Genomic DNA, 57,334 nt, shown 5'->3' with positions numbered 1-57,334 from the left:
CGGGACGGTGCCGGCCCGCACCCCTCGCCGTGGCCCGTCGCACCCCCCGGCGCGGCCGGGGCGCAGCCCCGTCTCGGTGGGCACTGGAACCGTGGGCACCCCCGATAAGCTCCTAAGCTTTACGGGGGCGTGCGCCCCGACGACCTGACCTGTCGATGGGTGCGGAGCATGATCGAGGCAGTCGGCCTGACCAAGCGCTACGGCGCCAAGACGGCCGTGGACGACCTTTCCTTCCAGGTGCGGCCGGGGGCAGTGACCGGTTTCCTCGGGCCCAACGGCTCCGGCAAGTCGACGACGATGCGGATGATCCTCGGCCTCGACCGGCCCACCGCGGGCCGCGTCACCATCGGCGGCCACCCCTACCGCGAGCTGCCCAACGCCCCCCGCCAGGTCGGGGCCCTGCTCGACGCCAAGGCGGTGCACGGCGGCCGGACCGCCCGCAACCACCTGCTGTGCCTGGCCCAGCTCTCCGGCATCCCGGAGCGCAGGGTGGACGAGGTGCTGGGTGTGGTGGGTCTGCAGGACGTGGCCCGGAGGCGTTCCAAGGGGTTCTCGCTCGGCATGGGCCAGCGCCTGGGCATCGCGGCGGCCCTGCTCGGCGACCCCCAGGTGCTGCTCTTCGACGAGCCCGTCAACGGCCTGGACCCGGAGGGCATCCTCTGGGTGCGCAAGCTGATGAAGAGGCTCGCCTCCGAGGGCCGCACCGTCTTCGTCTCGTCGCACCTGATGAGCGAGATGGCGCTCACCGCCGACCACCTGATCGTGATCGGCCGCGGCCGGCTCCTCGCCGACATGAGCGTCAAGGACTTCATCTCCCACAACAGCGCGGACTTCGCACGCGTCCGCACCCCCGGCACCGACCCCCGGCAGCGCGAGAAGCTGACGGCGGCGCTGACCGAGGCGGGCGGCCAGGTGCTGCCCGAGCCGGACGGCGCGCTGCGGGTGACGGGACTTCCACTGCCCCGCATCAGCGATCTCGCGCACCAGACCGACGTACGCCTGTGGGAGCTGTCGCCGCACCAGGCGTCCCTGGAGGAGGCGTACATGCGGATGACGCAGGGCACCGTCGACTACCGCTCGACGGCCGACCCGCGGTTCGGCCTGCAACAGCCGATGCCGCTCGGCATGGTGCCGCTCCCGCCCATGCCGGTGCCGGGCCAGGACCAGCCCGGCTGGTACGCCCCACCGCCTCCCCAGCAGGGCGGGGCGCCCTCCGCGCCGCCCCGGGGGCCCGCCAGCGCCCCCACCCCCGTCCACTCCCCCGACCAGCGCGACAGCGAGGACCGCCGATGACAGCGCAGCCGACGCCGCACCCCCCGGCCCCGGGCGCGCCCGGCGGGGACCACTGGCCGGGGCCGGAACCCGCCGGCGACGGACAGGAGGCGGCCTGGGACTCGTACACCTCGCCGATTCCGGTCCGGCGGACCCACCTGGGCCATGCCCTCGCCTCGGAGTGGACGAAGATCCGGTCGGTGCGGTCCACGATGTGGACGCTGGGCATCTTCCTGGTGGTGGTCGTCGGCATCGGTCTGGTGGTCGGCGCGGAGACCACGGACGGCGACTACGTCCGTATGCCGTACACCGTCCCGGCGTTCTTCGGGCTGATCCTGGGACAGATCTGCCTGATCACGCTGGGGGTGCTGGTCGTCTCCTCGGAGTACGGCACCGGCATGGTCCGCACCACGTTCACGGCCTCCCCGCAGCGGTCCCGGGTGCTGGCCGCGAAGATGCTGGTCTTCTTCTGCGTCTCGATGGTGGTCTCGATGGCGGCGGTGTTCCTGGTGGGCCTGCTGACGTCCCAGATGCACCACGACAGCTCCAACCGCGACTGGCTGGACACCGTCCTCAAGAGCGCGCTCTATGTGTCGCTGCTCGGCGTGCTCGCCCTCGCGATGGGCTCGATCCTGCGGCACTCGGCGGGTGCGATCACCACGATGCTGGGGCTGGTGCTGGTGCCGGCCATCCTGCCGGCGTTCCTGGTGATCTCCGACACCACACGGAAGATCGGCAACGAGCTGCTGGAGTACAGCGCCCCCTACTCGCTCGCCAAGATGTTCCACCTGGACGACGGCACGGGCACCGGGCAGTTCTGGATGCTGGCCGGGATCACGGCCGCGGCGGTCGTCGCCGCCTTCCTGCTGCTGGAACGCCGGGACGTGTAGCCCCGACGGCCGTCGCACGCGGGGGCGTCGGGCCCGACCTCGGCCCCCGGAGGGGGCGGGCGGCGGGAGGGGCGTCAGTACCGGGGAGCGTTCCGGGATCGCTGGACGCGCGCCGCGCGGCGGTCCTTCGCGTTCCAGCAGGCCTTGTGCCAATGCCTCCGCTCGTCCACCCCCGCGTACTCCGGCCAGGCCACCACATGCGGTACCCCGGAGCCGATCTCCTGATCGCACCCGGGGCACCGGTACGTCTTGCCCGCCGCGCTGGCCCCGGCGACGTGCCGGACGCTCCAGTCGTCGCCCTGCCAGCTCTCCGTCCGCTGGTACCCGCCGTACCGGTCCCCGCTCTCCGCGTCCGCGCGCCGGCCCGGCATCCCCTCGGCCCGGCGGGACGACGGGCGGTTTCGGCGCGGAGACACGGCACACCTCACGGGCACTACGGATGCGGTTTCACGGTCTGCCCACAGGGTACGCGGCCGGGCGCCGCGAGCGGGGCACCCTGCCAACACGGACATCTTTCCTATCGAGCGGTAAATCAGCCAATCGCCCTGTCAGGCCGTGCCTTTGGCACGTGTCAAGCGTTGTTGCCCGTAGAGACGTGCGTCCGGGAGAAGCGGCGCCGAGGGGAGCCGTGTCGGCACCAGGAAGGCAGGGAGTGCGATGCGGGTAGGAACATTCGTCCTGGCCGGCCAGTACCCCGGCCAGCGGCACGGGGAGGCACTGCACCGCGCGGTGCGCACCGCGGAGGTCTCCGAGGAGTCGGGCCTGGACACGGTCTGGCTCGGCGAGCACCACTTCGTCCCGTACGGCACCTGCCCGTCCGCGATCACCCTCGCCGCCCTGCTGCTCGGCCGCACCCGCCGGATCCGCGTCGGCACCGCCGTCAGCGTGCTGCCGACCCTGCACCCGGTGGCGCTCGGCGAGCAGGCCGCGCTGCTGCACCTCACCGCGGGCGGCCGGCTGTCGCTGGGGGTGGGACGCGGCGGCCCCTGGGTGGACCTGGAGGTCTTCGGCACGGGCGCCGAGGCGTACGAGAAGGGGTTCCCCGAGTCGCTGGAGCTGCTGCTGCGGTGGTTGCGCGAGCCCCGTGTCGGCGCCGACGGCGAGCGCTACGCCTTCCGCGAGGTGCCCGTCGTGCCCCGGCCCGCGGACGCGCCCGCCGACCACCCGGCGGTCGCCGAGGCCCCGGGCCCGCCCATCGCCGGCGGGGCCACCGGCCATCCGGCTCCCGCCGCGGCGGGCCCGCACACGGGCGACCCGGCAGCCGCCGAAACCCCGCCTCCCGCCCCCGAGGTCCTCGTCGCCTGCACCTCCCCCGCCAGCGTGCGCCTCGCCGCCGAGCACGGACTGCCGATGCTGCTGGGCATGCACTGCGACGACCAGGAGAAGGCCGACATGGTCACCCTCTGGCGGTCGCACGCGCACGCCATCGGCCGCTCGCACGAGGAGATCATGTCCGTCGGTCATGTGTCGGCGGGAGTCGTGCAGATCGCGGACCGCACCGCCGACGCGGAGCGGATCCTGCTGCGGGCCATGCCCGAGTGGTTCCGGCAGGGACTCGGCGCCCATGTCACCGTCGACGGCCGCCCCCGGCCCATGCGGGACCCCCGCCCGTACACCGAACTGCTCTGCGGGCTGCACCCCGTGGGCACGCCCGAGCTGTGCGCGGACCGCCTCGCGGCGACCGCGCGGCACACCGGCATCAGCCGCTTCGCGCTCCTCGCCGAGGGCTCCGGCGACCTGGCGACCACGGAGGAGAACGTACGGCGGCTCGGCGCCGAAGTACTCCCCCAACTCCGCTGATCCGGCGCCGGGCTCAACCGGCGGCGGCAGGCCCGCTCACCGGCGTCCGGGCATCGCCGGGCGGCGCCGTGCTTCCCGGTGGCAGCAAGCCCCTGACCTGCACCGGACTCCGGCCGGCACCGGGGAGTCCCACGGGGAGCCGCCGCCGCTCCGGGCGCGGGGACGAGCGCCCGGAGCGGCGGATGCCCCGGCACATCAGCAGTCGCGCAGCTCCGGTGACTGGTTGAGCAGTTGGCTGCGGACCGAGGTGAACCTCGCCAGGGTGCCGTCCACCGCGGAGTCCAGCGGGAACACCGCCACCCGGTGGCAGTTCTGGAAGGCCAGGCGCACACCGAAGTGCCGCTGCAACGCGCCACGTATCGCGTCGCTCGCGAGCGCACGCAGCAGCTGACCGCGTGCCTGCTCATCCGGCGGAGGCGTCTGGTTGTCGGCGAAATCACCGCCGTCCACCTTCAGCTGAGCCACCAGAGAGCTGATCATCTCCCACGCATAGGGCAGGGAGGTCCGGACGCAGTCGACGAAGGCTGCTTCGTCGACCTCGCCTCGCTCGGCCTGTTCGAGTAGGGCCGGTGAGACGTCGAGCGACATGAGTTCTCCTCTCGCACCCCCATGCGGTGACGGGGGCTTACGGACAGCAGTGAAGTCCGGATACGCAGAGTGCACGGATCGCGACCTCCTGCTAACACGGTAAACATCCTGTCCCGCCCGCACCAGGAGAAGGCACGTACAACCGGCCACCGCCGAAGGAAGCACGAGGGGCGTACAGGGCCAGCGCCGGCGCACGCGCCTGCCACCGGCGCACGGCGGCCGGGCGACCCGGCGCCGGCCCACCGGGCGGCCCCGCGTCGCACGGAGCCCGGGGCCGGGCCCCCCGGGGAGGCCAGGGCCGGGCGTCCGGGGATCAGGGCCGGGGCGTCCGGGGGTGCGGACCGGGAGCCGTCCGGAGGCCGGGGCCCCAGGAGGTGCGGAGAGGCCGTCCGGGGCGGATCGCCCACCGGCCGCGCCGTCGAGTAGCGTTGCCGACCATGCGTCTCGTCATTGCCCGCTGCTCCGTCGACTACGCGGGCCGGCTCACCGCCCATCTCCCGTCGGCACCCCGCCTGATCCTTGTGAAAGCGGACGGCAGTGTCTCGATCCATGCCGACGACCGGGCCTACAAACCCCTCAACTGGATGTCCCCGCCGTGCACCTTGAAGGAGGGTACGGGCGACGACTCCGGCGTCTGGACCGTCGTCAACAAAACGGGGGAGAAACTCATCATCACCATGGAGGAGGTCCTGCACGACTCCTCCCATGAGCTGGGCGTCGACCCGGGCCTGATCAAGGACGGCGTGGAAGCCCACCTCCAGGAGCTGCTCGCCGACCGCATCGAGACCCTGGGCGAGGGCTACACGCTGATCCGCAGGGAGTACCCGACCGCCATCGGCCCGGTCGACATCCTGTGCCGGGACGCCACCGGCGGCACCGTCGCGGTGGAGATCAAACGCCGGGGCGAGATCGACGGGGTCGAGCAGCTCACGCGGTACCTGGAACTGCTCAACCGGGATCCCCATCTGGCGCCGGTGCGCGGCATCTTCGCCGCTCAGGAGATCAAACCGCAGGCCCGGGTGCTCGCCACGGACCGCGGCATCGGCTGCACGATCCTGGACTACGACGCCCTGCGCGGCATCGAGGACGACAAGCTCCGGCTCTTCTGAGCAGCCCGGGCCCTTCCGACCGCGCACCGGCGGCTCGGCTCCGGATTCCGGGGCCGTGCCCGTGCCCGAGGGGTGCGTCCCTCGTCTCCCGGCCCACCGCCGGCGGGCGGTTGCCCGCGCGGGTGTCCCCGCGCCCCTCGATGGGTGCCGGTGGCCGCAGGGCCACCGCCGATGCGACGTCTCCGCGAGGTCCGCGGATCACAGGCGGGCGAGCGGCGGGCCCGCGCCCCGCGGGGCGCCGGGAACTGCGCGTCCGGCCACGGCGAAGCGCGCACGCGGGCACACGTCAGGAACCACCGCGGCGAGCCGGCCCACCACGAGCCACCGTACGAGGGGTCAGATCACCGTGCCGCTCGCCGACGCGCCGGACGGCGGCACGTCCGAGCCGCTGGGGGTCCCGGCGGTGGTGCCGGGCGCCGGGCCGCTCGCCGAGTCCGAGGCGCCGGGGGGCGGCGGGTCGTCCGGCGACGGGCTGGACGGCGGATCGCTGGGCGACTGGGACGGCGGCTTCGAGGTCGGCGGCCGGCTCGTCGGGGGCGTATGGGTGGGCGTACGCGTGGGCGGCTTGCTCGTCGGCCGGTGCGACGGGGACGTGGAGGCCGTGTGCCGCCCGGCGCCGGCGCCACCCGGTGCCCTGCTGGTGGCACCGGAGTCGCCGGGCGTCGGGCTGTCCGAGGCGCTCGGGGTGCCGCTGGTGCCGGAACGGCTCGGGGCCGGTGCGCCGCTGCTGGAGCTGGACGGCGGCTCGTCGGCGGCGACGCCGCCGCCGCCGTCGTCCTGGCTCATGGCCGGGTCGGGGCCGACCTTGGTGGCCGGCTTGTCGTGGTTGTCCGAGGTGACGCCGAGGGTGACGACCGTGCCGAGCACGGCGGCGAGCACGGCGCCGGCGCTCGCGGCTACCACGTTGCGCCGGGTGTTCTTCCCCACCGCCCGGTGGCCGGGCGACCGCCCGCCGGGGCCGTCGTCCCGCGCCGCGCTCCGGTGCCCCACCAGGGTGGTGGTGCCGTCTCCCGCCGGATAGCCCGGCGTGGCCGCGGTGTGCGGCGAGTCGTCGTCGCGCTCGGGCCGGCCGGCGGCGGGCAGCCGGGCGGTGAGGGCGGAGCCGCTGGGCACCGCCGGCAGTTCGGCGGTCACGGGCTCGCCGTGGGCCGCGGGCGTGGCGGGCAGGCGCACGGTCAGGGCGGACCCGAAGGACGTCTGGGGGGCGGTGGGCGGCGTCGCGTCCGTCGTCGTGGGGGCCACGGGCAGCCCTGGGGCGGCGCCCGGCGCTCCGGGGGTGCCGCCGGCCGTCTGGGACCCGGTCGGTCCTGGCGGCAGCGCCAGGGGGCCGGAGCGGTCCGTCACCAGGGCGAGGGCGCGGCGGCCGGCGACGGTGCCGCGTTTGTCGGCGAGCGCGCCGCGCAGCCCGATGGAGGCTTCGAGTTCGGCGCGGGCCCGGTCGAGCCGGCCGAGGCAGAGCGCGAGGACGCCCAGCTCATGGTGGAAGTAGGCCTCTTCCGCGACCTCGCCGGAGCGGCGGGCAGCCTCCTGGCCGGAGCGCAGCGCACGTTCCCAGACGCCCCAGTCGAGGGCGGCCGCGAAGGCCGGTGCGGCGGTGCGGGCCACCCGGACGGCGAGGCTGGGCTGGCCGTCGGCGGTGTGGTGGGGGGTGGTGCGCGGGATCAGGGCGGCGAGGGTGGCGAGGACGGCGTCCGCCTCGGCCAGCACCCGTTCGGGGCCGACCGACGGGTGCCCGGCCCACCAGGCGTAGTGCTCCCCCGCGGTGCGGGCGCGTTCGTCGGCGTCGTCGGCGAAACCGACGGCCTCCAACTGTGCCTGGACGCCCGCCGCGAGGCGGTAGCGGTTGCCGACGGGGGTGATGAGCCCGCCGGCCAGCAGTTCCGCCAGGGCGGCGTCCGCCCGCGGGTCGGAGAGCAGCGCGGGCAGCTGGGCGCGGTGCGGCACCTCACCGCCGAGGGCGACGGCGAACCGCAGCGTGGCCCGGGCTGACGCGCTGAGCAGGGAGGCGAGCAGCGCCACGGGCGCGGAGCCCTCGGCGAGCGAGGGCAGCGGCAGCTTCGCCGCGGGCGCGCCGGGCCCTGCCGCGCCCGGCTCGGCGCGGAGCTGGTCGCGGCGCCGCAGCAGGGCGCCGGCCTGGACGAAGCGGGCCGGCAGCCCCCCGGACTCGAACCACAGGTCGGCGGCCCACTCCGTCTCCTCCTCGGTGAGGTCGCGGTCGACGGTGTGCCGCAGCAGCGCCATGCCGCCGTCGCGGCCCAGGCCGCCGAGGAAGACCTCCTCCAGGTGCGAGTCCGGCGAGGGTGCGGCCACCTCGGGCGTGGTGGCCAGCACGAAGGCGCATTCGGGGGTGGCGTCGAGGAGCTCGTCGAGTGCGGCGCCGCCGAACTCCAGGTCGTCCAGGACGACCACGGCGCCTATCTCGCGGATCAGTTCACCCCGGAGTGTCCCGTCCGGGCGGTGCAGGTCGCTGCGGTAGACGGCGCGGAACAGGTCGTGCAGCAGGTCCTTGACGGTGCGCCGGTGGCCGGAGAGCCGGATCACGCCGTCCGGGGCAAGGCCGGCGCAGTCCTCGGCGATCACGTCCAGCAGGGCGCTGCGACCGGATCCGGACGGTCCGGTGAGCCGCACGGAGCGGCCGCGGGAGAGCAGCCGCCCGAGCCGGGCGCGCTCCTCGTCGCGCTCCAGCAGCGGGGGCCGGGGCAGCAGGGGGCCCTGCGGCAGCGGCGGCCGGGCGGCACGGGCCAGTTCGGCCCGCTCCGTAGCGGGCCGCTTGACGGGGCGGGGCGGGCGGCGGTCCGGCGGGCAGGGCTCGACCTCGCTGCCGTCCACCGGGTTGACGGTGACGAGCAGGTCGCCGGAGACCAGCCGGACGGCGCGGGCGGGACGCTGCGCGGTGGTGCCGGATACGGGCACGAGCGCGCTGCCCGGGGTGCCTGTGCCCGGCGCCGGGTCGTCGCCGGGCAGGCCGTCGCCGGGTAGACCGCGGCCGGTGGGGGTGGGTCTGCCTGCGGGGTCGCCCGTCGGACCACGGTGGTCCTCGGGTCCGCGGTTCATCGGATCCATGGTGAATGCCCCCAAGAGCGTTGTGTGCCGAGCCCTCTCGGCCGTGGTGCACACCGCGCTGTCGCTGCGGGTCCGGTGCCCGCTGCCTGGTTCCGTCCACACAACGGGTCACCGCACCTTAGAGGGTCACCCGACGGGCGGGACATCCGGGGTACCGTACCGCCCGAGTCCTCATGGTCTCGCCCGGATCATCCCGATCCCGAAGCAACCCTTGTGTGCCCCGCACCCCGTCAGGGGCGCGGGGAACTGCGCGAGACCGGCCGCGATGCGCCTGCGGCGGGGCGCCGGGGCGCCGGGGCGCCGGGGCGCCGGGCCGAGCCTCGTGCGGTCGGTCGCTCGGTCGCTCGGCCACCGGCCGGTGGGGCTTGGCGCGTGGCTCCCCGCGCCCCTTTGCGGCACCGGGGCGGAGCCCGGGGGCCCGCGACCGGAGAGGTGCCTACACGGCGGGCCTACACACGCGGCAGGGACTCGAGTCCGATGCCGCCCTCGATGGCGAGAATCCGGTGCAACCGAGTGGCGACGAGCAACCGCTGCATCTGCGGCGGCACATCCCGCAGCACGAGCCGACGCCCGCACCGCCCCGCTCTGCGGTGCACGCCCATGATGACGCCGAGCCCCGTGGCATCCCAGGAGTCCAGCTCTGACAGGTCGAGCACCAGGTCACCGGCGCCGTCGTCGACGGCCGAGTGCAGGACCGTACGGGCGTCCGCCGCGCTGCGGACGTCGAGGCGGCCCCCGACGACCAGCTCGGTGTGGTCGCCCCTGATGTGCATATGCGCTCCCCGAGAGTGGTGGTGTGTGCGTGTGGTCGTGTGCCGTTTCGTCCCTGTGGTCTGCCTGCACGGGCCGCGTGGTCCGGGCGGTCCGCATGGGGTCACGCGGGGCCCGGGGCCGTCGGCCGGCCGGGCCGTGCGGCGGTGTGCCGGCTGCCGTGTCCCGTGCCGGCCGGGCGGCGTGACCTGTCGTCATGTCACTGCAACTGACGGCCGCGCGGACACGGGAGTTGCTGGTTGTAAGCGAACCGATACCGAATTCACCCCACGGGGTGATCGTGGGGTTGACATCCGGCGTCGGCTCCACCCGGATCCCGCTCGGGAGAGCGGGGTCCGGGCGGGATGGTTCAGTGCGGATAGAAGCCCTGACCGCTCTTGCGGCCGATGTCGCCGGCGTCGACCATCCGGCGCATCAGCTCTGGCGGGGCGAACTTCTCGTCCTGGGTCTCGGTGTAGATGTTCTCGGTGGCGTGCAGCAGGATGTCGACACCGGTGAGGTCGGCCGTGGCGAGCGGCCCCATGGCGTGGCCGAAGCCCAGCTTGCAGGCCGTGTCGATGTCCTCGGCGGTGGCCACGCCGGACTCGTAGAGCCGGGCGGCCTCGACGACGAGCGCCGAGATCAGCCGGGTGGTGACGAAGCCCGCCACGTCACGCCGCACCACGATGCAGGTCTTGCCGACGGACTCGGCGAACTCACGTGCGGTGGCGAGGGTTTCGTCGCTGGTCTTCAGGCCCCGCACCAGTTCGCAGAGCTGCATCATCGGCACCGGCGAGAAGAAGTGCGTGCCCACCACGCGCTCCGGGCGGGTGGTGGCCGCCGCGATCTTGGTGATGGGGATGGCGGAGGTGTTGGAGGCGAGCACGGTGTCGTCCCGCACCAGCTTGTCGAGTGCGCGGAAGATCTCGTGCTTGACGTCCAGCTTCTCGAACACGGCCTCCACGACGACGTCCGCGTCCGCGGCGGCGTCCAGATCGGTGGTCGTGGTGATCCTGGCGAGCGCCGCGGCGGCGTCGTCCGCGGTCATTCTGTCCTTGGCGACGAACTTGTCGTACGACGCCTTGATGCCGTCGGTGCCACGGGTGAGGGCGACGTCGGTGATGTCCCGCAGCACGACGTCCCAGCCCGCCGCGGCGGAGACCTGCGCGATTCCGGACCCCATCAGTCCGGCGCCGACGACGGCGAGCTTGCGTGCCACTGTGTGACTCCCCTGTCCGTACTGCCGCCGGCACGGCCCCGTTGCCGCACCAGGACGTCGTTGACGCCGGGACGTCATTGACGTGTGCAGGACCCTAGCGTCCGAAGGGCCGCGATGGGGCGTGACGAGATGCGTGTCACGTCCCTCCTGACACACATCACACTGCTGCCGGGCGCCGTGGACTCATTCCCGGCCGCGTACCGCGTAGTTGAGTACGGTTTCGCTCAGGATGTCCTCCGCGGCGTCCAGCAGGAGCAGTACCTCGCGGGAGACCTCCTCCGGGGCGCGTCCCGCCACCATCTCACGGCCGATGGCGCCCATGACGGTCTGGTGGAGCCAGTTGAGCTGCCCGGCGATCAGGGTGGGCATCGGGTCGTCCGGCGGCGCGCCGCTCTCCTCGCGCAGCGTCTGCTCCACGTTCTCGAAGACCGTCTGGCCGACGACCCACAGCCGGGACTTGAGCGTGGGGGCGTCGTGCACCACCCGCATGAACCGCTCGTAACCCTTGACCAGGCCGACCCGGGGCGAGACCGCCTCCACCTCGTCGCGCAGCTCGCGCAGCACGGCACGGGCCGCGGACTCTCCCGCGTCCCGCCCGCGCACCCAGCGCGAGAGGCGGTCCACCACTCCGGACATCCGGTCGAGGAAGAGGTCCTCCTTGGCCGGGAAGTAGTTGTAGACCGTGTTCACGGAGACGTTGGCGGCCTCGGCCACCTCGGCGACGGTGACCGCGTCGAAGCCGCGCTCCAGGAACAGGCCGGTCGCGACATCCGAGATGTACTGCCTGGTCTGCCGCTTCTTGCGCTCCCTGAGTCCCTCTGCCATGCCGCCATCGTACGTTCACTGGAGGCTGTTGATTTTTGGGGTCATTGCAATTTTGATGCTTCTCTGTTTTTCTGTGATGCATGCCGATCCTCAGCGCGTCCGGGCTGGCCCGGACCTTCCACACCAAACGCGGGCCCGTGGAGGCCGTGCGCGGTATCGACCTCTCCGTGGCGGCCGGCGAGATCCTCGGCTTCCTCGGTCCGAACGGCGCCGGCAAGACCACCACGCTCCGGATGCTCACCACCCTCCTCGCCCCCACCGGCGGCACCGCCACCGTCGCAGGGTGCGACCTGGCGAAGGACCCCGCGGGCGTGCGCGCCAGGTGCGGGTACGTGGCGCAGTTCGGCGGCGTCGACCCGAACGTCCTGGTGCGCGAGGAGCTGATCACGCAGGGCCGGCTCTACCGGCTGCCGAAGGCGGAGGCGGCGGCGCGCGCCGAGGAGTTGGCGCGCGACCTGGGCCTGACCGGCCTGCTCGACCGCAGGTGCGGGGCGCTCTCCGGCGGCCAGCGGCGCCGGCTCGACATCGCGATGGGGCTCACCCACCGCCCCCGGGTGCTCTTCCTCGACGAGCCGACCACCGGCCTCGACCCCGCCAGCCGCGCCGACCTGTGGGACCTGGTGCGCCGGCTGCGCGACGAGCACGGCACGACGATCTTCCTGACCACGCACTACCTGGACGAGGCGGACGCCCTCGCGGACCGCCTTGTGGTCGTCGACGAGGGCGCCGTCGCCGCCGAGGGCACGCCGAGCGCGCTCAAGCTCCGGTACGGCGGGGCGATCGACGCCAGCCTCCAGGACACCTTCCTCGCCATCACCGGGCGCGGCCCGGCGCCCACCGAGTCCGCCCCCGTCGCCGTCTAGTGCCCCGGCAGGCAGCCGACCCGGCGCCCAACCGGACGTTGCACAACCACCGCCGTCGCCGTACGGCCCCGTCACCGTCACCACAGAGGACCCACCGATGCCGGCCCTGCTCTCCGACACCTCACTGATCTTCGGGCGCTACGCCCGGCAGACCCTCGGCTCCCGCTTCCAGATGCTCTTCGGCATGCTGATGCCGCTGCTGTACCTGTTCTTCTTCGGCCCGCTCCTCACCGGCCTGCCGCTCGGCTCGCGGGGCAGTTCCTGGCAGGTGCTCGTGCCCGGCCTGCTGCTGCAACTCGCGCTCTTCGGCGGGACGTTCGCCGGCTTCTCCCTCATCATCGAGAAGAGCACCGGTGTGCTGGAGCGGATGCGGGTCACCCCGGTCAGCCGTCTCGCCATGCTGCTCGGCCGCACCCTGCGGGACACCGCCCTCTTCGTCTGCCAGGCGGTGCTGCTGGTGCTCGCCGCGGTCGCCATGGGCCTTCGGGCACCGCTCGCCGGGGTGCTGCTCGGCTTCCTCTTCGTGGCACTGCTGACCGTCGCGCTCTCCGCCCTGTCGTACGCGCTGGCGTTGCGGGTGCGCACGCCCCAGGAGTTCGCTCCCGTGGTCAACGCGGTCGCGATGCCCTCGATGCTGCTGTCCGGGCTGATGCTGCCGATGGCGCTTGGCCCCGGCTGGCTCGACGTGCTCTCCCGCTGCATGCCGCTGCGCTACCTGGTCGACGCGGTGCGGGACGCCTACGTGGGCCGGTACGCCACGGCCGCCGTGCTGTACGGGACGCTGGTGGCCGTGGGCTTCACGGCCCTGGCGCTCACCGTGGGGACCCGGGTGTTCCGCAGGGCGGGGGCGTAGCGGGGGGCTGCGCGGGGCGGCCTGGGCCGTGTCCGGCGGATCTTCGCGGTACACGGCCCGGTGCTGTGACCGGGAAGGTTTACCGGTCACAGCACTAGGCTGGGGCCCATGGTCAGGCTGACGCGCATTTACACCAGGACCGGCGACCAGGGCACCACGGCCCTGGGGGACATGAGCCGCACCGCCAAGACGGACCTCAGGATCGCGGCCTACGCCGACGCCAACGAGGCCAACGCCGTCATCGGCACGGCGATCGCGCTCGGGCAGCTCGACGAGGAGCTGGTGAAGGTTCTCGTCCGCGTGCAGAACGACCTGTTCGACGTGGGCGCGGACCTGTCCACGCCGGTCGTGGCGGAGCCGGAGCACCCGCCGCTGCGGGTCGAGCAGTCCTACGTCGACCGCCTGGAGGAGGACTGCGACCGCTTCAACGCCTCCCTGGGCAAGCTGAAGAGCTTCATCCTGCCCGGCGGCGCGCCCGGCGCGGCGCTGCTGCACCACGCGTGCACCGTCGTGCGCCGCGCGGAGCGCTCCACCTGGGCGGCGATGGAGGTGCACGGTGAGACGATGAACCCGCTCACGGCCACCTATCTGAACCGCCTCTCCGACCTGCTGTTCATCCTCGCGCGGACCGCGAACCGGGAGACGGGCGACGTGCTGTGGGTGCCGGGCGGCGATCGCTGACCGGCTCCCCTGCGGGCGGCCGCTTCTTTGGCCAGATCAGGTACGTGAGAGCGATCACACCGTGCAGCCCGACCATCCGTACGGTCACCAGCTGCCACTGCCTCAGCGGTGCGGTGCCGCCCGCCGAGCCGACGTACCAGACGGCGGCCTGGAGCAGCGCGCACGCCACGGCGGCGCCGAGCACCGTGCGCAGCCAGATCCGGCCCTCGTACCGGGCCCGCGCCCTGCCGTACCGCGGCGGCTTCGCCGGCGGCGGCCCGCCGAGGAAGCGGTGGTGCACACGGCCGTCCATCCACCGCACGGTGGAGCGGCCGTACGCCACCGTGTAGCCGAGGTAGACCGCGGCCAGGCCGTGCTTCCAGTCGGGCGCGGCGCCGTTTCCGAGGTCGACGGCGGTGGCGACCAGCAGGACGAGTTCGAGCACCGGCTCGACCAGCAGCACGGCGGCGCCCGTGCGGGGCATCCGCGCCGCGTACCGCAGCAGCAGGCCCGCTGCCAGCAGGACCCAGAACGCCACCTCACAGGCGACGACCAGTGCGACGACCACGCTTCCTCCTCTCCCGGGCCCGCTCGCCGGGCCCGCCCCCTGCGGTGCGCCAAGCCCCGGCGGGGGCGCAGCCGGACGAGCCTCCGGTCCCATGCGGACGCGGCCTGCGGTCCCATGCCGATGCGGCCGGCACCATGCCGATGCGCCTCCGGCACCGTGCGGATGGGCCCCGGTCCCGCGTGGACGGGGACTCGGTCCGGCGGGCACTCGGTCCGGCGGGCACTCGGTCCCGCCGGGCCTCGGTCCCGCGGGGACGGGCGCCGGAGCGGGTTCCGGACCCGCCGGCCGCCGGGGCCGGGGCCGGGGCCCGGTGCCCGCCGTCTCTCCAGGCTCCCGGGCGGACGGCCGCGAATCGTCGTCGGCGGTGACGAGACTCCGCCGGAGGCGACTGCACCCTTCGATGTACTGCGCCGGCCCCGAAGCTCCATCCAGGGGACCAGGCGCTCCGGGGGCGGGACATGCTGGGATGGACGCATGGTCCTGCCCGCACCGCGCGCCGCCCCGCGTGCCCTTGCCGCCCCGCCGCGCCCGCACCGCGACGACGTCCTCCTCGCTGCCGCCGGCCTGCTCAGCGGGCTGCTGCTGTGGGCGCTCGGGCTCTCCACACAGAGCGGCCGGCCGCTCGGCGGGGTGTGGATGCTGGTGCCGCTGACCGTGACCGCGGCCCTGGAGCTGCTGCGCAGGACCCACCCGCGAGCAGCCCTGGTCATCGGCACGGCCGCCGTCGTCACGGACCAGTTCACGCCCGGCAACATCGCCACGGTCCTGATGTTCACGGACCTCATGTACGCGGCCGTGGTGTACGGCACCCCGGTCCAGGCCCGCCGCATACCCATCGTCGGGGGCATGGTCACAGTGGGGCTGACCGTCGGGCTGCTCGCCTGGTGGCGGGTGCCGGAGGCGCTGCTCGTGGGGGTGGTGTGCGGACTGGTGTCGTTCGTGCCGGCCACCACCGGCGCGGTGGTGCGCAATCACCGGGACGCGGCGGAGACGGCGCGGCTGCGCGCGGAGCAGACGGCGCTGCTGGCCGAGGCCGACCGGGTCCAGGCCGTCACCGCCGAGCGCGCCCGGATGGCCCGCGAGCTGCACGACATGGTGGCGGGCCACCTCTCCGCGATCGCCATCCACTCGACCGCGGCGCTCACCCTGGACGACCCGGGCACCACCCGTGACGCGCTCGCCGTCATCCGCGAGAACAGCGTCGAGGGCCTGGCCGACATGCGCCGCCTGATCGGGCTCCTGCGGGACTCCGGCGGCGAGCAGGGCGCCGCGCCCGCGCCCACCCTGGACGGGGTGGACGCGCTGGTCTCGGGCGCCCGCGCCAACGGCCTGGACGTCCACCTCGCGGACGTCCCCGCACCGGGCACCCGGCTGCCTGCGCCGGTCGAGCTGGCCGCCTACCGCATCGTCCAGGAGTCCCTGACCAACGCCCTCAAGCACGCGGCGCCCGGCCGGGTCACGGTCGCGCTCGGCCTTGGCAGGGGTGCGCTGACGGTCCGGATCAGCAGCCCGTACGGGCAGGCGGCCGGTCCGCGGGCGCCGGGTTCCGGGGCGGGCCTGGTCGGCATGGAGGAGCGGGTCGCCCTGCTGGGCGGCACCTTCCGGGCCGGACCGGAGGACGCGGGACTGTGGACGGTGTCGGCGACCCTTCCGGTGACCGCCGGGGAGGCACCCGAGGCGGAGGGGACGGGCTCGCGGACGGCGGGGGTGGAGGCGGCGGAGGTGAAGGCGGCGGAGGTGGAGACCGCGGGCGCGAAGACCGCGCGGGCCCAGAGGGCAGGTGCGGAGCGCGCACGGGTGCGGGCCGCGGGCGCTCGGGTGTCCGGCGGAGGGGGAGCGGAGAGATGACGATTCGCGTTCTGGTCGCGGAGGACCAGTCGGCCGTGCGGGCCGGGCTCGTCCTCATCCTGCGCAGTGCGCCGGACATCGAGGTGGTCGGCGAGGCCGGGGACGGGGAGCGGGCGGTGGCGCTGGCCCGTGCGCTCCGGCCCGATCTGGTCCTGATGGATGTGCAGATGCCGCGCCTCGACGGGGTCGCGGCGACCCGTCAGGTGGTCGCCGAGCGGCTCGCCGATGTGCTCGTGCTGACCACCTTCGACCTGGACGAGTACGTCTTCGGCGCGCTGCGCGCGGGGGCGGCGGGGTTTCTGCTGAAGAACGCGGAGGCTCATGAATTGCTGGCGGCGGTACGGACGGTGGCCCGGGGCGAGGGCACGGTGGCGCCGGCGGTCACGCGCCGGCTCCTCGCGGAGTTCGCCGGGCAGGCCGCGCGTGAGGAGGCGGTGCCGGACCGGTCCGTTCTGGACGCGCTGACGCGCCGCGAGCGGGAGGTTCTGTCGTGCCTCGGTGAGGGTCTTTCCAATGCGGCGATCGCCGCTCGCCTGGCCATGGCGGAGGCGACGGTGAAGACGCATGTGAGTCGGCTTCTTGGCAAGCTGGGGCTGCACAGCCGCGTCCAGGCGGCGGTCCTGGCTCAGGAACTCGGCGTCTGATCCCCCACCCGCCCGCCGTCGTGAGCGGCGCCCCCGGGTCGCGCGGTTCCCCGCGCCCCTACCCGGCGCCCTTCGCCGTAAGGCTGCCCCCGAAAAGGGGCGCGGGGACTGCGCGAGCAACCACAACGCACAGAGAGCGAAAGAGCGGCAGAAGCCCCCACCCACCCAGGGGCGCGGGGAAACCGCGCAAGAAAACCGGTGGACGGACAGCCGAAGAACCACAGGAACGCACCCGATCAAGGGGCGCGGGGAACCGCGCGAGCAAGTGCCAGCGCGCAGGCGGCCGGAGAACGACAGAAGCGCCCCATCAGGGGCGCGGGGAACTGCGCAAAAAAGGTGCCGCGGGGAAACCGCGTGGAGGGAGCGACCGGCTAGGCGACGTTGACGCGTTGGCCGGGAGGCGCGGCCTCCAGCCACGCGAGGAACCCGGTCAACGCATCCTCACTCATCGCCAACTCCAACCGCACCCCCCGATGCACACAGGAGAGCACGATCGCGTCGGAGAGCAGCGCCAGCTCCTCCTCCCCCTCGGGAGTCCGCCGCCCCTCCACCTCGATGACCCCCCGCTCCAGGGTCCGCCGGGGCCGCGGCGCATAGGAGAAGACGCGGAACCACTCCACACAGTCGCCGTTGTACCGGGCGATGCCATACGCCCAGCCCTTGCCGCTGGGCACTCCGGCGCCGCCGACCAAGTCGCCCTCCCCGGAAGCCGGCGCACCGTCACGCGACGGCGGTGCCGGGACGTTCCAGCGCAGGCTGCAGTCGAACGTCCCCCCGGACCGCTGGATCAGCCTGCGCCGCACCCCGAAGGCGAGCAGCCCGAGCACGACCAGCGCGACCACCGCGATACCGCACACCACCACAGCGAGGATCACCGGCACCGACCTCCTCGCCTCGTAGGTAACGGAACGACTCTGCTTGATCCCTCATTGCCTCAGCCGCGACCCGGTCCGGAGTGCTCCGGACCTGGCCGCGGCTGAGCCACAGCATTGTGCACCGGGGGAGTCAGCGCACCGCCACCGCCCGCAGCCGGACGTCGGCGCGCCGCTCGGCCGACGCGTCCGCCTCGGACTTGGCGCGCTCCAGCGCCCGCTCCGCACGCTGGACGTCGATCTCGTCCGACAGCTCGGCGACCTCGGCCAGCAGCGACAGCTTGTTGTCGGCGAAGGAGATGAAACCGCCGTGCACCGCGGCGACGACCGTCCCTCCCTCGCTGGTACGGATGGTCACCGGGCCCGACTCCAGCACACCGAGCAGCGGCTGGTGACCGGGCATGACGCCGATGTCACCGGACGAGGTGCGCGCGACGACCAGGGTCGCCTCGCCCGACCAGACCTGACGGTCGGCGGCGACCAGCTCGACATGCAGCTCAGCGGCCAAGGGTGGCTCCTCGGGTCACCACCCGGCGGTTGTGCCGGGTGTGGTTCGAATTCTAGTGGTCTGGTGATGGGGCGTAGGACAGGGGGCGGGTCAGTCCCACGGATGATCGGGATCGTCCGTGGGATGCGCCCGCCCCCTGTCACAACGAACCGGTCAGGAGACGCCGAGTTCCTTGGCGTTCTTCTTGAGGTCCTCGATGCCGCCGCACATGAAGAAGGCCTGCTCGGGGAAGTGGTCGTACTCGCCGTCGCAGATCGCGTTGAACGCCGCGATCGACTCGTCGAGCGAGACGTCCGAGCCCTTGACGCCGGTGAACTGCTCGGCGACGTGGGTGTTCTGCGACAGGAAGCGCTCCACCCGGCGGGCGCGGTGCACGACGAGCTTGTCCTCCTCGCCGAGCTCGTCGATACCGAGGATGGCGATGATGTCCTGGAGGTCCTTGTACTTCTGCAGGATCGTCTTGACGCGCATGGCGGCGTCGTAGTGGTCCTGGCTGATGTAGCGCGGGTCCAGGATGCGGGACGTGGAGTCCAGCGGGTCCACCGCCGGGTAGATGCCCTTCTCGGAGATCGGACGGGAGAGCACCGTCGTCGCGTCCAGGTGGGCGAAGGTGGTGGCCGGCGCCGGGTCGGTCAGGTCGTCCGCGGGCACGTAGATCGCCTGCATGGAGGTGATCGAGTGACCGCGGGTGGAGGTGATGCGCTCCTGGAGGATGCCCATCTCGTCGGCGAGGTTCGGCTGGTAGCCCACCGCGGACGGCATACGGCCGAGCAGCGTGGAGACCTCGGACCCGGCCTGGGTGAAGCGGAAGATGTTGTCGATGAAGAACAGCACGTCCTGGCGCTGCTCGTCCCGGAAGTACTCCGCCATGGTCAGACCCGCCAGCGCGACCCTCAGACGGGTGCCCGGCGGCTCGTCCATCTGGCCGAAGACCAGCGCGGTCTTGTCGATGACGCCGGACTCGGTCATCTCGTCGATGAGGTCGTTGCCCTCACGGGTGCGCTCGCCGACGCCCGCGAAGACGGAGACGCCCTCGTGGTTGTTGGCGACGCGGTAGATCATCTCCTGGATGAGCACGGTCTTGCCGACGCCGGCGCCGCCGAACAGGCCGATCTTGCCGCCTCGCACATACGGGGTCAGCAGGTCGATGACCTTGATGCCCGTCTCGAACATCTCGGTCTTCGACTCCAGCTGGTCGAAGCTGGGCGCCTTGCGGTGGATGGGCCACCGCGTGGTGATGTTGGCGTTCTCCTCGGGGACGTTCAGCACCTCGCCGACGGTGTTGAACACCTTGCCCTTGGTGAAGTCGCCGACCGGCACGGTGATGCCCTCGCCGGTGTTCACGACGGGCGCCTGGCGGACCAGGCCGTCGGTGGGCTGCATGGAGATGGCGCGCACCAGGCCGTCGCCCAGGTGCTGGGCGACCTCCAGGGTCAGCGTCTTCCGCTCGCCCTCGCGGGCCGGGTCGGCCACCTCGACGTGCAGGGCGTTGTAGATGTCCGGCATCGCGTCGACGGGGAACTCCACGTCGACGACCGGGCCGATGACCCGGGCGACGCGGCCCGTAGCCGTCGCGGTCTCAACAGTGGTGGTCATTATTTGTCACTCCCCGCGGTCGCGTCGGCCAGCGCACTGGAGCCACCGACGATCTCGCTGATTTCCTGGGTGATTTCGGCCTGGCGGGCCGCGTTGGCCAGCCGGGAGAGGGTCTCGATCAGCTCTCCGGCGTTGTCGGTCGCCGACTTCATGGCGCGCCGGGTCGCGGCGTGCTTGGAGGCGGCCGACTGCAGCAGCGCGTTGTAGACCCTGCTCTCCACGTAGCGCGGCAGCAGGGCGTCGAGCACGCCCTCCGCGGACGGTTCGAACTCGAACAGCGGCCTGGCCTTGGTCGCCGCCTGCGGCGGGCCCTCGGTCCCGGCGCCCTCCGAGCCGCCCTCCATGGCCCCGGAGCTGACCGCGTCCAGGCTGAGCGGCAGCAGTCGCCGGTCGACCGGCGTCTGCGTCAGCATGGAGACGAACTCCGTGAACACGATGTGCAGCTCGTCGACGCCGCCCTCGGCGGTGTCCTGTGTGATCGCCTCGATCAGCGGGTCGGCGACCTGCTTGGCGTCCGCATAGCTGGGGTCGTCCGTGAAGCCCGTCCAGGACTGGGCGATCGGGCGCTCGCGGAACTGGAAGTAGGCGACGCCCTTGCGGCCGACGATGTAGGTGACGACCTCCTTGCCCTCGCCGCGCAGCCGCTGCGTGAGCTGCTCCGCGCCCTTGATGGCGTTGGCGTTGTAGCCGCCGGCCAGACCGCGGTCGCTGGTGAGCAGCAGGACCGCGGCGCGGCGCGGCTGCTCCGCCTCCGTGGTGAGCGGATGCCTGGCGTTCGAACCGGTCGCCACCGCCGTGACCGCGCGGGTGAGCTCGGTCGCGTAGGGGGTGGAGGCCGCCACCTTGCGCTGCGCCTTGACGATGCGCGAGGCGGCGATCATCTCCATCGCCCGGGTGATCTTCTTGGTCGCGGAGACGGACCGGATGCGACGCTTGTAGACCCGGAGCTGCGCTCCCATGAGTCAGGTCCCTTCGGTCGTCACTCGGCGGCGGCAGCGGACGTGTCGTCGCCGAGCAGCTTGCCGTCCGAGGTTTCGAACTGCTTCTTGAACGCGTCCACCGCCTCGGAGATCTTCTGGATCGTCTCGTCGGACATCTTTCCGCCCTCGACGATGGCCGTCATCAGCGGCTTGTGCTCGCGGTGCAGGTAGTCCAGCAGCTCCCGCTCGAAGCGGCGGATGTCGCCGACGGGGACGTCGTCCATCTTGCCGTTGGTGCCGGCCCAGATGGAGACGACCTGGTCCTCGGTGGGGTACGGGGCGTACTGGGCCTGCTTCAGCAGCTCGACCATGCGCTGGCCCCGGCCCAGCTGGGCCTTGGACGCGGCGTCCAGGTCGGAGCCGAAGGCGGCGAACGCCTCCAGCTCGCGGTACTGGGCGAGGTCCACGCGGAGCCGTCCGGAGACCTGCCGGATGGCCTTGTGCTGCGCGGAGCCACCGACCCGGGAGACCGAGATACCGACGTTCAGGGCGGGGCGTACGCCCGCGTTGAACAGGTCGGACTCCAGGAAGCACTGGCCGTCGGTGATGGAGATGACGTTGGTCGGGATGAACGCCGAGACGTCGTTGGCCTTGGTCTCGACGATCGGCAGGCCGGTCATCGAGCCGGCACCCATGTCGTCGGAGAGCTTGGCGCAGCGCTCCAGCAGCCGGGAGTGCAGGTAGAAGACGTCACCCGGGTAGGCCTCGCGGCCCGGCGGGCGGCGCAGCAGCAGGGAGACCGCGCGGTAGGCGTCGGCCTGCTTGGACAGGTCGTCGAAGATGATCAGGACGTGCTTGCCCTGGTACATCCAGTGCTGGCCGATGGCGGAGCCGGTGTAGGGCGCCAGGTACTTGAAGCCCGCCGGGTCCGACGCCGGGGCGGCGACGATGGTGGTGAACTCCAGCGCGCCGGCCTCTTCCAGGGCGCCGCGCACGGACGCCACGGTCGAGCCCTTCTGGCCGATGGCGACGTAGATGCAGCGGACCTGCTTCTTCGGGTCGCCGGAGCGCCAGTTGTCGCGCTGGTTGATGATCGTGTCGACGGCCAGGGCGGTCTTGCCGGTCTGGCGGTCGCCGATGATCAGCTGGCGCTGGCCGCGGCCGATCGGGGTCATGGTGTCGACGGCCTTGTAGCCCGTCTCCATCGGCTCGTGCACCGACTTGCGCTGCATCACGGAGGGTGCCTGCAGCTCAAGGGGGCGGCGGCTCTCGGACTGGATCTCCCCGAGGCCGTCGATCGGGTTGCCGAGCGGGTCGACCACGCGGCCGAGGTAGCCCTCGCCCACGGGGACGGAGAGCACCTCGCCGGTGCGGCTGACCGGCTGGCCCTCCTCGATGCCGCCGAACTCGCCGAGGACGATCGCACCGATCTCGCGCTCTTCGAGGTTGAGCGCGAGGCCGAGGGTGCCGTCCTCGAACCTCAGCAGTTCGTTGGCCATGGCCGAGGGCAGTCCCTCGACCTTGGCGATGCCGTCACCGGCCTCGGTGACGGTCCCGACCTCCTCGCGGGAGGCCGCGTCCGGCTGGTACGACTGGACGAAGTTCTCCAGCGCGTCCCGGATCTCCTCCGGCCGGATCGTAAGCTCCGCCATCTGAGTTTCCTGCTCTCCTTGTTGGGCCCGACGTCTGGGGGTCTGGGGGGATCCCCCCAGATATCACTGCGCTACGGCCCAACCAGGGCCGCTCTTCTGCTTTCTCTTCGGTGGCGGCTGCGCTCGTGTCAGCCGGCCATCCGGCGGGACGCCTCGTCCAGGCGGTCCGCGATGGTCCCGTTGATGACCTCGTCTCCGATGCGCACCGAGACCCCGCCGAGGACCTCGGGGTCCACGTCGAGGTTCAGATGCACCTGCCGGCCGTAGATCTTGGCCAGTGCCTCTCCGAGACGCCGCTTCTGCGTGTCGCTCAGCGGTACCGCGGAGACCACGACTGCGACCACGCGGTTACGGCGCGCAGCGGCGAGCTTGGTCAGGGCATCGAGCCCTGCATCCAGGCTACGTCCCCGCGGCTGGGTCACAAGACGGGCGACGAGCCGCTCGGTGTACTCGTTGGCCCTGCCGTCCAGCAGTGCGTGCAGCAGCCGGGCCTTGGCCTCGGCGGGGGCGCCACGGTCGGCGAGCGCGGCACGGAGATCGCCGGCGCTGGAGACGATGCGGCCGAACCGGAACAGCTCGTCCTCGGTCTCGTCCAGCACCCCGGCCCGTTCCGCGCCGATGATCACGGCGAGGAAGGCGAGCTGCTCGCAGGTGTCGGCGAGGTCGCGCGGCACCGACCAGCGGGATCGCACCAGGCCCGACACCAGGTCGAGCGCCTCGGCGCCGATCCTGCCGTCGAAGAGCGCCGCAACCAGGTCGGCCTTGCGCTGCCCCTCGATGCCGGGGTCGGTGAGGGTGCCGCGCAGCCCGGCCTCACGGTCGAGCAGATCGCTCACGGCCAGCAGGTCCTCGGCGAGGGCGGAGGTGTCGACCGCGCTGTGGTCGGTCAGCGCCTCCAGGCGCTCACGGGCTGCTGCGTTCGACTGACGCGTGGCGTTGCTCACGTGGCGGCGCCCTGCGTCTGCTCGGCCTTGGCGTCGAGCTCGTCCAGGAAGCGGTCGACCACACGGCTCTGACGTGCGGTGTCCTCCAGGGACTCACCGACGACACGGCTGGCGAGCTCGGTGGCGAGCCGGCCGACCTCCTGGCGCAGCTGGACGGCCACCTGGCGGCGGTCCGCCTCGATCTGCGCGTGGCCGGCCTCGATGATCGACTCCCGCTGGCGCTGGCCCTCCTCGCGCATCTCCGAGATGATCACCGCACCCTGCTCGCGGGCCTGCTCCAGGATCCGCGCGGCCTCGTGGCGCGCCTCGGCGAGCTGTGCCCGGTACTCCTCAAGCGTGCGGGTGGCCTCGGCCTGTGCCTGCGCCGCCCGCTCCAGGCCACCCTCGATCGCGTCGTGGCGCTCTGCCAGGGTCTTCTGGATGTTCGGCAGGAGCTTCTTGCCGAGGATGCCGAAGACGATGAAGAAGCAGAGCAGGCCGACGACTAGTTCTGTGGTCTCGGGCAGGAGAGGGTTCTGGGTCTCCTGCGCCAGGATGTGCAACATGTCCGAACCTTTCGTCGGGTGCGGCTACCGGCGGTAACGGCTCACGACTGGAAAACGAAGGGCACGACCAGACCGAGCAGCGCGAGCACCTCACAGAGGGCGAAGCCGAGGAACATGTTCGTGCGGATGATCGGCATGGCCTCGGGCTGGCGGGCCATGGCCTCGATGGAGTGACCGAAGACCAGGCCGATGCCGACGCCGGGGCCGATGGCGGCGAGACCGTAGGCGACCGCGCCCAGGCGGCCCGCGACGGAGGCGGCGGCGAAGTTAACGAGGTCGGGCGACATTTATCTGTCTTCCTATGCGATGCGGTCCACTGGGGGGCTTCCCAGTGGAGGTCTGGACGGGGAAGTGCGGTGTCGGGTCAGTGACCCTCTTCGAGCGCTCCACTGATGTAGATCGAGGCGAGGAGCGTGAAGATGTACGCCTGCAGGAACTGGATCAGCAGCTCGAAGGCGGTCATGAAGGCCGCCAGCAGGAACGAGCCGCCGGCCACGGCAGTCAGGAAGGTGGGGGTCAGCAGGTACCAGCTCGCGATGCTGAACAGCACGATCAGCAGGTGTCCTGCGAACATGTTGGCCCACAGCCGTACCGCGAGGGTGAACGGCCGGGTGATCACGTTCTGGATGAACTCCAGCAGCACGATCAGCGGGATGAGGGGCTTGGGCAGGCCGTCGATCCAGACCAGGTTCTTGACGCCGCCGCGGAAGCCGTGCGTCTTGAACGTCAGGAACATGTAGGTGATGAAGACCAGTGCCGCGAGCGCGACCGGGAACGCGAAGCGCGAGGTGGCCGGGAACTGCGCCAGCGGGATGATCGACATGATGTTCATGACCCACACGAAGAAGAAGATCGACGTGAGGAACGGAACGTACTTGTCGCCCTTCTTGCCGATCACTTCGCGGGCGATGCTGCGGGCGATGAAGTTGTAGCCGATCTCGCCGGCCAGCTGCCATTTCCCGGGAACGAGCTTGGGCTTGCTGAAAGCCACCCAGAAGAAGCCGACCACCAGGACCACGCAGATGAGCGCGAGCAGCATCGGCTTGGTGAAGTCGAAGCCGGCGACGCTGAAGATCGGCTTGAAGTCGAACGAGTGGAGGCCAGGGGCGGGGAATGCGCAGTCTTGCCGGATATGGCATCCAGGCTCAGCGAGCAGCGTGTGGGCACTCACCCGTGACTCCTTCGTCGTGACGCATAGGTAACGGCAATCTTGTGTGTCTGAGCGGCTGGTGGGGCCGCTGTTCGGCACTGAGGACGTGGGGGTGGGGCGGTGCCGCCGCAGTCCACGGGGAGCATCCGCCGGGGACCGGTCGTCCGGGCTGCCGCACCTCGGCCACAGCCGTACGTCCGGATTCGCCGGGGGCCTCGGGGGCTTAGCCCTGCCGTGACCCATGACCGGGGTGAATCCCCGCAGGCGGAAGCGATTCCGGACGATAGCAGATCGGCATCGAGCGTCTTAACGCAGCCCTTACGCCGCATCGCGGGACTCCGCGCCTACCGCGTCCGCCGCCTCCTTGGTGACCACGGAGGGCTCAGGCTGGACGTAGAGCATCCTGCTGGTGAGGCTGTGCTTGACCTGGCCGCCCACCCAGGCCAGGGCGGTGACCAGCAGGCTGAGGCCGAAGGCCCGGCCGTTGAAGAAGTCGGCGTCCTCGAAGGCGACGATGAACACACCGATGAGCAGGATCTGCACGGTGTAGACCAGCAGCCCGGCCGTCATTGCCACCTGCGGCTTGTCCTGGGTGATGCGCATCAGCGCATACGACCCCAGACCGAAGAAGACGGCGACCACTGCCAGCGCCACCAGCCCGCCTACCAGGCCCTTTTCGCCTGCGAGGAACGCGCTGACCACGGTGGCGACGATTCCCAAGGGGGCGGCGACCAGCGCGGAGCCCCGGAGAATCCGGGCGTCGTTGGACTGCATGCGGGCAGCTCCAGCGGGAGTTGGGGGCGGGTTGTACACGGTGACTGACGGCGACTCGTCAACGGTCCGCGTTGATCAGAGGCTAGCGCCAGGAGGCTTGTGCGCCTCAGGCCGGAAGACCGTCCTGCACAAGGTCTTTCGGCTCTTCACCTGGTGGTAGTGAACGGTATCACAAACTATTTGATGAGAGCTTTACCTATTCGGTGTGGTCGCCGTCACACATGAGATCGAAGCTGCCCGTCTGTGCAGGGGCGGGACTCAACTTGACTGAGTTTGAACGCTTTTGCCAGGCGCCGATCGCCTACTGTCGGACCCTCAGCGTGAGGTTCCGGCACCCCTGGGATCCAGAAAGCGCCCGCCATGATGATGGTCAATTGCCGTCGCGCCGTTGACTCCTGCGGTCCCGGATGCGCCCGTACCGGTCGTGGAACGGGTGGCCACCGCAGGCTCCGCGACGGCAGCCGCCGTGCCGTTCTGCTCAACTTTAGTACCGATCACACCACTTTGAGCATTATCGACAAACTCAAGACAGTCGACCGAATCGCCCGATTCGCCCGATTCGCCCCGACCTGCCGCTGTTTGGCGGGCCTCTGCGGGCTCTCCCCGCCCGTCACCGGCCAGGGTGTCCGGGTCCTCGGTGCGGTCCGCGCCGGCCCCCCCGTCCGCGCCCGGACCGGTGCCCGCGGGGCCGGCGCCCGCGCCGGCGGCGTCGGCGCCCTCGCCCGGCAGGGCGGACGCGGCCCGGCTCCTGCGGTACCGCGGCGGCACCACGCGCTCGGCCCACACCGGCACCCGCGGCGTGAACCGCGGCAGCAGGAGCAGCACCAGGCCCACCGCGCTCAGCGCGACGATGGCCAGCACGATCCACATCGAGGCGGAGTTGACCGAGTACGCCAGCGCCCCGAAGGCGATCAGCGCCGACCAGAAGTACATGATCCCCACGGCCCGGCTCTGCGAGTGCCCGATCTCCAGCAGCCGGTGGTGGAGGTGGCCGCGGTCCGCCGCGAACGGCGACTGGCCGCGCCAGGTCCTGCGCACGACGGCCAGCACCAGGTCGGCCGCGGGCACCGCGATGATCGTCAGCGGCAGCAGCAGCGGGATGTAGGCGGGCACCATCTGGTGCACGGTGGCCCGCTCGGAGCCGGAGAAGAGCTTCATCGCGTCCGGGTCCACCTGGCCGGTGATGGAGATGGCGCCGGCGGCCAGCACGAGGCCGATCAGCATCGAGCCCGAGTCGCCCATGAAGATCCGCGCCGGGTGCATGTTGTGCGGCAGGAAGCCCAGGCAGATGCCCATCAGGATGGCCGCGAAGAGCGTGGCGGGGGCGGCGTCCTCCAGGCCGTAGCCGTACCAGATCCGGTAGCCGTACATAAAGAACGCGGTGGCCGCGATGCACACCATGCCGGCCGCCAGGCCGTCCAGGCCGTCGACGAAGTTCACGGCGTTGATGGTGATCACGACGAGCGCGACGGTGAGCAGGGTGCCCTGCCACTGGGTGAGCGCCACCAGGCCGACGCCCGGCACCGGCAGCCACAGGATCGTCAGGCCCTGGACCACCATGACGCCCGCGGCGATCATCTGTCCGCCCAGCTTGATCAGGGCGTCGATCTCGAACTTGTCGTCCAGGACGCCGATGATCCAGATCAGCCCGGCGCCGGAGAGCAGCGCACGCGGCTCGCTGGAGTTCGCGAACACCTCGTTCAGGTTGGGCAGGTGGTCGGCGACCAGCAGGCCCGCGCAGAGCCCGAAGAACATCGCGATACCGCCGAGGCGCGGCGTCGGCTCACGGTGCACGTCACGCGCCCGGATCTCGGGCATCGCCCCGGCCACGATCGCGAACTTCCGCACCGGGCCGGTCAGCAGGTACGTCACCGCGGCCGTGATGCAGAGCGTCAGCAGGTATTCACGCACGGGCTTCCCCACAGGTATCGCTGGCCATCTCAGCCCCACACCCTAGCTTCGCGACGTCACGTGTGAGGACTTACGGGTGGCGACGATGGTTCCATGTGCGGCTGAGAGCCGCGTCACCGAGGCCCCGGGACGCCGTCCCCGAGCCTCTGCCGGGGACGCCGCGGAGGCGCTGTCCCCGGCCCCACCGGGGCCCACCGGGGCCCACCGGAGCTCAATGGGATGCCGTCCCGGGGCCACCGGGCGCCCTCGCCCGAGCGGCCGGCCGGCCGGACGGGTCACCGAACCTCCCTGGTGCCCGCCGTGGCTGCCCGGGACGGCTGCCGGGCGCTCTCGGGCCGCGCCGGGCCCGGTCGTCCCCTGCCGGCGGTGCCGCTAGCTGTCCGGGGCAGGATACGGCGGAAAAGCGCTGGTGAGGACCTGCACCTTGCGACGGGCCGTGGGGGCGTCGAGCGCCCCGCGCAGCACGGCGCCGATCAGCTCCGCGATGCGGGCCATCTCCGACTCCCGCATGCCCTGGGTGGTGACGGCCGCGGTGCCGAGCCTGATGCCGCGGGCGTCGCCGTGCGGCAGCGGGCAGCTGTCCAGCACGATCGCCGCGGCACCGAGCCGGCCGCGGGCTGTGCGGCCCTCGGCGCCCAGCGGGGCCGGGTCGGCGGTCAGCAGGTGGGTGTCCGTGCCGCCCGTGGTGATCAGCAGGCCCTCCGCGGCCAGCGCCTCGGCCAGTGCGCGGGCGTTGGCGACGACCTGGTGGGCGTAGCCGCGGAACTCCTCGGTGGCGGCCTCGCCGAACGCCACCGCTTTGGCGGCGATGGTGTGCATCTGGGCGCCGCTCTGGGTGAACGGGAACACCGCGCGGTCGATCCGCTCGGCCAGCTCGGGCCCGCACAGCACCATGCCGCCGCGGGGGCCGCGCAGCACCTTGTGGGTGGTGGCGCAGACGACGTCCGCGTACGGGACGGGGCTGGGCGCGGCGCCGCCGGCCACCAGGCCGATGGGGTGCGCGGCGTCCGCGATCAGGTAGGCGCCGGCCTCGTCGGCGATGGCGCGGAACGCGGCGTAGTCGATGTGCCGCGGGTAGGCGATCGAGCCGCACACGATCGCCTTCGGGCGGCGGGCCCGCGCCAGCGCCCTGACCTGCTCGTAGTCGATACGGCCGCTCTCGGCGCCGACGCCGTAGCCGACGAAGTCGAACCAGCGGCCGGAGAAGTTCGCCGGGGAGCCGTGCGTGAGGTGGCCGCCGAACGGCAGGCCCATGGCCAGGACGGTGTCGCCGGGGCGCAGCAGGGCCGCGTAGGCCGCGAGGACCGCGGAGGAGCCGGAGTGCGGCTGCACGTTCGCGTGGGCGGCGCCGAAGAGGCGCTCGGCCCGCTCGGTCGCGATCCGCTCCGCGGCGTCGGCCAGCTCGCAGCCGCCGTGGTGGCGGGCGCCCGGGTAGCCCTCGGCGTACTTGTTGGCGAGCGGTGAGGCGAGGGTCGCGAGCACGGCTCGCGAGGTGAAGTTCTCGGCGGCGATCAGCTGGAGCGCCGAGGCCTGGCGGTCGCCCTCGGCCGCGAGGACCTCGGCCATCTCGGGGTCCTGCCGGCGCAGCAGGGCGAGGTCGGCGGGTGCTTCCGCCGCGGCGGAACGGCTGGGCATGTACGTACCGTAATGCTGCGTGCACAGGTTGTCCCGCCCAACCACCCGTTCGGCGCACCCCGGCGTGCCAGGGGCGCGAGGGACTGCGCCCCACGCGCCCCTGCGGGCCGCCACCACCCGAAGGGGGCGGTTCCGGCCGCCTCCGGACCACCGGCCGTGGCGGGCCGGTCGCGCAGTTCCCCGCGCCCCTAGACGAGTAAGTCCAAAGGGGCCGGGTGCATGAAGCGAGGGTCTCGTTGGTCCGTTTGTGACGACAGACCTCGAAACCCTCGCGACTGCACTGTACGTGAAGATCGACGACTCTCTGGTGGGATCGCGCCGATGGGGCCGTCCGCCGAGGCTGAGTGATGCAGAGCTGTTGACGCTGGCGGTGATGCAGGCCCTGCTCGGATTCGTCTCCGAAGCCCGCTGGCTGCGTTTCGCCCGCGCCCACCTGGCCGCCGAGTTCCCCTACCTGCCCGGGCAGTCCGGCTACAACAAGCGCCTGCGGGCCGCGAACACACTGATCAGCCGATTCATCCGCACCTTCGCCCGAGACACCGACCTGTGGCACGACGACGTGTGGATCGTGGACTCCACACCCGTCGAGTGCGCCCGCTCACGGCCCACCGTCAAACGCTCCGACCTGGCCGGCTGGGCCGGATACGGCTACTGCCCCTCCCACTCCCGGTTCTTCTGGGGCCTGCGGCTCCACCTGATGTGCACCCCCGGCGGGCTGCCGATCGCCTGGGCCCTGGCCAACCCGAAAGTCGACGAACGCGAGGTGCTGGTCGACATGATCACGGGCGACCAGGATCTGCAGGCCACACACCCGGGGCAGACGATCGTCGGCGACAAGGGCTACGTGTCGAAGGATCTCGACGCCTTCATGGCCGCGCGCGGAATGACCCTACTGCGGCCGAGTTACCGCAACCTCAAGCCCCGCCCCGGCGAACACCTGCTCAAGCCCATCCGCCAGCTCATCGAGTCGGTCAACGACACCCTCAAAGGCCAACTCGACCTCGAACGCCACAGGGCGAGAACCCCTGCCGGAGTCCTCGCCCGCGTCGGACAACGCATCCTGGCGATGACAGCCGCGATCTGGCACAACCGCAACACAGGCCGACCCATCACACGCTCACTGACCGCCTACGACCACTGAACCAAAGCCTTCGGACTTACTCGTCTAGGTGGACCGGGGCCCAGCCCCACGTAAGGGCCCGCCCCGAAAAGGGGCGCGGGGAACTGCGCGACCAACCACGACGAGACCACCGGATCACCACCACCCCAAAAGGGCACCCGGAACCGCCCGGGCCACCGGCCGGTGGCAGGTCACGCGCGTGGCCCCCACAACCCTTGAGGCGGACCGGGGCCCAGCCCCACGTAAGGGCCCGCCCCGAAAAGGGGCGCGGGGAACTGCGCGACCAACCACGACGAGACCACCGGATCGCCACCACCCCAAAAGGGCACCCGGAACCGCCCGGGCCACCGGCCGGTGGGGGTGCGCGTTCGCGGGTCCCCGCGCCCCGGACGGGGCGCTACTTGCCCGTGAGGGCGACCAGAACCGGCTCCAGCGCCTGCTGGATCTCCTCTCCGACGGAGCGGAAGAAGGGCAACGGCGCCCCGTACGGGTCGTAGACCTCGTCCGCCTCCGCGCTGGGCGCGAGCAGCCACCCCCGCAGCGCCGCCGCGGCGCGCACCAGCGCACGCGCCCGTTCCACCACGCCCTCGTCCACGGGATCGGGCAGTGTCGCGGGGTCTATGGCCCGCACCAGGCGGGTGAACTCCTTCAGGGTGAAGGTGCGCAGGCCCGCGGAGTGGCCCATCGAGATGACCTGCGCCCGGTGGTCCCGGGTCGCGGTGAGCACCAGGTCCGCCCGGATGACGTGCTCGTCCAGCAGTTCACGCCCGACGAAGCCGCCGGGGTCCGCCCCGAAGTCGGCGAGCACCGTCTCGGCGTGCGCCTCCATCGGCGCCCCCTCGTGGCCCCACGTGCCGGCGCTCTCCACGATCAGGCCCCCGATCGGGACGTCCGCCGCATAGCCGCACGCGGGCGCGCCGAGCCGGCCCGCCAGGGCATGGCGGGTCAGCCGCTCGGTGATCGGCGAGCGGCAGACGTTGCCGGTGCTGACGTGGAGGATCCTGAAGGTGTCGCCGGTACCTATGCCACGCACGTCATCAGGACGGGGTGTCGTCAATTGGCCACCTCAAGGTCGGGTACGACCTTGCGGAGCTCGTCCGCGTCGAGCGCGCCGGCACGGAGCAGCACCGGTACCTTCCCGGTGACGTCGACGATGGAGGACGGCACGATGCCCGGCGTCGGACCGCCGTCCAGGTAGACGGAGACGGAGTCGCCGAGCATGTCCTGCGCGGCGTCGCAGGTCTCCGGCGCGGGGTGCCCCGTGAGGTTGGCCGAGGTCACCGCCATCGGCCCGGTCTCGCCCAGGAGCTCGATGGCGACCGGGTGCAGCGGCATCCGCACGGCGACCGTGCCGCGGGTCTCCCCCAGGTCCCACTGGAGCGACGGCTGGTGCCGGGCGACCAGGGTGAGCGCCCCCGGCCAGAAGGCGTCGACGAGCTCCCAGGCCGTCTCGGAGAAGTCGGTGACGATGCCGTGCAGCGTGTTCGGGGAGCCGATCAGGACGGGACTGGGCATGTTCCGGCCGCGCCCCTTGGCCTGCAGGAGGTCGCCGACGGCCTCCGCGCTGAAGGCGTCGGCGCCGACGCCGTAGACGGTGTCGGTGGGCAGCACGACCAGCTCGCCACGGCGGACGGCGGACGCGGCCTCCCGGAGACCGGTGGTGCGGTCGGTCGCGTCATTGGTGTCGTAGCGCCGTGCCATGGGCGGGCCTCCTCGTGCACTTACGGGCTCTGGGGGTGAGTGTGGGGGTGACGGTCGGGGTGGGGTTGCGGGGGGTCACGGCAGCGCCTTGCGTGCCGTCGCGAAGCGCGGGCGGTTGTTCAGGTCGGGGTGGTCGGCCGCGTCCGCCCACCCTGCCTCCTCGCTGAAGAGCCACGGCACCTGCCCGCCCTGCGTGTCGGCGTGCTCGACGACGACGATGCCGCCGGGCCGCAGCAGCCGCTGGGCGGTGCGCACGATGCCGCGGATGGTGTCGAGACCGTCCTCACCGGAGAAGAGGGCGAGCTCGGGGTCGTGGTCGCGGGCCTCCGGGGCCACATACTCCCACTCCGTGAGCGGAATGTAGGGAGGGTTCGACACGACCAGGTCGACCTGGCCGTTGAGCTCGGGCAGCGCGGTGCGGGCGTCGCCGTGGTGGATGGTGACCCGGGAGCCGGCGGCCTGGTCCGCGTGCCGGGCGTTCCTGCGGGCCCAGGCCAGGGCCTCCTCGGACAGCTCCACGGCGTGCACCCGGGAGCGGGGCACCTCCTGCGCCATGGCGAGGGCGATCGCCCCCGAACCGGTGCACAGGTCGACGATGAGCGGCTCCACGACGTCCATGGCGCGCACCGCGGCTATGGCCCAGTCGACCACGGACTCGGTCTCCGGCCGCGGTACGAAGACCCCGGGGCCGACCTGGAGTTCCAGGTACCGGAAGTAGGCGAGCCCGGTGATGTGCTGGAGCGGCTCGCGGGCCTCGCGGCGCGCCACGGCCTCCCAGTAGCGGGCGTCGAAGTCGGCGTCCTTGACGGTGTGCAGCTCGCCCCGCTTGACGCCGTGCACGAACGCGGCGAGTTCCTCGGCGTCGTTGCGCGGCGAGGGCACGCCGGCGTCGGCCAGCCGCTGGGTGGCCTGGGCCACCTCCGCGAGCAGCACGCTGCGCGGGTTGGGGGGTCGCTCCCCAGGATGAGGCTGCACGCTGGTCCTTTCGGGACTGAGCCGTTCGTGGTGCGGGTGCGCGGGGCGGCGCGGGCTCCCGGTTACGCGGCCGCCAGCTTGGCCGCGGAGTCCGCGTCGACGCACGCCTGGATGACGGCGTCGAGCTCGCCGTCGAGCACCTGGTCCAAGTTGTACGCCTTGAAGCCCACGCGGTGGTCCGAAATGCGGTTCTCCGGGAAGTTGTAGGTGCGGATCTTCTCGGAGCGGTCGACGGTGCGGACCTGGCTGCGCCGGGCGTCCGCGGCCTTGGACTCCGCCTCCTCCTGGGCCGCCGCGAGGAGCCTGGAGCGCAGGATACGCATCGCCTGCTCCTTGTTCTGGAGCTGGCTCTTCTCGTTCTGGCAGGAGGCGACGACGCCGGTGGGCAGGTGGGTGATGCGCACGGCGGAGTCGGTGGTGTTCACGGACTGGCCGCCGGGGCCCGAGGAGCGGTAGACGTCGATCCGGAGGTCGTTCGGGTTGATCTCGATGTCGATCTCCTCGGCCTCCGGGGTGACCAGCACCCCGGCCGCGGAGGTGTGGATACGGCCCTGGGACTCCGTCGCGGGCACCCGCTGCACCCGGTGCACCCCGCCCTCGTACTTCAGCCGCGCCCAGACGCCGTGGCCCGGCTCGACGGCGCCGCGGCTCTTCACGGCGACCTGGACGTCCTTGTAGCCGCCCAGCTCGGACTCGGTCGAGTCGATGATCTCGGTCTTCCAGCCGACCCGCTCGGCGTACCGCAGGTACATCCGCAGCAGGTCGCCGGCGAACAGCGCGGACTCGTCACCGCCGGCGCCGGCCTTGATCTCCAGGATGACGTCCTTGTCGTCGCTGGGGTCGCGGGGCACGAGCAGCATCCGGAGCCGCTCGGTGAGAGCGTCGCGCTGCTGTTCGAGGTCGCGCACCTCGGCGGCGAAGTCGGGGTCCTCGGCGGCCAGCTCCCGCGCGGTCTCGATGTCCTCGCCGGCCCGCTTCCAGTCGCGGTAGGCGGCGACGATCGGGGTCAGCTCGGCGTAGCGCTTGTTGAGCTTGCGCGCGCCCGCCTGGTCGGCGTGGACGGCGGGGTCGGCGAGCTGTTTCTCCAGGTCGGCGTGTTCGCCGATGAGTTCCTCGACCGCCTCGAACATCTGAAGGGCTCCTGATCTGGCGACGCGTACGCCCGGTGACGGGGGCGTACTGAGGGGCATGAGCGATCAAAAACGCCGGTCCCGGCGCCCCGGGCGGGGCGGCCGAGGACCGGCGCAGTTGCTCGCTACTTCTTGGAGCCGGCAGCAGCCTTGCCGAAGCGGGCCTCGAAGCGGGCCACACGGCCTCCGGTGTCGAGGATCTTCTGCTTGCCCGTGTAGAACGGGTGGCATTCGGAGCAGACCTCGGCACGGATGGTGCCGGATCCGATCGTGCTACGGGTCGTGAACGACGCGCCGCAGGTGCAGCTCACCTGGGTCTCGACGTACTCGGGGTGAATCTCGCGCTTCAAGGTGTCTCCTATGTTCCGGGAGGGCGCCGGGTCGCAGCCCGCGGGTGCGGGAGCGTGAACCGGAGCCGACGTACCAGTCTGCCAGGACTGGCGCCATCCCCCAAAACCGGGGCGGTGCCCCGGATATTCCCCCTGCCCGGCAGGGGCCGCGGGAGCGGGGCGCGGCCCCGCCTTGAGGCGCGGGGAACCGCGCATCCAGGCACGACGAGACGCGAGCGTCGTCACCGTCCCAAAGGGGCGGTCTCTGTCCTCCCCGGACCACCGGCCGGTGGTGGGCCGCTCGCGCAGTTCCCCGCGCCCCTGGGTGGGCCGGGGCGCAGCCCCGCATGGGAGGGGCGCGGGGAACTGCTGGGGGTACCTCCCACGCCTTTCAGGCAGTGGGGGACAACCACGACGAGACCGTCAGATCGCCACCGCCCGAAAGGGGCAGTCTCTGCCGTCTCACGACCGCCCGCCAGTGGCCGGTTGCTCGCGCAGTTCCGCGCGCCCCTGACGTGGGCCGGGGCGCGGCCCGCGTCGGAGGGCCGCGGGCTAGCTGCCCGCGACGACGTGACCGGCCGCGCCCCCGGCCGCGGCGGACCCCCTGGTCGCCGAGGCCGGCACCGGCTTGTCCGCCTTGAGCGCGGACCACACCTGGCGGTCCTGCGCGGCGAGCGGCAGCACCCGGTTCGCGTTCTGCGGGTCGTAGGCGACCGGCAGCGTCAGCATGGTGGTGCTGCCGGGCCCGATGTCCTTGAGGCTGCCCGCGAAGCCGGCCAGCTGTTTGACGGAGGCCAGCTCGGAGTCGGTGGTGATGGCGCTGGTGGCGGTGTCGGCGAGGTCGTAGAGCTTGGCCGGATTGCTGATCACGCCGACCTGCCTGACCTGGTTGATCAGCGCCTTCACAAAGGCCTGCTGGAGCTGGATCCGGCCGAGGTCGCTGCCGTCGCCGACACCGTGCCTGGTGCGCACCAGGCCGAGCGCCTGCTCACCGTCGAGGGTGTGGGTGCCGGGCGGCAGGTGCAGGTGGCTCTTGTCGTCGTCGATGGCCTGCCGCGTGGTGACGGGGACGCCGCCGAGCGTGTCGACGAGCTTCTTGAAGCCGGTGAAGTCGACCTCGATGAAGTGGTCCATACGGATGCCGGACATGGCCTCCACCGTCTTCACGGCGCACGCCGGGCCGCCGACCTCGTAGGCGGTGTTGAACATCTGGGCCCGGCCACCCCTGACGGTGGTGCCGTTGCGCGCCGTGCAGTCGGGCCTGGTGACGAGGGTGTCGCGGGGTATGGACACCACGGTGGCCCGCTTGTGGCCCTGGTAGACGTGCACGATCATCGCCGTGTCGGAGCGTGCCCCGCCGCCGTCGGTGCCGTACTCCGCGTTGGGGCCGGAACGGGAGTCGGAGCCGAGCACCAGGATGTCCATCGAGCCGTTGTCGACGTTCGCGGGGCGGTGCTTGCCGAGGGCGGCGTTGATGTCGACGCCACTGAGGTTGCCGTTCAGCTTGAAGTACACGTAGCCGAGGCCGCCGCCGCCCAGGAGCACCAGGCCGGCCGCCGCCCACGCGGTGGCCAGCAGTGCCTTCCGGCCCGCGCTCCTCGGCTTGCGCCGCCGCCCCTTGCCGCGGCGGCGGCTGTCGCGCATGGGTGTGCTCTCGTCGGCCATGTACTCCCCTGGGTCTCCTAGCTGCCCGGTTACCCCCCGCCGTCAGCCTCAGTCACCCCCGTCCACGGCTCCGGACCAGCCAGCAGCGTTGCACAATGTCCCGGTTTCACCCGGTGCCTCAGCAGACACCCTCCGTACACGACCCTCCGGATCCCCACCTCCGACCAGCACGTTCCGGCCGGGAACCACCCCGCTCCCCCAACCCACGATGTGGCGAACGTCTCGCCCGCCCACCCTGTCGGGGCGCAGCCCCACCCTGTCGGGGCGCAGCCCGAAAAGGGGCGCGGGGAACTGCGCGCCCGGCCACAGCGAACACGTCACGTCGCCACCGCCCCGAAGCGGCAGTCTCTGTCGCTGCCGGACCACCGGCCGGTGGGGGTTGCTCGCGCGGTTCCCCGCGCCCCTGAGATGCGCCGAGGCGCAGCTCACAAACCCATCCCACAAAAAGGCACAGGCCACAAAAAAAGCCGCCCCCCTCGCCCGGCCAGGGCGAGAGGAGCGACCGGAACACCGACTGAAAACACCGAACCGGAAACGCGACAACCGGAACGCCGATGTACCGGAACCGGAACGTCGGCCGACCCGCGCGTAGCGCGCTAGTCGCCGTTGTTCCCCGGCGCGGGCGTCGTCTTCTGAATCTGCAGAAGGAACTCGGCGTTCGACTTGCTCTGCTTCATCCGGTCCAGCAGCAGCTCGATCGCCTGCTGCTGGTCCAGCGCGTGCAGCACCCGCCGCAGCTTCCAGACGATGCCCAGCTCCTCGCCGCTGAGCAGGATCTCCTCCTTGCGGGTGCTGGACGCGTCGACGTCCACCGCGGGGAAGATGCGCTTGTCGGAGAGCTTCCGGTCGAGCTTGAGCTCCATGTTGCCGGTGCCCTTGAACTCCTCGAAGATCACCTCGTCCATCCGCGAGCCGGTGTCGACCAGCGCGGTGGCCAGGATGGTCAGCGAGCCGCCGTCCTCGATGTTGCGCGCGGCGCCGAAGAACCGCTTCGGCGGGTAGAGCGCGGTCGAGTCGACACCACCGGAGAGGATCCGGCCGGAGGCGGGCGCCGCGAGGTTGTAGGCGCGCCCCAGGCGGGTGATGGAGTCGAGCAGGACGACCACGTCGTGGCCCAGCTCGACGAGCCGCTTGGCGCGCTCGATGGCCAGCTCGGCGACGGTGGTGTGGTCCTCGGCCGGGCGGTCGAAGGTGGAGGAGATGACCTCGCCCTTGACCGACCGCTGCATGTCGGTGACCTCTTCGGGACGCTCGTCGACGAGGACGACCATCAGGTGGCACTCGGGGCTGTTGTGCGTGATCGCGTTGGCGATCGCCTGGAGGATCATGGTCTTACCGGTCTTCGGCGGGGCCACGATCAGGCCGCGCTGGCCCTTGCCGATGGGCGAGACCAGGTCGATGATGCGCGTGGTCAGGATGCCCGGGTCGGTCTCCAGACGGATCCGGTCCTGCGGGTAGAGCGGCGTGAGCTTGTTGAACTCGGGGCGGCCGCGGCCGTGTTCCGGCGCCATGCCGTTGACGGAGTCGAGGCGGACCAGGGCGTTGAACTTCTCCCTGCGCTCGCCCTCCTTGGGCTGGCGCACGGCGCCCGTGATGTGGTCGCCCTTGCGCAGGCCGTTCTTGCGGACCTGGGCCAGCGAGACGTAGACGTCGTTCGGGCCCGGGAGGTAGCCGGAGGTGCGGATGAAGGCGTAGTTGTCGAGGATGTCCAGGATGCCCGCGACGGGGATCAGAACGTCGTCCTCGGCGATCTGCGGCTCGCTCACATCGTCGCGGCCGCGCCGGCCGCGCCGGTCCCGGTAGCGGCCCCGGCGGCCCCGGCGGCCGCCGCCGTCGTCGTCGTAGCCGTCGTCCTGGCGGCCGCCTCCGCCGCCGCCCTGCTGGCGCTGGCCCGCGCCGCCCTGCTGGTTCTGCTGGTCGTCGCTCTTGCCGCGGCGGTCCCGGTCACGGCCGCGGCCGCGCTCCCGGCGGCTCTGGCGGCCGTCGCCGTGGTCGCCGGAGCCGTCGTGCTTCTCGGCGTGGTCGGTCTTGGGCTCCGTCCTGGTCTCGGTCCTGACGTCGCCGGCCTCGGCCCTGGCGTCGGGGCTGCCCGCCTCGGCGGTGACCCGGCGCCTGCGGCGCTCGCCGGTCGACTGGTCGTCGCTGGCGGGCTGGCCGGGGATGTCGATCTGCTGCTGGGCGACGGCCTGCTGTGCGGGCGCCTCACCGGCCGAGGACCCCGTGTTCTCGGCCTTCTCGGCGCGCTCGGGGGCGGCGGTCCGGCCCGCCTTGCCGGCCGTCTCGGCCGCCGCGTCGCCCTGGCCGGCGCGCTGACCGGCCTCGTCGGCCTTGGCGGCCTCGGCCTGGGCCTCATCGCCGGTGCGCGCGCGGGAGGTGGCCCGGCGCTTCGGCTTGGTCTCGGACGGTGCACTCTTCGCCTGGGCGCCCGAGGTGGCCTGGGGGGCTCCCCCGGCCTGTGCCTCCTTGATGACCTCGATCAGCTGGCTCTTGCGCATCCGCGCGGTGCCCCTGATCCCGAGGCCGGATGCGACCTGCTGCAGCTCGGCAAGCACCATGCCCTCAAGGCCGGTGCCGCGGCGCCGCCTGGTGCCGGCCGATGCACCGGAGGCAGGCGCAGCAGAGGCGTCCGTGGCGGGCGCGGCAGCGGTATCGACCGTGTCGGCGCTCACGCCCATCAGATCGGTGGTGTCGCTCACGAAGGGTCCTTCCCTGGAGCGGACGTCGGCCTTCTGGCTCGGCGACCGGTTGTGCTGTCCGGCGGTGATCCTTCGAGTGTTGGACCATGCCGGGGCGGTGGTCCGCCAAAGCGGCGGAAGAAACAACTGGTGATGGCGAGTCCCGGTGCCGTGTCACGGAAATCTCTGTGCCATGCGGCTCGGTCACGCCTGTTCCGGAGCTCCCCCAGCTATCGCTGGGAGGTACTCACCCAGCTACCGCTGGGAGGTACACCCACTCGGCCATACCGCTCGGTGCGGCGCACAGAACGATCGGGGAGCTCCCGGAAGAATGTCTGTCCCGGACGGGGACACGAAGCACCTCGCCATATGTGGGGTCGGGTGCAGACTTGAGGTTAACACTACCGGATCCATCAAACATTCCCCCTCTCCACATCCGGCAACCGTATCGGGGCAATTGCGTCACTCGGCCCTGGTCGGCGACAGGGGCAGCACGCTCGCCCCCGCCGAGTCCATGACCAGCCGGTTCGCCGCCCACCCCTCCCCCGCGAGCAGGGCCACCTTGTCGGCGTCGTCGCTCTGCGTCAGGGCCAGGACGGTGGGTCCGGCTCCGGAGATGACCGCGGGGACGCCATCGGCCCGCAGCCGCTCGACGAGGGCGGCGCTCTCCGGCATGGCCGGAGCGCGGTACTCCTGGTGGAGCCGGTCCTCCGTGGCGGGCAGCAGCAGGTCGGGGCGCCTGGTCAGGGCCTCGACGAGGAGTGCGGCCCGGCTGGCGTTGGCCGCGGCGTCCACATGGGGGACGGAACGCGGCAGGAGCTCGCGTGCCGTCTTCGTCAGTATCGGTTTACCCGGTACGAAAACCACCGGAACGATGGAATCGGCGGCATCCATCCTGATCGCCCGCGCCGCGCCGCCCTCCATCCACGAGATGGTGAAGCCGCCGAGCAGACAGGACGCCACGTTGTCGGGGTGGCCCTCGATCTCCGTGGCGAGTTCCAGCAGGGCGGCGTCGTCGAGCCTGGCCTCCCCGCCTATCGTCACGGCGCGGGCGGCCATGATGCCGGCGCAGATCGCGGCGGACGAGGAGCCGAGGCCGCGGCCGTGCGGGATGCGGTTCGCGCACACCACCTCGAGGCCGCGGGGCTGTCCGCCGAGCAGGTCGAACGCGGTGCGCATGGCGCGTACGAGCAGGTGCTCCTCATCGCGCGGGAGGGTTTCGCTGCCCTCGCCCGCGATGTCGATGTGCAGGCCGGAGTCGGCCACTCGGACGACGACGTCGTCGTACAGCCCCAGCGCGAGACCGAAGGTGTCGAAGCCCGGGCCGAGGTTGCCGCTGGTGGCGGGGGTGCGCACCCGGACGGCGGCGGCGCGGAAGGCGGGACCGGCCATCGCTCGATGACTCTCCTTGAGCTGCGTGATTGTCGTGCTGTGCGTGCTGTGGGTGGTGTCGATGGGTCTGTGCTGGCCTGCGGGACCTGGACGGTCCCGGTTGCGGGCGTCGGGTCTGCGGGGTGGGGTGGCGGATCTGGGCTACGGACGGCGTTCGACGCGTGGGAGGTACTGACGGAGAGAACCCGGCGCCCGGCGCAGGGGCAGCACCGCGGCATATGCGGTGAGGGGTTCGGCACAGCCTATCGAAGGAAGGTTCTGTGGCGACACAGGGCGCACAGGAGGCGCACGATGCGTGTCGTGTGCTCTTCCGTGCACCCCCTGGCCGGGGTGTCCTCCCCCGTGCGGCTCCTGCGTCGGGCGTGCGGTGGATGCGGCGCCCTTGCCAGTTCGTCCGCCCCGCCCGTTCACGGACCACGGTACGACGCGTTCCCCGGGCACGCGAGGGGCCACGCGGGCCACGGCCCTCGCACCGGCAGGGCGACTTCCGGCCACCGGGCCCCCGGCGTGCCGCCCGCCGGCCTCCGGCGCGCGGCCTTCCCGCCTGCGTGGCCTGCGGCTTCCCGGCCCGCATGGCCACGCGGGCCCCCCGGGCCTTCCGGCCCCGGTCTCCCGCCCCCGGCTCGGGGCGTTCCGGCCTGTACGGCTGGGGCGTTCCGGCCTGCATGGGCTTGCGGTCCTCCCGCCTGCCGGCCTGCGGCTTTCCCGCTCCGTGGCCGGTGGCCTCCCGTTCCCGGCAACTCCCGGCAACGGCCCAGCCGCTATCCGAGCCCCAGCCGCTCCGCCGCCGCCGCGGCGTCCACCGGCACGGTGAGCGGCTGCGGGGCGCCGGCGACGGCCCAGTCGGGGTCCTTGAGGCCGTTTCCGGTCACCGTGCAGACGATGCGTTGGCCCTTCTCCACGAGGCCCTGCTCCGCGGCCTTCAGCAGCCCCGCCACGGACGCGGCGGACGCGGGCTCCACGAAGACGCCCTCCTGGGCGGCCAACAGTCGGTAGGCGCGGAGGATCTCACGGTCCGTCACCTCTTCGATGAGGCCGCCGGACTCCTCCTTCGCGGCGAGCGCGTACTGCCAGGAGGCCGGGTTGCCGATGCGGATCGCGGTGGCGATCGTCGTCGGGTCCTTGACGACCTCGCCGCGCACGATCGGCGCCGCGCCGGAGGCCTGGAACCCCCACATCCGCGGGGTGTGCGTCGCGGGCCCGTCCGCCGCGTACTCCCGGTAGCCCTTCCAGTACGCCGTGATGTTGCCCGCGTTGCCGACCGGCAGCACATGGATGTCGGGGGCGTCGCCGAGCGCGTCCACGATCTCGAACGCGGCCGTCTTCTGGCCCTCGATGCGGACCGGGTTGACCGAATTCACCAGCGCCACCGGATAGTTCTCGGAGAGCGCGCGCGCCAGCGTCAGGCAGTCGTCGAAGTTGCCGTCGACCTGGAGGATCCGCGCGCCGTGCACCAGCGCCTGACCCATCTTGCCGAGCGCGATCTTGCCCTGCGGCACCAGCACGGCGCTCACCATGCCGGCGCGCACCGCGTACGCGGCGGCCGATGCGGACGTGTTGCCGGTGGAGGCGCAGATGACGGCCTGCGCGCCCTCCTCCTTGGCCTTGGTGATGGCCATGGTCATGCCGCGGTCCTTGAACGACCCGGTCGGGTTGGCGCCCTCCACCTTGAGGTGCACCTCACAGCCCGTGCGCTCGGAGACCACCCGGGCGGGCACGAGCGGCGTGCCGCCCTCGCGCAGCGTCACGACCTGCGTGGAGCCGGACACGGGCAACCGGTCCCGGTACTCCTCGATGATTCCGCGCCACTGGTGGGTCATTGCTGGTTACTCTCCTTCAACCCGCATCATGCTGGCGACACCGCGCACGGTGTCGAGGGTGCGCAACGCCTCGACCGTCCCGCTGAGGGCGGCGTCGGACGCGCGATGGGTGACGACGACGAGCGAGGCCTCCGAGGACCCCGAGAACCCCTCCGTCTCGCTCTGCCGGCTCTGCTGGCGCACCGTGTCGATGGACACGCCGTGCTCGGCGAAGACCGTCGCGACCTGGGCCAGCACGCCCGGCTTGTCGGCGACGTCGAGGCTGATGTGGTAGCGCGTGGTGACCTCGCCCATGGGCGAGACGGGCAGCATGCTGTACGCGGACTCGCCGGGCCCGGTGGCCTCGCCGAGGCGGTTGCGGCAGACGGCGACGAGGTCGCCGAGGACCGCGGACGCGGTCGGCGCGCCGCCCGCGCCGCGCCCGTAGAACATCAGCTGCCCGGCCGCCTCGGACTCCACGAAGACGGCGTTGTAGGCCTCCCGCACGGAGGCCAGCGGGTGGCTGCGCGGAATCATCGCGGGGTGCACCCGGGCGGTGACGGAGCCGCCGTCCGCGGCACGCTCGCAGATGGCGAGCAGCTTGATGGTGCAGCCCATCTCCTTCGCGGAGGCGAAGTCGGCGGCGGTGACCTCGGTCATCCCCTCGCGGTAGACGTCGTCGAGCCGTACCCGGGTGTGGAAGGCGAGCCCCGCGAGGATCGCGGCCTTGGCGGCCGCGTCGAAGCCCTCGACGTCCGCGGTCGGGTCGGCCTCCGCGTAGCCGAGCGCGGTGGCCTCGTCCAGGGCCTCCTGGTAGCCCGCGCCGGTGGTGTCCATCTTGTCGAGGATGTAGTTGGTGGTGCCGTTGACGATGCCCAGCACGCGGTTCACATGGTCGCCGACGAGCGACTCGCGCAGTGGCCTGATCAGCGGGATCGCGCCGGCGACGGCCGCCTCGTAGTAGAGGTCGCGGCCCTGCTGCTCGGCGGCGGCGTGCAGAGCGGAGCCGTCCTGGGCGATCAGCGCCTTGTTGGCGGAGACCACCGAGGCGCCGTGCTCGAAGGCGGTGGTGATCAGGGTCCTGGCCGGCTCGATGCCGCCGATGACCTCGACGACGACGTCGATGTCGCCCCGTTTGACCAGGGCGGTGGCGTCCGTGGTGATGAGCGCGGGGTCGATGCCCTCCCGGACCCTGGAGGGCCTGCGCACGGCGACGCCGGCCAGCTCCAGGGGGGCGCCTATCCGGGCCGCGAGGTCGTCGGCGTGCGCCGTCATGATGCGCGCCACCTCTGAGCCGACGTTCCCACAGCCCAGCAGCGCCACTTTCAGCGGCCGCGTACGCATCATCCGACCTCGCTTCTCATCCGGCCCCACTGCCTTCAGGGCGTGGGAGGAGACCCAGGGACACTCCAGTCTCACGCACCGGACGGGAGTTTCTGCCCCTCGTCCGGATCCTGAGATGTTGATTTCTTCAGCCGACGTCCAGACGCAGGAGATCTTCCTCCGTCTCACGCCGGACGATCGCCCGTGCCGTGCCGCCGGTGACGGCCACGACGGGCGGGCGCAGCGCATGGTTGTAGTTGCTCGCCATCGAGCGGCAGTACGCGCCCGTGGCCGGCACCGCGATCAGGTCCCCCGGCGCGAGGTCGGCGGGCAGGAAGGCGTCCCGGACCACGATGTCCCCGCTCTCGCAGTGCTTGCCCACGACACGTACCAGCATCGGTTCCGCGTCGGACGCGCGGGATGCCAGAGCGACACTGTATTCGGCGTCGTACAGCGCCGTCCGGATGTTGTCGGACATGCCGCCGTCGACCGAGACGTACGTGCGCAGCCCGTCGAGCGGCTTGATGGTGCCCACCTCGTACAGCGTGAAGGCGGACGGGCCGACGATGGCGCGCCCCGGCTCCACGGAGATCCGCGGCACCCTGAGCCCCGCTGCGTCGCACTCCCGTTCCACGATCTCGGTGAGGGCCTTGGCGATCTCCTGGGGCTCACGGGGGTCGTCGTCCGAGGTGTAGGCGATGCCGAGGCCGCCGCCGAGGTCGATCTCGGGCAGTTCCACGCCGTGCTCGTCGCGCACCTGGGCGAGCAGCGAGACCACCCGCCGGGCGGCGACCTCGAAGCCGGCGGTGTCGAAGATCTGCGACCCGATGTGCGAGTGGATCCCGACGAGTTCCAGGCCGTCGAGTCCCAGCGCGCGGCGCACCGCCTCGGCGGCCTGCCCCTCCGCGAGGGCGATACCGAACTTCTGGTCCTCGTGCGCGGTGGCGATGAACTCGTGGGTGTGCGCCTCGACACCCACGGTCACCCGGATCTGCACCCGCTGCCGCCGGCCGAGCCGCTGCGCGATGTGCGCGACACGCACGATCTCCTGGAACGAGTCGAGCACGATCCGCCCCACACCGGCCGCCACGGCGCGCTCGATCTCGGCGGTGGACTTGTTGTTGCCGTGCAGCGCGATCCGCTCGGGCGGCATACCGGCGTCGAGCGCGGTGGCCAGCTCCCCGGCGGAGCAGACGTCGAGGTTGATCCCCTCCTCGGTCAGCCAGCGCACGACGGCCCGCGACAGGAACGCCTTGCCGGCGTAGAACACGTCGGCGGCGGGCCCGAAGGCGGTCTTCCACGCGTGCACGCGGGCCCGGAAGTCGTCCTCGTCGAGGAAGTAGGCGGGCGTCCCGAACTCCTCGGCGAGCGCCGTGACGTCGAGACCGCCGACGGTCAGCACCCCGTCGTCGTCGCGGCGGACGGTCCTGGCCCACACCTTGGGGTCGAGGTCGTTGAGATCGGCGGGCGGGGCGAGCAGGTGCCCGTCGGGCAGCACGTCGGCGTGCCGGGGGCCGGCGGGGTGGGCGGAACGGCTCATGGGTGCTCTTTCGGTGCTGGGTGGGGTGCTTGTTGTCCGGTGCTGGGTGGGGTGCTTGTTGTCGGGGGCGTGCTTGTTGCGGGGGCGTGCTTGTTGTCGCGGGGGCGGGGCGTTCGGTGGTCGGCGCTGGGTCGGCGCTGGGTCGGGGCGGCGCACCGCGGGGCCGCGCTCCGTTGCGACGGCCGGGTGCGGCGTCGTACGTCAGAGGGTGTCGGGGGCGTCGATGCCGAGCAGGGCGAGGCCGCCGGCCAGCACCGTCCCGGCCGCTTCGGCGAGGGCCAGCCGGGCCCGGTGGGCGGCCGAGGGTTTCTCGTCGCCGACGGGCAGGATCCGGACGGCGTCCTGGTACGCGAGGTAGGCGTCCGCGGTCCGCACGAGGTGCCGCGCCAGAACGTCGGGGGCGCGGCGGCGGGCGGCGGTGGCCAGGGTCCGGGGGTGGTCGGCCAGGAGGGCGGCGAGGGCGGTGGAGGCGGAGGTATCAGAGGTGTCGGAGGTGTCGACCGCCGGATCCCCGGGGGTGGCTGCGGCGGCGGGCGCCGAGGCGGCGGGCGGGGTGGCTTCGGCGGGCGTGGTGGGCGTGGGGACGGCGGAGGCGGCGGGCCCGGTGGCTTCGGCGGGCCCGGTGGCTTCGGCGGGGACGACCGCGGGGCCGGGGCCAGGTCCTGACCCGGACTGGGGCTGGGGCTGGGGCTGGTGCTCAGGCCGCGGCGCGGGAGGGGCTCCCGTGGGGAGGCCCAGGTCGCCCGGGGCGGAGGTGAAGCCGAGGTCGGCGGCGTTGCGGACCAGGGCGCGGGTGCGGGCGTGGGCGTAACGCACCCGGAAGAGAGGGTTGCTCTCCCGCTGGACGAGGTGGTCCTCGGTGATCCGGGGCCGGTCGTGTGCGGCGGGGTACAGCAGTGCCCAGCGGCCGGCGGCACGGCCGAGCGTGAGGGGGTCGGCGGGGGCCGGAACGGGGCGGATGCGGGTGGCCGGGGCAGAGGAGCCAGCGGGCACACCGCCGCCACCCACGGCGGCGGTACCGGCGGGACCGGTGGCTTCGGCGGGGGCGCCTTCGCACGGGCCGACGGCTGCGTACGACTGGTCGTAGGACGGTTCGCGCGACCGGCCGTAGGACGATGACTGGTACGGCGGCACGCCGAACGCCACCCACGCGGGATCGGGCCCGGCACCGTCCTCGTACCGGAGCAGGGTGGGGGTGCCCTGCGACCGGAGGATGCGGGCAACGGCGTCGGCGAGCACGGCGGCACGGACGCCGGGGGCGATCTGAAGGCGGACGGGGGCGTGTTCAGGGCGCTCGGGGTCGGAATCCAGGGGTGCGGGGCGTCCGGGGGCGGAACGGGAGCGTCCGGGGGCAGGGCCGGGGTGCACGGATGCGGCGCCGGCGCGCAGAGAGGAGCCCGCAGCGGGCTCAGCGGGCTCCCCCGGCGCCGTAGCCTTGACCGGCTCCGTACTCTTGCCCGGCTCCACGGCCTCCGTCGGCTCCGTAGCCTTGACCGGCGCCGTACTCTTGCCCGGCTCCGCGGGCTCCGTCGGCTCCACGGCTTCCGCCGGCTCCGTGTGCTCCGTCGAGGCCGAGCGCACATGTCCGTACGGCCGAAGCGGCCCGTGCCCCCGGACGTGCCCGTACGCTGCCCCGTCCCGCAGCACATCCCGTACGAGAACGGGAAGCCGCCTCCCGTCGAGGCTGATGTTGAGGAAGCCGGGCCCGGTGATCTCGACGCCGGCCACGCCCGGCGCACCCAGCAACCGCGCCCGCAGCAGCTCGGCGACCTGCCGCGGCGACCGCCCCGCGGGCCGCGCGAGCTGGAGCGCGATCCCGGTGGCGTAGTCCCCGCACCCCCCGGGCCGCGGCCGCTCGACGACGGCCCGCGCGGGCACGGCCACGCTCAGCTCCCCCTCGTCCACAGCACGGCGCACGGCGTGCAGGACGGTACGGGAGAGCTCGACGGGAGTCACGGGACAAGCGTATGGGAGGCAGGGGCCGGACCCGCGACCTGGTTTCGCATCCTGGAAAGGGCCGAGCGGGACGACAGGAGGAGCCCCAGCCCAATCGAACGTCCCCCACACAGGACGGCCCCCTCCGCGGAACGACGATCCGCGGAACGACCATCCGCCGAACGCCCCCTCCGCAGAACTCCCCCGGGGCGGGGCTCAGACGCCGCTACCCCGCCAGGCACGCCCGGCGGGATCAGAAGGATCCGAATGATCAGCGGGAGGAGAGGAGGGAGCGGGAGGAGCGGACCGCTCACGACGCTCATCAGCCTCCGACCCCACGACCCGTCCGGGCCCATGAGCGGAAAACCGATCCCTCTCGGCAGCAGAACGCCGCCCGCCATCGGACGGGAACGGGCGCGACGGCCGCCCCCCGTCGGCCGCACCGGCGGCACCGCCAGCCCCCTCGGGCCCGCCAGACCCGCCAGGGCCGCCAGATCCTCCGGAGCCTCCGAGGTCAGAGGCCGCACCCGCACTGCCCTGACGCCCCACTCGCCGATGCTCACCTAGCCGCGCCCGCTCACCGCCACGGGCCTGGCCCGCAGGACGGGAATGGTCACCGCCCTCGGCGTGCCCACCGGCACCCATACCCCCGGCGGTCTCGTCACGCAGGGAAAGACCACTCACACCGACATCCGCAACGGGGTGCTCGCCCGCCTCCGAACCGGACTGCACGCCGGGCCCCGAACCGGACGGCCCCCCGAGATCACCAGGAGCCGGACTCCCAGGCCCCAGGTCAGGATGCCCCCCGGGATCGGTGTGCGGCAGGAAGCCGGAAGACCCAGCAGGATCAGCATGATCGCCGAGACCCGCGCGCTCACCGAAGTCGACGCGGTCACCGAGACCCGCACACTCACCGAGGCCGGCGTGGTCGCCGAGGCCGGCGTGGTCGCCGAGGCCGGCGTGGTCGCCGAGGCCGGCGTGGTCACGGGATACCCCCTGCTCCCCGGAGTCGGCGGGACCGGAAAGGCCCCCGGCCGCAGGAGCGACCCGCTGCTCCAGCACCAACCGCACCGTCCGCACCAGATGCGCAGGCTCGAAGGGCTTGGAGATATAGGCGTCGATGCGGGAGCCGGGCCCGAACCCGGCCTCCTGGGGCGTACAGCCGCTGACTATGACTACGGGCAGGGCACGAGTCCGAGGATCGGACCGCAGGAGCTGCGCGGTACGCAGCCCGCCCAGCCGGGGCATGACCACATCAAGAGTGATCACATCGGGCCGCACCTGGTGCACGACATCCAGACACTCGGCACCGTCGGCCGCGGTCACGACCTCGAAGCCCTCCAGCTCGAGGTTGACCCTGATCAGTTGCCGGATGACCTTGTTGTCGTCGACAACAAGCACCCGCCCAGACGCCCCAGGCACAAGTCGAGCCTAGGTCGCCCCCCACCGCCGCGTCCGGCTTTTCCCCACTTCCACCCCCTCCGGGGGACCCGGAGGGACCGCCGGCCCCCACCGACGACAGCCCGCAGCCCCCGACGAAACCCGTTCATGACCACACCACCCGAGCTGATAGGGTTCTACCCGTCAGCGCGAAACACCGCGGGACGCGCCCCCGTAGCTCAGGGGATAGAGCAACGGCCTCCGGAGCCGTGTGCGCAGGTTCGAATCCTGCCGGGGGCACCCTGTATGAGGTGCCCAGAGACCCCGTCATCAGCGGAAGCGCTGAGGGTGGGGTCTTCGCTTATGCGCAGGCGTATGCCGCCCGGAGCGGCCGTATGTCGGGGTCCGCGGACGAGGCGTTGACGGGATCTTGGAACATTCCCGCAGGTGATGAGACTGATTGGCGTCGAGCGAACCTACTCCCCGTTGTCGTCGTCCAGGTTCTTGGACCATGCTGCCGGCGGGGAACATGGGCCTGACCGAGTGGGCTATCGTGCCGTCCTCAGCCGCCCCCGCAGACAGACGTATGGACGAGTTGGGGGACCTCGTGGATGTGACCACGCTGGCCGTCGCACTCATCAGCGTGGGAGGGACGCTGGGCGGAACTCTGGGCGGGGCAGTGCTTAGCCAGCGCGCCAGCCGGGCCGAAGCGGCGTAGCAGAACCAGCGTGCCGACCGCGAACGAGAGCTGGAGCGCAGTGAGCAAGCGTTGCAAGCCAAGCGCGATCTCTATGCTCATCTCAACACTGCGGCTCGCGCTTACCGGGTTGCCGCCCGAGACGCCGTCCGAGCAGCCGAGCGTGGTGAAACCGTCGATCCCGCAGTCCTCGACGCCGCAAAGGATGACTGGGGTGACCAGTACTCCCAGGCTCAGATGGGACTGCTGCAGGGTTGGGTGACACCTGACCTGGCTTGCTGAGAGGCGGCCTGGAAGGATGTTGCAGTGCCCAAGCCGTATCCGAAGGAGTTCCGCGAGGACGTCGTGCGGGTCGCGCGCAACCGCGAGCCCGGCGTCACGCTGGAACAGATCGCCGCCGACTTCGGCGTCCACCCGATCACGCTCTCGAAGTGGCTGCGCCGCGCCGACACCGACGAGGGCGCCAGGCTCGCAACGACGTCGGGCGAGGCGGCCGAGCTACGCGAGGCCCGTAAGCGGATCCGGTTGCTGGAGCAGGAGAACGAGGTGCTCCGGCGGGCAGCGGCGTATCTGTCACAGGCGAACCTGCCGGCAAAATGATGTACCCGCTCGTCCGCGAGCTGGCCGCCGCCGATGCCCCTCACCGGGTGCCGGTGGCGGTGACGTGCCGGGTGCTGAGGCTGGCACGCCAGCCCTACTACCGGTGGCTGGCCTGCCCGGTCACCGACGCCGAGCTGGCCGAGGCGTATCGGGCCAATACCCTCTTCGACGCACACCGCGACGATCCCGAGTTCGGTCACCGGTTCCTGCTCGACGAGGCCCGTACTGCCGGTGAGCCGATGGCCGAGCGGACCGCCTGGCGGATCTGCCGGGACAACGGCTGGTGGAGCGCCTTCGGCAAGCGCAAAGGCCGCGGCAAGAACGCCAAGGCTGGGCCGCCGGTCCACGATGACCTGGTGCGGCGCGACTTCACCGCCGACGGGCCGAACCGGTTGTGGCTCACGGACATCACCGAGCACACCACCGGCGAGGGCAAGCTCTATCTGTGCGCCGTCAAGGACGCCTTCTCGGGGCGCATCGTGGGCTATTCCATCGACGCCCGCATGCAGTCCCGCCTCGCCGTGGCCGCGTTGGAGTCCGCCGTCGCCCGCCGCGGCCAGGTGGCCGGGTGCGTGGTGCATTCGGACCGCGGCTCGCAGTTTCGGTCACGGAAATTCGTCGCCGCTCTCGTCCGCCACGGACTGGCCGGCTCGATGGGTCGGGTCGGCGCAGCGGGCGACAACGCTGCGATGGAAAGCTTCTTCGCGCTGCTGCAGAAGAACGTCCTCGACCGCCGTACCTGGGCCACCCGTCAGGAGTTGCGGACCGCGATCGTGACGTGGATAGAGCGCACCTACCACCGGCGCCGACGCCAGAGACGCCTGGCCCGTTTGACCCCCGTCGAGTACGAGATCATCATGACCCCACCTGCAGCACTGGCTGCATAGACCCCCGCTGTCACCCGATCATGCAGCAGTCCCGCTGCCTTGCCGAGACGGGACTGACCATCAACCCCTGATCACCGAAAACGACATCACGAGTTCAAGCTCAGTAAGCAGTTCCGGCTACGCGAGTTGGGGCCCGACCGAAGCTGACGGCTTCGAGGGAAGCCTCCAGTGCGGCGGAGAACTCCAGCTCTCTGTGATACCGAGAAGTCCACCGCTGCCAGCGGGACGGGTGCCTCGGTCCATCGCCAACCTGAAACGTCTGACAGCCCGAGGCGACGAGCCTTTCAGCCACCCACTCCACTTGTTCGCGATGGTACTTCCGTGCCGCACCGGTCGGTTCGGAGATGCCGTAAGCCAGCAGCACTCCATCACAGACAGAGAAAGCTGGTTCCATCTGCTGTCTAGCCTGGGCCCATCCGGCTGGAGTTGCTCCGAGTGTCGAGATGTCCGTGACGGCGCCTGAGGGAACGGAGAACAGGTTCCTGATCGTGAAGGTCTCGAAGCCGAGAAGGTCACGGGCCAGCCCAAGCCGCGCTCTGGTGCGCTCGCCGCTCCCCAACGGCGGATTTGCGAGGATGCACAGTAGCCCCCGCCTCGGAAGCGCCTCGTCAGTCGGTTCCGTCATTCGCATACAAGATGTCGGCGATGCGAGTGACTTCGCTGTTACGGACATCCTCAGCGAGCTTGACCAGGCCGAGACTCATGAGGGTCTCGGCGACCTCTGCCGGGTCATCACATTCCGGATGGAATGCACGCACTAGGTCAAAGAGCTCGCCGCTTGGGTCAAAGGAGCCGACGTTCATGTTCTGCCCGTCGCCGGCGCGGCCGAAGTCGCCTCCGCGTACCGGTTCAAGGTTGAGCCGAAGGGCGTAGGCGAGACCTAGGCGGACCAACTGCTGCTTCTCTCGGAATGGGAATCGGGCGCTGATCTCGTCTCGAGCGATCTCAGCGCGGCCAGTTAGGGCAATGTTCACGCGTCCGCGCGTGGTGGTTTCAGACACTGTGAAGCTCCTGGATGTTGGTCTCGTGCGCGGACGCTCCTCGAGACAACTCGAACTCGGCCAGCATTCGACCTCGGAGCAGGTCTCGTGCAGTCTCGCGGGGGAGCTCACGCTCGTGAACCAGAAGGAACACCTGCGAACTGAGCTTGTCAAGATTGGCGACGACGCCGTCAACATGGTGGTCGTCGAGGCGTCCGAAGGGGGAGTCCATGACGAGTGGCCCACTGATGGGGGAACTGGCCTGCAGACCGCCCAAGAGTGACAGCGCGACTAGGTGCTCGTAGCCAGCACTCCGGTGCTTTACAGGGGTTCCGGATCGGTCAAGGATACGCAAGCCGTAGGACTCGTTTATCGCAAGCTTCACGTAGTCCCTCTCGGATCGCATGCTCTGGAACAGTTCGGTGGCCTTCTCCTGGATACTCTCCTTGAGCTGGTCACGATAGATCACGATCGCCTTCTGGTAGAGGTCCGCGAGGGCCTCCGCAGTCCGCTGCCGCTCGTAGACACTCGGGTCGGCCTGGCCCGCGCCGGTCTTGCGGATCTGCTCTTCGAGCTTGGTTACGTTCTTCTTGGCCTGCTCGTATTTCTCCCACTCGTCTTTGTAAGCAGCCTTCGCTTGTCGCAGGAGAACGCTGACGTGCTTGGAGCGCTGGACGAGCTCGGTTAGCCCCGTGTCCTGCCCCTTCAACTTGTCCTCGAAGTCGTCGATATCGTCCTGATAGTCCTCAATCTTCTGCTGCAGGTTCAGGTAGTTTTCTTCGACAGTTTTCAAATTGGCCCGAAGTTCGTGCCCTCGGCCGGACTCGCGCAGCCGCTTGAGGCTCGCCTTGAGGGCTGCCGCCTGGTCCTCTTTGGCGCTCAGCTCGCTAGAGTCGGAGCTCTGAAGGTGTTGCTCAAGGGCAGCGCGATTGTTGGAATTCAGACGGGACTCGCACACCGGGCACGTATCCGTGCCAATAGCCTTGTAATGGCGGGCGAGGGTGGCCGCGAAGCGCAGCTCATCCAACTGCTCTTCGATGGCCTCCAGCGCCTTGGTGTCCTGTTCGATGCGGGCCTCGATCGGCTCCACGAGCACCGCCCTCCACGACTCTGCGAGGAGGTTTTCGAACTCTTCCTTAGCCGCGTCGCAGTGCGCCTCTGCCTCCTTAAGTCGCTTGAGAGTCTCGTCGCGCCTGGTCTTGAGCTCGAGCTTGCCTGACTGCTCCGCCAGCTGCTGGTCGAGCTGGGCCGACTCAGCCTCCAGGTCTTTGGCCTTTTGATCCTCCGCCTCGTAGTTCTGGCGGAACGCACGGAGACGAGCCTGCTCAATACCAAGAGCCTGGCCGAGCTTCTTCGTCTTCGAGTCCCGCTTCGCAGCAGCAGCGACCAGCTCGCCGGCGCGCTCAGCCACCCGAGCACTGTCTCGTGCTGCGTTCTCCAAAATGGGAAGTCCGAGGATGCGTTCGATGGCATCGCGGAGTGTGGAGCCAGCGGTGCTGTCGTCATCGAGAAGCTTCTCGTACTGATCGAGGAGCTCTCCGTCGAACAGGAAGAACTGCTCAATCTCTCTGGGCATCAGCTCAGCCACCTTGCGCTTAGCATCGGCGGCGCTCAGAGCGACCGCATCACGACGCAACGTGAGCTCAGTGAAGTATTCTTCCCCCTTACGGATGAGGGAACGAGTGAGATCCCACTGCGCACCGTCCGCTTCGAACTCGAGGCGGACACGGCATCGAACTGAGTCGCCGGACGCCTCCGCAAGGGCAACCTTGTTGGTGATGTCCTCGAGTGGCAGTGGGCGGGTGCTCCGCTTGCGAACTTCACCAGTCCAAGCCCAGCGGAAAGCATTGAGCAGAGACGTCTTGCCTTTGCCATTCCGGCCGTAGATGACGACTACGCCGTCCTTGTCGGGGACGTTGATCTCCTGCTCGCCTATGAAGACGAGGAAGTTCTCAACGGTGAGCTTCTGGTATCTCAAACCTCAACGCTCCTGTCCAGGTGCTCCTGGATGACACGGGCCACGGCCTCCTGTGCGCGGGGTCGATCCTCGACGTACCGCTTCTCGATCTCCACGATGCGCTGAACCAGCACTGAATCGACGCTTTCGCCAAAAAACCGTGAGCGCACTGATTCAATCACTTGAGCAAGGTTGTCTGGCATGAGCTCTACTCCTACAGAAGTACTTGCGTTCACAGTGCCGCACGAAGTGAGTGCAGCCACAGGCTAGTTGTCCACCTCCTCGCCGGAACCGAGGAACTCATAGAGTGCCCCGAGATCGCCGCCAAGTTCTACGACTAGCCGCTCCAGCGGGTCACGAGCATCACTATTCAGGGCATCTCGGGCGAAGTTGCCCGCGCGGGCGAGCTCACCCTGAAGCAGCGACATCCCCGACGCCTCCTCAAGGGTCTCGGGCTGCAGGATCGCGTCGTAGACGGTGGCGAGGCTCTTCCCTTCGATCTTGCGCAGCACGCGCCCGCGACGCTGGATGAACTCTCGAGGATTCCTGGATGACGCCAGGATCAAAGCGTGGTCCGCGTTGGGGATATCAACACCCTCGTCCAAGCACTTGATCGAGACGATCACGCCACCGTTCTCATCAAAGTGCCGCAGCGTTGCCGCCTTATCTCCCGGCATGTCCGAAAAGTACTCATACGCGTCGATCCCGGCGGCACGAAGGCTGTCAGCAACGTCCTGCATCTGGCCCTTATCGTCGCAATAGACGAGCCAACGCTGTCCAGGCTTGTAGCTCTTGGTCACCACCAACCTAGCTAGAGGCGTCTTGCCGGCAGCCTTCTTAGCGATCCGAGCTCGCCGCATCGTCAGGGCCCTGATGCGTTCCCGCTGGCTGTTGGTGGCACCGCCAGGCGAGTTGTGGGACTGCGCGACGAGCCGTCCGATCTTCTTGCTCAATTCGTCCCAATGTTCCTGCTCCTGCGGGCTGAGCCGAACAAGCTGTGGATAGTAAAGGTAGTTGCAGAGAGTGCCGGCCTTCAGGGCGTCCCTGAGCGTGTAGCGGTGGATGACCCCACCGAAGTAGTCGAGAATCGCCAAGGTGCCTTCCGGATCTCCCGCACGTTCTGGCGTCGCCGATAGACCTAGACGTGCTACGGCATCAATCTCCAGAATCTTCTGGTATGACGCAGCCCCCAGGCGGTGAACCTCGTCGCCGACGAGCAGGAGGTCCTTCGCGCGCGAGGCCTGGTTCACGAAGGGCGTCTGAGCTGCCGTGGGAGCAAGGGCAACCACCACGCGCTCCGAGGCAGGCTGTGTCAGCCAGTTGTGAAGCCTCGTCTTCCAGGCGGATTCACCGTCGCCGCACAGATGCACTCGGCGACCCGTGTCCTCAATCTGTTCCTTCCACTGGCGCGCAACCAACCGCGAAGGGGCAACCACAAGAGCGGGCCCTTCGTGTCCGACGATCGCAGTGATGCCCGTGACCGTCTTGCCTGACCCAGTCGCGTGGGCAAGGATCCCTCGCTTACCGTGGCTCTCCCACTCGTTGAGTCCTGCGATCTGCTGCTCACGGAGGGGCCGACCATCGGGCGCAGTACGGACGACGAGGGCCGGCTCCATACCCACAGTGATCTCAGCCGCGAGCTCGCGCCAGTCAACGCCTCCCGCCTGAGTTTCCAGCCAGTGCCGGAAGGGCGCGGGGAGGGCTAGGACTTCAACCCCGTCGCTCTTGCCGGCCCAAAGCTTCTCGAAACGTTCGGTAGATCGCTGGACCCTGATACTGTCATTGCGGCCCGTCCAGCTCGTCCACGCATCGAACGACTCGACGTTGCCGTCCGAGGCGATACCGAAGCGGGTCTCATTCAAGGACCCACGGAAGCCTATGCGCTGCCCATCCGCATCAGTAAATAGTCCCACCTTGTCGTGAAACATGCGCCGATCGTCGAGTGAGGCGTTGGCAACCCGAGCGAGGCGGATATCAAGGAGTCTCTCTGAAATCAATGCGGCCAGAGCGAGCGCTGGCTTGCGGAGCTGGTCGGCGGCAAGCAACGCATCGAACTCGGCCCGCAGCACGGCAGCAAGAGAGTTGTCGTCGCGAGCTTCATAACCGCGTTCGATGCCCTGTGCGTCTTTCTCGGCGATCCGGGGTGAGCAGAGAATTCGGATCCTTCCTCCGCGGTCCACGAACTCAGGCAGCGCTTCCCAGTACAGCGCCAGAGCGCTGCTGGCGAAGAAGCCCGTAATCCGGTCGTAGGCGACGGCCTCACTTAGAGCTCGCAGATAAAACTCGCTGAGGATGTCCTCCCTGTCGCTCGCATACTCCGGTTCGGGAGTCCATCCTGACTTGCCCCAGCCACCACCGCTCACGAGATGAGCCTTTCGATTGACAGTTGCCAACGCAGCTCTAGCGCTTCCGGCAAGGTGTCCGGACGTGACGCGACCACAGTCTCCGACTCGTCAGTGCCGCGGAGCTTCCTCGTCTGTCGAGCCACTCCAAGAGACATCGCCTCTAACAAGGTGTCCTCCAGGATCTGGACCCCCTTTGAGTGGGGGATACCTTTCCCAATGTCGTGGGCGTCCGCGTCCCACAGGGCAAAGACCTCCAAGTTCGGGTTGTAACCAGCGAGGATGACGTGCGCGTCGTCGGTGGTGTCAAAGTGCCGATCCTTGTTGGGCAGGATGATCTGAATGCGGTAAGCACCCTGCTGCCGCTCCGACAGATGTGTCGTCATCGTATACAAGTAGACGCGCATGAGAGGAGGCAACGGAGCTGCTGCGCGCAGGTCGAACGGCCTTTTATCAAGCTCCAGAGTGTCGCCAGAGCTGCAGCGGTCTGCGAGGGACGCGGCGAAGAGCCGGTTTGCAAGGCGAGTGCCCGCACCAGCTCTGGACCGCCTCACCATGGGTGCCAGTGTGCCCAACGACTCCGGAAACAGGGTGAAGTCATCCCCAGCGTGCGCTGTCACGGCCTACTCCGCCGTGGCGTCTTCTGCCGCGAGCTTCGTCTTGTAGAACGCCTCGAACTCTGTGAGCGCGGCGTGTGCTTGATCCGCAAGCTTCCTCGCCTTGTTGAGCCGGCGCTTCGCGTCACGGCGCGCTGCGGCAGCGTCGTCAGCCCACGCCTTCGCGCGCTCCACTGCAGCAGTCACAGCCTTATCGGCGTTCGCATCGAGGGTTACATCAGGATTCCACTCGGCGGCGAACTTGGCTTCCGCGAGGTTCTCGCCCGCACGCAGGAACTCTACCTCGGCGGCACCCAGAGCCGCTTCCGCAGACTCTACGGAAAGCGACGCCTCTGCGACGGCAGACTGCACGGCAGTGATAACGAGCGGCTGGCCATCCTCCGGCAAGGACACCGTCCCTGTCCGTGCTTTCTCATAGAGGACCTGGGCGTCAGGAGGGTTCACCCCCGGCAAGAACCGCATGATGGAGAGCGCTGCGTAATCCCGGCTGAGTTCGAACGAGTACCACTTGCGGCCAAGTTGTTCCGCGACCATCCCCGTGGTATTCGAGCCCGAGAAAATATCAACGACGACGTCACCAGGCTTGGTCAGGAACTCGATGAAGAATCGCGGCAGCTCACTCGGGAACCGGGCAGGGTGCGATTGCATGTCAAGCGCGCGGCACAGTCGTAGGTAGTTCGAGTTCGACTCCGTGTTGGAGACCTGCAGCAGGTTCGGTGGGATTGAACCACCGTTATCGGTGCCGAAGTGCCTTGAGATCGAGTGCTCGCTGGGGCGGAGGGTCGCCTTGTAGTATTTTTCCGGATCCTTGAGGAGACGCTCCATGTTCTT

At 70.9% G+C, this 57,334-nt stretch carries 47 protein-coding genes, 1 tRNA gene and 3 pseudogenes (1 of these 51 only partly in view); 12 read left to right on the top strand and 39 right to left on the bottom strand.

Going from position 1 to position 57,334, the window contains the following annotated elements; translation table 11 throughout:
* Positions 1-168 precede the first annotated feature (168 nt).
* Together ACSMXW_RS26480 and ACSMXW_RS26475 are read left to right on the top strand one after the other, a co-directional pair.
* Positions 169-1,228: pseudogene (locus tag ACSMXW_RS26480) on the top strand (ABC transporter ATP-binding protein); the annotation flags it as partial.
* Positions 1,229-1,289: 61 nt separating this feature from the next.
* Positions 1,290-2,162, top strand: coding sequence for an ABC-2 transporter permease (locus tag ACSMXW_RS26475; protein WP_485799915.1), 873 nt, complete (start codon positions 1,290-1,292; stop codon positions 2,160-2,162).
* Positions 2,163-2,236: 74 nt separating this feature from the next.
* Here the strand turns inward: ACSMXW_RS26475 and ACSMXW_RS26470 are convergent, their stop codons facing one another.
* On the bottom strand, positions 2,237-2,578 hold the full coding sequence (locus ACSMXW_RS26470) for an ATP/GTP-binding protein (RefSeq protein ID WP_485799914.1): 342 nt from the start codon (positions 2,576-2,578) through the stop codon (positions 2,237-2,239).
* A 241-nt stretch (positions 2,579-2,819) separates the two neighbouring features.
* On the opposite strand from ACSMXW_RS26470, the gene ACSMXW_RS26465 reads away from it, so the two are divergent.
* The gene (locus ACSMXW_RS26465) at positions 2,820-3,962 is read left to right on the top strand and encodes an LLM class flavin-dependent oxidoreductase (RefSeq protein WP_485799913.1); all 1,143 of its coding nucleotides are present in this window, start codon (positions 2,820-2,822) and stop codon (positions 3,960-3,962) included.
* 195 nt (positions 3,963-4,157) lie between these two features.
* Here the strand turns inward: ACSMXW_RS26465 and ACSMXW_RS26460 are convergent, their stop codons facing one another.
* The gene (locus tag ACSMXW_RS26460; protein WP_485799912.1) at positions 4,158-4,550 is read right to left on the bottom strand and encodes an SCO5389 family protein; all 393 of its coding nucleotides are present in this window, start codon (positions 4,548-4,550) and stop codon (positions 4,158-4,160) included.
* A 437-nt stretch (positions 4,551-4,987) separates the two neighbouring features.
* Here ACSMXW_RS26460 and nucS point away from each other — a divergent pair, with 437 nt between their 5' ends.
* Entirely contained in the window at positions 4,988-5,659 is a 672-nt protein-coding gene (nucS, locus tag ACSMXW_RS26455) for an endonuclease NucS (protein WP_485799910.1), read from the top strand.
* 336 nt (positions 5,660-5,995) lie between these two features.
* On the opposite strand, the gene ACSMXW_RS26450 is transcribed toward nucS, so the two are convergent.
* From ACSMXW_RS26450 to ACSMXW_RS26435, 4 genes are all read right to left on the bottom strand, one after another.
* Positions 5,996-8,722 carry an ATP-binding protein gene (locus ACSMXW_RS26450; protein ID WP_485799908.1) on the bottom strand — a complete coding sequence of 909 codons (2,727 nt, stop codon included), beginning with the start codon at positions 8,720-8,722 and terminating at the stop codon, positions 5,996-5,998.
* Positions 8,723-9,171: 449 nt separating this feature from the next.
* Positions 9,172-9,495 carry an STAS domain-containing protein gene (locus ACSMXW_RS26445; RefSeq protein ID WP_189933376.1) on the bottom strand — a complete coding sequence of 108 codons (324 nt, stop codon included), beginning with the start codon at positions 9,493-9,495 and terminating at the stop codon, positions 9,172-9,174.
* A 347-nt stretch (positions 9,496-9,842) separates the two neighbouring features.
* A complete protein-coding gene (locus ACSMXW_RS26440) occupies positions 9,843-10,691 on the bottom strand; it encodes a 3-hydroxyacyl-CoA dehydrogenase family protein (RefSeq protein WP_485799907.1) in 849 nt (282 codons plus the stop codon).
* 183 nt (positions 10,692-10,874) lie between these two features.
* Entirely contained in the window at positions 10,875-11,516 is a 642-nt protein-coding gene (locus tag ACSMXW_RS26435) for a TetR/AcrR family transcriptional regulator (protein WP_485799905.1), read from the bottom strand.
* An 80-nt stretch (positions 11,517-11,596) separates the two neighbouring features.
* Between ACSMXW_RS26435 and ACSMXW_RS26430 the strand changes: the two genes are divergently transcribed.
* From ACSMXW_RS26430 to ACSMXW_RS26420, 3 genes are all read left to right on the top strand, one after another.
* Positions 11,597-12,379 carry an ABC transporter ATP-binding protein gene (locus ACSMXW_RS26430; RefSeq protein ID WP_485799903.1) on the top strand — a complete coding sequence of 261 codons (783 nt, stop codon included), beginning with the start codon at positions 11,597-11,599 and terminating at the stop codon, positions 12,377-12,379.
* A gap of 97 nt (positions 12,380-12,476) precedes the next feature.
* Positions 12,477-13,232 (top strand): ABC transporter permease, encoded by a 756-nt coding sequence (locus ACSMXW_RS26425; RefSeq protein ID WP_485799901.1) that lies wholly within the window; start codon positions 12,477-12,479, stop codon positions 13,230-13,232.
* Between the two features lie 108 nt (positions 13,233-13,340).
* Entirely contained in the window at positions 13,341-13,913 is a 573-nt protein-coding gene (locus ACSMXW_RS26420; RefSeq protein ID WP_485799899.1) for a cob(I)yrinic acid a,c-diamide adenosyltransferase, read from the top strand.
* On the opposite strand, the gene ACSMXW_RS26415 is transcribed toward ACSMXW_RS26420, so the two are convergent.
* The gene (locus ACSMXW_RS26415) at positions 13,846-14,460 is read right to left on the bottom strand and encodes a hypothetical protein (RefSeq protein WP_485799897.1); all 615 of its coding nucleotides are present in this window, start codon (positions 14,458-14,460) and stop codon (positions 13,846-13,848) included. The genes ACSMXW_RS26420 and ACSMXW_RS26415 overlap by 68 nt on opposite strands.
* Positions 14,461-14,934: 474 nt before the next feature.
* Between ACSMXW_RS26415 and ACSMXW_RS26410 the strand changes: the two genes are divergently transcribed.
* Positions 14,935-16,308 (top strand): sensor histidine kinase, encoded by a 1,374-nt coding sequence (locus ACSMXW_RS26410; protein ID WP_485799896.1) that lies wholly within the window; start codon positions 14,935-14,937, stop codon positions 16,306-16,308.
* Complete coding sequence (locus ACSMXW_RS26405; protein ID WP_485799895.1) at positions 16,305-16,952, top strand: response regulator; 648 nt, start codon at positions 16,305-16,307, stop codon at positions 16,950-16,952. Before ACSMXW_RS26410 ends, ACSMXW_RS26405 begins: the two co-directional genes overlap by 4 nt.
* A 371-nt stretch (positions 16,953-17,323) precedes the next feature.
* Here the strand turns inward: ACSMXW_RS26405 and ACSMXW_RS26400 are convergent, their stop codons facing one another.
* The 12 genes from ACSMXW_RS26400 to ACSMXW_RS26345 form a co-directional block, all read right to left on the bottom strand.
* Positions 17,324-17,827 (bottom strand): DUF2550 domain-containing protein, encoded by a 504-nt coding sequence (locus ACSMXW_RS26400; protein WP_485799894.1) that lies wholly within the window; start codon positions 17,825-17,827, stop codon positions 17,324-17,326.
* Positions 17,828-17,957: 130 nt separating this feature from the next.
* Positions 17,958-18,332 carry a F0F1 ATP synthase subunit epsilon gene (locus ACSMXW_RS26395; RefSeq protein WP_485799893.1) on the bottom strand — a complete coding sequence of 125 codons (375 nt, stop codon included), beginning with the start codon at positions 18,330-18,332 and terminating at the stop codon, positions 17,958-17,960.
* 153 nt (positions 18,333-18,485) lie between these two features.
* Positions 18,486-19,928: a F0F1 ATP synthase subunit beta gene (atpD, locus tag ACSMXW_RS26390; RefSeq protein ID WP_485799892.1), complete on the bottom strand. Its 1,443-nt coding sequence runs from the start codon at positions 19,926-19,928 to the stop codon at positions 18,486-18,488.
* Positions 19,928-20,887, bottom strand: coding sequence for a F0F1 ATP synthase subunit gamma (locus ACSMXW_RS26385; protein ID WP_485799891.1), 960 nt, complete (start codon positions 20,885-20,887; stop codon positions 19,928-19,930). Before ACSMXW_RS26385 ends, atpD begins: the two co-directional genes overlap by 1 nt.
* Before the next feature lie 20 nt (positions 20,888-20,907).
* Positions 20,908-22,500 (bottom strand): F0F1 ATP synthase subunit alpha, encoded by a 1,593-nt coding sequence (gene atpA, locus ACSMXW_RS26380; protein ID WP_485799890.1) that lies wholly within the window; start codon positions 22,498-22,500, stop codon positions 20,908-20,910.
* Positions 22,501-22,628: 128 nt separating this feature from the next.
* Positions 22,629-23,444, bottom strand: a complete 816-nt coding sequence (locus ACSMXW_RS26375; protein WP_485799889.1) for a F0F1 ATP synthase subunit delta — start codon at positions 23,442-23,444, stop codon at positions 22,629-22,631.
* Positions 23,441-23,989 (bottom strand): F0F1 ATP synthase subunit B, encoded by a 549-nt coding sequence (locus tag ACSMXW_RS26370; protein ID WP_485799888.1) that lies wholly within the window; start codon positions 23,987-23,989, stop codon positions 23,441-23,443. The genes ACSMXW_RS26375 and ACSMXW_RS26370 overlap by 4 nt, the downstream gene beginning before the upstream one ends.
* 41 nt (positions 23,990-24,030) lie before the next feature.
* Positions 24,031-24,276, bottom strand: a complete 246-nt coding sequence (atpE, locus tag ACSMXW_RS26365) for an ATP synthase F0 subunit C (protein ID WP_485799887.1) — start codon at positions 24,274-24,276, stop codon at positions 24,031-24,033.
* A 77-nt stretch (positions 24,277-24,353) separates the two neighbouring features.
* On the bottom strand, positions 24,354-25,160 hold the full coding sequence (gene atpB, locus ACSMXW_RS26360) for a F0F1 ATP synthase subunit A (protein ID WP_485799886.1): 807 nt from the start codon (positions 25,158-25,160) through the stop codon (positions 24,354-24,356).
* A gap of 297 nt (positions 25,161-25,457) precedes the next feature.
* Positions 25,458-25,913 (bottom strand): Cg1360 family ATP-synthase-associated protein, encoded by a 456-nt coding sequence (locus ACSMXW_RS26355; RefSeq protein ID WP_485799885.1) that lies wholly within the window; start codon positions 25,911-25,913, stop codon positions 25,458-25,460.
* A gap of 315 nt (positions 25,914-26,228) precedes the next feature.
* On the bottom strand, positions 26,229-27,824 hold the full coding sequence (locus ACSMXW_RS26350) for an MraY family glycosyltransferase (RefSeq protein WP_485799884.1): 1,596 nt from the start codon (positions 27,822-27,824) through the stop codon (positions 26,229-26,231).
* A gap of 372 nt (positions 27,825-28,196) precedes the next feature.
* Complete coding sequence (locus ACSMXW_RS26345; RefSeq protein WP_485799883.1) at positions 28,197-29,459, bottom strand: serine hydroxymethyltransferase; 1,263 nt, start codon at positions 29,457-29,459, stop codon at positions 28,197-28,199.
* A gap of 247 nt (positions 29,460-29,706) precedes the next feature.
* Between ACSMXW_RS26345 and ACSMXW_RS26340 the strand changes: the two genes are divergently transcribed.
* On the top strand, positions 29,707-30,600 hold the full coding sequence (locus ACSMXW_RS26340; protein ID WP_485799882.1) for an IS982 family transposase: 894 nt from the start codon (positions 29,707-29,709) through the stop codon (positions 30,598-30,600).
* Between the two features lie 376 nt (positions 30,601-30,976).
* Here ACSMXW_RS26340 and ACSMXW_RS26335 read toward each other — a convergent pair whose 3' ends face one another.
* The 14 genes and pseudogenes from ACSMXW_RS26335 to ACSMXW_RS26270 form a co-directional block, all read right to left on the bottom strand.
* Positions 30,977-31,636, bottom strand: a complete 660-nt coding sequence (locus ACSMXW_RS26335) for an arsenate reductase/protein-tyrosine-phosphatase family protein (protein WP_485799881.1) — start codon at positions 31,634-31,636, stop codon at positions 30,977-30,979.
* Positions 31,633-32,280 carry an L-threonylcarbamoyladenylate synthase gene (locus tag ACSMXW_RS26330; protein WP_485799880.1) on the bottom strand — a complete coding sequence of 216 codons (648 nt, stop codon included), beginning with the start codon at positions 32,278-32,280 and terminating at the stop codon, positions 31,633-31,635. Before ACSMXW_RS26330 ends, ACSMXW_RS26335 begins: the two co-directional genes overlap by 4 nt.
* A gap of 75 nt (positions 32,281-32,355) precedes the next feature.
* Positions 32,356-33,255 (bottom strand): peptide chain release factor N(5)-glutamine methyltransferase, encoded by a 900-nt coding sequence (gene prmC / locus ACSMXW_RS26325; protein WP_485799879.1) that lies wholly within the window; start codon positions 33,253-33,255, stop codon positions 32,356-32,358.
* 62 nt (positions 33,256-33,317) lie between these two features.
* Positions 33,318-34,385 carry a peptide chain release factor 1 gene (gene prfA / locus ACSMXW_RS26320; RefSeq protein WP_485799878.1) on the bottom strand — a complete coding sequence of 356 codons (1,068 nt, stop codon included), beginning with the start codon at positions 34,383-34,385 and terminating at the stop codon, positions 33,318-33,320.
* 125 nt (positions 34,386-34,510) lie between these two features.
* A complete protein-coding gene (gene rpmE / locus ACSMXW_RS26315; RefSeq protein ID WP_189933418.1) occupies positions 34,511-34,735 on the bottom strand; it encodes a 50S ribosomal protein L31 in 225 nt (74 codons plus the stop codon).
* Between the two features lie 531 nt (positions 34,736-35,266).
* Positions 35,267-36,379, bottom strand: a complete 1,113-nt coding sequence (locus tag ACSMXW_RS26310; protein WP_485799877.1) for an LCP family protein — start codon at positions 36,377-36,379, stop codon at positions 35,267-35,269.
* Positions 36,380-36,975: 596 nt separating this feature from the next.
* Entirely contained in the window at positions 36,976-39,075 is a 2,100-nt protein-coding gene (gene rho, locus ACSMXW_RS26305; RefSeq protein WP_485799876.1) for a transcription termination factor Rho, read from the bottom strand.
* Between the two features lie 441 nt (positions 39,076-39,516).
* The gene (thrB, locus tag ACSMXW_RS26300; protein WP_485799875.1) at positions 39,517-40,446 is read right to left on the bottom strand and encodes a homoserine kinase; all 930 of its coding nucleotides are present in this window, start codon (positions 40,444-40,446) and stop codon (positions 39,517-39,519) included.
* Positions 40,447-41,207: 761 nt separating this feature from the next.
* A complete protein-coding gene (thrC, locus tag ACSMXW_RS26295; RefSeq protein ID WP_485799874.1) occupies positions 41,208-42,266 on the bottom strand; it encodes a threonine synthase in 1,059 nt (352 codons plus the stop codon).
* A 6-nt stretch (positions 42,267-42,272) separates the two neighbouring features.
* A complete protein-coding gene (locus tag ACSMXW_RS26290) occupies positions 42,273-43,592 on the bottom strand; it encodes a homoserine dehydrogenase (protein WP_485799873.1) in 1,320 nt (439 codons plus the stop codon).
* 124 nt (positions 43,593-43,716) lie between these two features.
* Positions 43,717-45,108, bottom strand: a complete 1,392-nt coding sequence (gene lysA / locus ACSMXW_RS26285; RefSeq protein WP_485799872.1) for a diaminopimelate decarboxylase — start codon at positions 45,106-45,108, stop codon at positions 43,717-43,719.
* 201 nt (positions 45,109-45,309) lie between these two features.
* Positions 45,310-45,924 (bottom strand): annotated as a pseudogene (locus tag ACSMXW_RS26280) (DALR anticodon-binding domain-containing protein); the annotation flags it as partial.
* A gap of 924 nt (positions 45,925-46,848) precedes the next feature.
* Positions 46,849-46,986, bottom strand: a pseudogene (locus tag ACSMXW_RS26275) (ArgS-related anticodon-binding protein NrtL); the annotation flags it as partial.
* 273 nt (positions 46,987-47,259) lie between these two features.
* Entirely contained in the window at positions 47,260-48,444 is a 1,185-nt protein-coding gene (locus ACSMXW_RS26270) for a response regulator (RefSeq protein WP_485799871.1), read from the bottom strand.
* A gap of 207 nt (positions 48,445-48,651) precedes the next feature.
* Here ACSMXW_RS26270 and ACSMXW_RS26265 point away from each other — a divergent pair.
* Positions 48,652-48,723, top strand: a tRNA-Arg gene (locus tag ACSMXW_RS26265).
* Between the two features lie 703 nt (positions 48,724-49,426).
* A protein-coding gene (locus ACSMXW_RS26260) for an IS3 family transposase (RefSeq protein WP_485797810.1) occupies positions 49,427-50,607 on the top strand; the annotation gives its coding sequence in 2 pieces (ribosomal slippage) (positions 49,427-49,711 and positions 49,714-50,607; 1,179 coding nt in all).
* Positions 50,608-51,215: 608 nt separating this feature from the next.
* On the opposite strand, the gene ACSMXW_RS26255 is transcribed toward ACSMXW_RS26260, so the two are convergent.
* From ACSMXW_RS26255 to ACSMXW_RS26230, 6 genes are all read right to left on the bottom strand, one after another.
* The gene (locus ACSMXW_RS26255; protein ID WP_361461125.1) at positions 51,216-51,608 is read right to left on the bottom strand and encodes a hypothetical protein; all 393 of its coding nucleotides are present in this window, start codon (positions 51,606-51,608) and stop codon (positions 51,216-51,218) included.
* The gene (locus ACSMXW_RS26250; protein ID WP_485799870.1) at positions 51,601-53,565 is read right to left on the bottom strand and encodes an AAA family ATPase; all 1,965 of its coding nucleotides are present in this window, start codon (positions 53,563-53,565) and stop codon (positions 51,601-51,603) included. The genes ACSMXW_RS26255 and ACSMXW_RS26250 overlap by 8 nt, the downstream gene beginning before the upstream one ends.
* On the bottom strand, positions 53,562-53,747 hold the full coding sequence (locus ACSMXW_RS26245; RefSeq protein ID WP_485799869.1) for a hypothetical protein: 186 nt from the start codon (positions 53,745-53,747) through the stop codon (positions 53,562-53,564). Before ACSMXW_RS26245 ends, ACSMXW_RS26250 begins: the two co-directional genes overlap by 4 nt.
* Positions 53,748-53,810: 63 nt before the next feature.
* Positions 53,811-55,907, bottom strand: a complete 2,097-nt coding sequence (locus tag ACSMXW_RS26240; RefSeq protein WP_485799868.1) for a DEAD/DEAH box helicase family protein — start codon at positions 55,905-55,907, stop codon at positions 53,811-53,813.
* Positions 55,904-56,443, bottom strand: a complete 540-nt coding sequence (locus ACSMXW_RS26235) for a hypothetical protein (RefSeq protein WP_485799867.1) — start codon at positions 56,441-56,443, stop codon at positions 55,904-55,906. The genes ACSMXW_RS26240 and ACSMXW_RS26235 overlap by 4 nt, the downstream gene beginning before the upstream one ends.
* A gap of 66 nt (positions 56,444-56,509) precedes the next feature.
* Positions 56,510-57,334 carry the 3' portion of a DNA-methyltransferase gene (locus ACSMXW_RS26230; protein ID WP_485799866.1) on the bottom strand. It continues 507 nt past the right edge of the window, so only the last 825 of its 1,332 coding nucleotides appear in the window; the start codon falls outside the window, past its right edge — the gene reads right to left on this strand; it ends in the stop codon at positions 56,510-56,512.

It is taken from the genome of Streptomyces sp. DSM 116793 (assembly GCF_057320905.1).
This window is presented reverse-complemented; position numbering and strand designations above follow the sequence as displayed.

Excerpts from the sequence above, each read along its gene's own strand:
- ACSMXW_RS26245 (WP_485799869.1), bottom strand. The coding sequence starts at position 53,747 with ATGCCAGACAACCTTGCTCAAGTGATTGAATCAGTGCGCTCACGGTTT.
- ACSMXW_RS26385 (WP_485799891.1), bottom strand. The coding sequence starts at position 20,887 with ATGGGAGCGCAGCTCCGGGTCTACAAGCGTCGCATCCGGTCCGTCTCC.
- ACSMXW_RS26235 (WP_485799867.1), bottom strand. The coding sequence starts at position 56,443 with ATGGTGAGGCGGTCCAGAGCTGGTGCGGGCACTCGCCTTGCAAACCGG.
- ACSMXW_RS26410 (WP_485799896.1), top strand. The coding sequence starts at position 14,935 with ATGGTCCTGCCCGCACCGCGCGCCGCCCCGCGTGCCCTTGCCGCCCCG.
- ACSMXW_RS26460 (WP_485799912.1), bottom strand. The coding sequence starts at position 4,550 with ATGTCGCTCGACGTCTCACCGGCCCTACTCGAACAGGCCGAGCGAGGC.
- atpD (WP_485799892.1), bottom strand. The coding sequence starts at position 19,928 with ATGACCACCACTGTTGAGACCGCGACGGCTACGGGCCGCGTCGCCCGG.
- thrC (WP_485799874.1), bottom strand. The coding sequence starts at position 42,266 with ATGACCCACCAGTGGCGCGGAATCATCGAGGAGTACCGGGACCGGTTG.
- lysA (WP_485799872.1), bottom strand. The coding sequence starts at position 45,108 with ATGAGCCGTTCCGCCCACCCCGCCGGCCCCCGGCACGCCGACGTGCTG.
- ACSMXW_RS26345 (WP_485799883.1), bottom strand. The coding sequence starts at position 29,459 with ATGCCCAGCCGTTCCGCCGCGGCGGAAGCACCCGCCGACCTCGCCCTG.
- ACSMXW_RS26355 (WP_485799885.1), bottom strand. The coding sequence starts at position 25,913 with ATGCAGTCCAACGACGCCCGGATTCTCCGGGGCTCCGCGCTGGTCGCC.
- ACSMXW_RS26445 (WP_189933376.1), bottom strand. The coding sequence starts at position 9,495 with ATGCACATCAGGGGCGACCACACCGAGCTGGTCGTCGGGGGCCGCCTC.
- ACSMXW_RS26370 (WP_485799888.1), bottom strand. The coding sequence starts at position 23,989 with ATGTTGCACATCCTGGCGCAGGAGACCCAGAACCCTCTCCTGCCCGAG.
- ACSMXW_RS26420 (WP_485799899.1), top strand. The coding sequence starts at position 13,341 with ATGGTCAGGCTGACGCGCATTTACACCAGGACCGGCGACCAGGGCACC.
- ACSMXW_RS26290 (WP_485799873.1), bottom strand. The coding sequence starts at position 43,592 with ATGATGCGTACGCGGCCGCTGAAAGTGGCGCTGCTGGGCTGTGGGAAC.
- ACSMXW_RS26425 (WP_485799901.1), top strand. The coding sequence starts at position 12,477 with ATGCCGGCCCTGCTCTCCGACACCTCACTGATCTTCGGGCGCTACGCC.
- ACSMXW_RS26465 (WP_485799913.1), top strand. The coding sequence starts at position 2,820 with ATGCGGGTAGGAACATTCGTCCTGGCCGGCCAGTACCCCGGCCAGCGG.
- ACSMXW_RS26430 (WP_485799903.1), top strand. The coding sequence starts at position 11,597 with ATGCCGATCCTCAGCGCGTCCGGGCTGGCCCGGACCTTCCACACCAAA.
- ACSMXW_RS26435 (WP_485799905.1), bottom strand. The coding sequence starts at position 11,516 with ATGGCAGAGGGACTCAGGGAGCGCAAGAAGCGGCAGACCAGGCAGTAC.
- ACSMXW_RS26330 (WP_485799880.1), bottom strand. The coding sequence starts at position 32,280 with ATGGCACGGCGCTACGACACCAATGACGCGACCGACCGCACCACCGGT.
- ACSMXW_RS26450 (WP_485799908.1), bottom strand. The coding sequence starts at position 8,722 with ATGGATCCGATGAACCGCGGACCCGAGGACCACCGTGGTCCGACGGGC.
- ACSMXW_RS26405 (WP_485799895.1), top strand. The coding sequence starts at position 16,305 with ATGACGATTCGCGTTCTGGTCGCGGAGGACCAGTCGGCCGTGCGGGCC.
- prfA (WP_485799878.1), bottom strand. The coding sequence starts at position 34,385 with ATGTTCGAGGCGGTCGAGGAACTCATCGGCGAACACGCCGACCTGGAG.
- ACSMXW_RS26310 (WP_485799877.1), bottom strand. The coding sequence starts at position 36,379 with ATGGCCGACGAGAGCACACCCATGCGCGACAGCCGCCGCCGCGGCAAG.
- ACSMXW_RS26475 (WP_485799915.1), top strand. The coding sequence starts at position 1,290 with ATGACAGCGCAGCCGACGCCGCACCCCCCGGCCCCGGGCGCGCCCGGC.
- atpA (WP_485799890.1), bottom strand. The coding sequence starts at position 22,500 with ATGGCGGAGCTTACGATCCGGCCGGAGGAGATCCGGGACGCGCTGGAG.
- atpE (WP_485799887.1), bottom strand. The coding sequence starts at position 24,276 with ATGTCGCCCGACCTCGTTAACTTCGCCGCCGCCTCCGTCGCGGGCCGC.
- nucS (WP_485799910.1), top strand. The coding sequence starts at position 4,988 with ATGCGTCTCGTCATTGCCCGCTGCTCCGTCGACTACGCGGGCCGGCTC.
- thrB (WP_485799875.1), bottom strand. The coding sequence starts at position 40,446 with ATGGCCGGTCCCGCCTTCCGCGCCGCCGCCGTCCGGGTGCGCACCCCC.